Origin of the sequence: Bacillus sp. AR13-1 (genome assembly GCF_008042285.1) — a bacterium.
Taxonomy (GTDB): Bacteria; Bacillota; Bacilli; order Bacillales; family Bacillaceae_G; genus Bacillus_A; species Bacillus_A mycoides.
Window position 1 is genome coordinate 57,672 of record NZ_QNUA01000022.1, and the last position, 57,671, is coordinate 115,342.

The window sequence follows — 57,671 nt, forward strand, 5'->3', positions numbered from 1 at the left end:
CTATATTAAAGGTTGCGAACACTTCCCAAAACGGCTCTGACTTAAAGTTCTCTATTTCTTTTTCACGCTTTACAATGAGTGCTAATGTTGGTGTTTGTACACGACCAGCGGAAAACACATCATTCATTCCTTTTTTCTTTAGCAAAATACTAAAGACACGCGATGCATTCATACCAACGACCCAGTCAGCGCAAGATCTTGTATATGCTTCGTAATACGTATTAATCGTATCTGCTTCATCTAGTAAGTTTTTAAATCCTTGATAAATAGCTTGCTTCGTTAAAGATGAAATCCAAAGACGCTTCATTGGCTTTTGCACGTTGCAAAGATTAATAATATTTCTTACAATCAGTTCCCCTTCACGCCCAGCATCGCCCGCGTGAATAATTTCTGTTACCTGTGGATTATGTAACAGCTGTTTCACAACGTTAAATTGCTTATACTTTGACTTTGTTACCTCAAATTGAAAACGCTCTGGAATCATCGGCAATGTATTAAGTGACCATTTCTTCCACTCAGCGTGATAATGTTCTGGATTACATAACTGCGTCAAATGACCAATTGCCCATGTACAGTACGCTCCATTTGGAAATAACTCATTTGCTTCTACTTCTAAATACCCATCTTTCCGGCGATATTTAAACTGTGAAACAAGAGCCAAACCTTGATCTGGTTTCTCGGCAATAATTAATTTCATCTTCTAACTCCCTATCTGTATTCCAGTGTTACTTTCATTGTCTATCTGTTTAGAAGCGATGATAAAACAACCATCTTATTTATCATTCGCGGTTTGCCTCACAAATGGGAGACCTATAATATTATACGCTTATTCTTTATGGCTTCACAATAGAAACTCATTATATAACACTTTCTTTCTCATGCTTATAGACAAAAAAGACGCTCAAAAATCGAACATCTTTTCCATTCACTACTACTTGCTTACATATATTCTCTCAAAATAAAAATACAACAATTCTTTATGAAGCATCGTCCACTAAGATAACCATCATTATTTGAAAATTATATTGAACTTACCTTTTTTAAATTGTGCAGATAATTTGCAGATATATATTAGCATAAGTACTCTCCATTTGAACATATGATGAAGTGAATGATAGGACAGGGAGGTATCATGATGTTCGCTTATACGTTAACTGCCTTAACACTTTGTTGTATCTCGATTCTTATTACATCATATATATCTAAACGCAAGGGTACCCTAATGGAGTATATGGTATTTATTATGTCTTTTAGTATGTGTATCGGTTTAAGTATCGGTTTTTATTTAGGTATTCTTTTTAAAGGTGAATTACTATATTCTACTTTGCTTGCGATTTTGATTAGTAGTTGTATCGGTTTTTTAGTCGGTCTACGGTTTCACCTATTTACCGCTTTAGAAGGAATGTTTTCTGGATTAATGGCAAGTATGATGGGAGCAATGATTACAGAAATGTTAAACGCTCAACAAGCTCACAGTATACTGTTCATTAGTCTTTTACTTACTATAACAATAACTATGTCATGTATAATTCAACTTTTATCAGAAACCTTTTCTACTTTTATCCAACGGCGTTTTTTATTATTACTTTCAATTAGTGTGGTAATTATCGTTGCCGTGTTCGTGACATTCCCCGATCATACTCCCCCATCTTCATCTGGGCACGATCAACATATGCATTAACACTTGCAACGAAAATGAATAAGCAGCTATCCATAGGATAACTGCTTCATATTATTCTGGCTTATTAGGAATGTTAGGGTTTGGAACATAATCAGATTTATAATCTGTATATTTCACTTCTGTTACCATCCCCGCTGAAGCATGGTGTAAATCATGACAGTGGAACATCCATTCACCCGGATTGTCTGCTACAAAGGCTACTTCATATTCTTCTCCTGGTTTTAAGTTCAAAGTGTCTTTCACAATTGGAGAACCTTCTACCGGTTTTCCATCTTTACTTAACACCTGGAAGAAATGACCGTGTAAATGCATCGGATGATCGTCCGCTTTAGAGCGATTTACTAATTTTACTTTTACTAAGTCACCCTTTTTCACTGAAATTGGGTCAATATCTGGGAATACCTTTCCGTTAATTGTATATACCATTTCATTTCCATTCATTTGCGCATTCAAGTCCATATTATATGTGGCAATATACTGTTGATTTAACGTGAAACTACCTAATTTTTTAGCACCATATTTCGTCATATCTAATTTCGGTAATTTTTCTTTTTCATCTGCTTTGTCTTTCATCTCTTTGCTGCCATCATATTCAATAATAGCTTTCATTCCTTTTGCACCTTTACTTTCTGAATGGTCTTCAACGTACCATTTCCCAGGATTGTTAGCTGTAAATTCAATATCATAACGTTCACCCGGTGCGATTGAAATTACTTTGTCTTTTATAACTTTTGGATCGTTAATTGGTTGACCATCTGTCGCAATTACTTTTATATCATGACCGTGAACATGTATATCATGTGATAGATAACCAGCATTAACGAGTCGAAGACGAACTTTATCCCCTTCATTCACTTTTAACAGCTCTACTAAATCTCCGCTTTTACCATTGATTGTGAATAAGTCATACATACTCATATCATGACCTTCCATCTTCATATTTCCATGGTCCATTCCTGCCATATTACTAGAGTCTTTTTTATCACTGTCCATACCGGAATGATCCATGCCTTTCATATCATCATTCTTTTTCGTATTTTCATTACCCTTAGATTTATTACCTGTTGGCCCTTTTGTCATTTCTTTTAACTGCTTATTAATTTCTTCTTTATCTGTAACCCATTCATCCAACATTAATGTGTAATCTTTATCATATTTTTCATTAGTATCTTCTACAATGAGAGTACCATATAAACCTCTATCTAGTTGATTCACAGAATCTTGATGCGAATGATACCAATATGTTCCTGGTACGTTCGCTTCAAATTCATAGGTGAAACTCTTTCCAGGTTCAACCGCATCTTGCGTCACACCTGGAATTCCATCCATGTTATTTGGGACAGGATACCCATGCCAATGAATAGATACTGGTGCAGATAATTCATTTTTTAATGTCACTTTAACCTTTTCACCTTTTTTCACTCTGATTTCTGGACCTGGGGATGAGCCATTAAATGTCCAGACTGGAACAATAACACCGTTACTTAGCTTTTGCTTTTCTTCTTTCGCTACTAAAGTAACTTCTGGCCCTTTTACAACTTTCAATGGTTTTGTAGCCGTTTCAGTCTGTGTTGTTTTTTTATCGTCCATATTTTTATGATCATTTGTTGTATTTGTGGTCGCAGAACATGCAGCAATTAAAGATATTACGGAGACTGTAACTGCTGTTAATACAAATCTCTTCATTGAAAATCCCTCCTTTTTCTTTTTCAAGATTATTATAGAAGACAATTTTCAAGAAAATATGGAGGTTTAAAATGGTCCAAATAAAAAGACGCCCAAAATTGAGCGCCTCTTCTAATTATTATTTCGTAACAACTTCATCTTCTTTTACATTTACATTATTTTCTCTCATAAGCTCTTCAATCTCTTCAACTGTTCTAATGATATCTTTTGACAAGTTTTCATACCCGTCTTTTGTGATAAGAATATCATCTTCAATACGAATCCCAATTGATTCTTCTTCAATATATAGACCTGGTTCAATCGTAATGACCATACCTTCTTCTAATACTCTATCTTTGTATGTTCCTACATCATGAGTATCTAAACCTAGGAAATGACTCACGCCGTGATAATAATATTTAGATAGTTCCTCATCTTCTTGAATTAAACCAATAGCTTTACACTCTTCTGCCAGTACCTTTTTTGTGTGCTCATTTAATGCAGTAAACTTTAATCCTGGCTTAAGAAGCTCAGTTGTTTCTTTCAATGCTTTTAACACTATATTATATATTTGTTTTTGGCGACTAGAGAATGTTCCACTAGCTGGGAATGTGTAACTAATATCAGCGTTGTAGTAATCTTTTTGAGCACCTAAATCGAGCAGCACTAAATCACCATTTTGAATTTGTGCATCATTATCTTCATAATGAAGGACTGTAGCATTTTTACCACTCGCCAAAATTGTATTGAATGCATGATGTTTAATTCCAGATGATTTAAGCGTAAAATCAAAATGAGCTTCTAATTCATATTCCATCACATCTGCTTTTGCATGCTTCAGCACGTTATAAATACCCTCTTTAGTTACAGCAATCGCTTCTTTAATGATTTCAATTTCTTCTTCCGTTTTAAACACTCGTAATTCACAAATATGCGGATATACATTACCAATTAAAACGTGTGGATACTGTTCTCTTACATATTTAGCAAACGCTAACGTTTTCGTCTCAGTACCCTTCCACTCACGACGCTCTAAATCTAAATACAGATGCTTCACATTTTCTGTGAAAAGTGTATTTGCCATTGTCTTCTCAAAGCTTTCTATATATACAACTTTTTTTATGCCTGAAATTTGTTCTGCATCTTCTTTAGAAACTGTTTTACCGTCCCATTTTTCCATTACTGGATCTGATTTTTCAATGAAAAGAGTTTCTTCCACACTATTTCCAAACTTTTTCAACATGAAAATAACATTTGGCTCATCGATTCCCGTTAAATAGTAAAAATTTCGATTCGGCACAAATTTATAATGTGCATCGGCTGACATATGAGGTGCTTGCCCAGCAAATAAAATAGTAATAGATTCATCCGGTAATGTGTTTACTAATCGTTCTCTATTTTGAGCAAAAAATGTTGATTTCATAATAATCCCCCTAGCGTTCTATGTATAATTTTGAAACTAATTATCCAATATAATTCATTCTATTATTGTTATAATTTTTCGTCAATTAATAGTGCTCATAGAGAAAAGAAAATCTTCATTACTAGGGCCCCTTCCACTCTAAATTATGCATACCACTCCACAATTTCTTGACATTTATTCCATATACTTAAAATCTCATATATATGGAAAGGAGTCTACAAAAGTGAAACATTATGTAGCAACAGGGTTAGCAATTACTTCTTTATTAATAATTACAGGATGTTCTAGCAATGCTGAAACAGCACCAGCTAAAAAAGAAACGGTGCAATCTCAGCCAAAAAATAAAGAAACAGCAACTACGATTCCGCAAAACTTCTATAAAGAAATTACATCTGGAAAAATCGAGCACATTCATGGAATTGGCTACGCGGGAAATATGCCTGGGGTTTCTATCGCAACTCACAGTGGTATAAAAGTTTATCAAAATGGTAAATGGTTTGAAACTACGACTGAGCTACATGATTACATGGGATTTCAGCCAACAAAGAATGGATTCGTTGCCAGCGGTCATCCTGAACCAGGTGCAAATTTAAAAAATCCTTTAGGGTTAATGAAAAGTTCTGATGGCGGTAATACCCTCGAAAAGCTAGCGTTTTATGGAGAATCTGATTTTCATAACCTTGCTGTCGGATATAATACGGAAGCAATTTATTTATACAATGAGCGTCCAAATTCTAAATTACAACATGGTTTTTATTTCAGTACGAACAACGGACAAGATTGGAAAAATAGTAAATTAAACGGTCTTTCAAGTACAATCCATTCCTTTTCAGCACATCCAGATCAATCTAGTGTAGTCGCGGTAAGTGCTAAAGACGGTGTATATTTGTCTACAGATTATGGAAATACATTTGAACTATTTTCTAAACCAGTTGAATCGACCGCAGTTACATTAAGTAATGAAGACATTATCTATGCCCCTATTAATAAGCAAACTGAACAACTAATTACGAAAAAATCAATTGCTACAAATGAAGAAACAAACTTACAGATTCCATCTTTAGATTCTAAAGATACAATTATGTACATATCACAAAATCCTCAAAATTCAGCTGAAATAGTTTTTGCTACAATGAAAGCAAATGTCTTTCTTTCTATGGATGACGGTAAAACGTGGAAGCAGATTACTAAAAATGGAACATTACAATATAACTAGTTAGAAAGGTGAATATAACGTGTTTTCAACAGTTAGCGAGTGGAGTTATCAACTCATGTCTCCTTTAATGGATATCGCGAATGCTACGAAATCAATTCCTCTTTTATTTGCGTTTTTATTAGGCATTGTAGGTACCCTTTCTCCTTGCCAATTAACAGGAAACATTAGCGCTATTACACTTTATCCCGCATTAACGGGCAGTAAAACTCCCACCTCAAAATTCGGATAGTACAAAGAAGTTAGGTGGGATATCAACTGCCCGTTAATGCCCGATTGGTTCAACTAATAATCAGTGGGGGATGAACACCCCCCCCCACTGATTAAAGTTTCACTTTATGGCAATCAATCTTTACAAAAGGGACATGTATGGGGACATGTATGGAAACATATATTGTTATTTATTTTAGGAAAAATAATAGCTTTTACGACACTTGGACTATTAGTATGGTTCTTAGGAAAAGAGATTCAGCAAATATTAACTTTGTATTTCCCATGGTTACGAAAAATAATTGGACCTTTATTAATTTTAATGGGGCTAATGTTGGCAGGTATTATAAAAGGAAGAAGTTTCTTCTCGATCAAATTTATACGAAAACAAAATGAGGTTGGCTCATTTTTACTTGGATTCTCTTTTCCTTAGCCTTCTGTCCGACTATGTTCGTTCTATTTTTCGGAACGTTAATCCCTTTATCTTTCTCATCTAATTATGGATACTTGTTTCCGACATTCTTTTCGATAGGAACTGCTCTACCTATCGTTGTACTTATGTTCATCATCTCCTACCTTGGATTAAATGGGACTTTACTGAAAAAGAGCCGAAAAATAGGAAAAAACATTCAGCGTATAGCCGGTGTTCTCCTTATATTAATCGGGCTTTATGATACTGTCCTATATTGGTAATACACACAAAAGGTAAGCTTCAGTGAAATGAGCTTACCTTTTGTATCATTTTATTCATTTTTTCTTTTGTTGTAGTTGGCTTAGTAAATTCGTAACAAACGCCAGAAACAGTGCGTCATTTTCTTTTTTAGGTGACCATTGCATAATAAGTTGTCGTGGAATTTTAATTTCTATCGGTTGCACGATGAAGTCATGAATAATTTGTTTATGAAGTCCTGATAATGGAACGATTGTTATTCCTTTAACTTGTAAAGCCAGTGCTAACGCCGAACTAATTGTCTCTGATTCCATCACTTTATTAACTACTATTTCATTTTTCATCAAATATGGTTCAAGTACTTCTTTACAACCAGAGAGCGGCATTATAAAAGGATAATTTTTCAACTCTTTCATTGTAAGACCTGATGGAACTGACTTAGAAGAAACCATAACATACGGATCTTCACCAATTACATCATAATGAAATCCTGGTATTAAATTTTCTTTTATAGAAATAGAAAAATCTGCACTTCCAGAAGACAGCCAATCTAACACTTCTTGATAGCTTCCTTCTCGAACTGCAAGCACATACTGACTTTGATCAAAATTACCTAGTTCGATACACTCCGCCAAACAATATACAGTAACTGAAGGATATGTAGCTAATACAATCTTATACAAGTTATTATTTTTTAATTGTAAAGCTGTTTCTTCAAGGTTTTCATACTCCATTAGAAGTCGATCTACACAAACTAAAAATTCTTTTCCATTTTCAGTTAAAACAGTTCCTTGTCTAGAGCGATCAAATAATGTTATAGCATATCGTTTCTCTAATTTGTTTACGATATGAGTTATAGCCGGCTGTGTCATATGTAACTCCTTAGCTGCTAAACTAATGCTGTTCAAACGAGCCACGTATTTAAAAACTTTAAAATCAAAAACGTTCATTCTGTTCTCCTTATATAAAAGTTATTTATATCATCTATAAATAAGCTTCATTATATTTATCAATCCACTTCATATACACTAATTATACATCATCAATATTACGAAAAAATAAACATATAAACATTAGAGGAGTGTTGATTAAATGAGTACTTACGTTTTAGTACATGGAGCATGGCAAGGTGAATGGGCATGGGATTTAGTAAAACCTCAACTAGAGGCTTTCGGACATACAGTTATTACACTAGACTTACCTGGAAGTGGGAAAGATACAACTCCATCACAAAATATAACATTAGATTCCTATGTTAATGCAGTAACAACTATTATAAATCAACAAAATGAAAAAGTTATTCTTGTTGGACATAGTATGGGTGGAATTGTGATCACTCAAACCGCTGAGCTTATACCAAATAAAATCGATAAATTAGTATATCTTTGTGCATTCTTGCCACAAAATGGAGAAAGTCTTGGTAGTAAGTTAGACGGAGAAGCTGGCCCACAATTCTCTATAAATGAGAATGACATAACCGCAGAACTTATACCAGAGTTGATTGAACAAACATTTTTAAATGCTACAGAAGACGGTTCTATTAAAGGAGCATCTTTTAATCAAATGCGTCCTCAACCACTAGGACCGTTCCAAAAAGAGCTGAAAATATCAGAAGAGAACTTTGGAACTGTAAATCGTATTTATATCGAAACAACTCTAGATAGAGCAATTCCGATTGATTTTCAGCGCCGAATGAATACAGAAACTCCTTGTGTGAAAATCATTACTTTGGAAGCTGATCATTCTCCATTCTTTTCTAAAACAGAAGAACTTGTTAGTCACTTACATGAATTAAGCTAAACTTTATATTTTCCTTGTAGACACCCACTTACTGTAATACGGGTGTCTACTTTTCTTTTACCCTTCTTGACATATTCATATGAAAAAGTTAAAATAACTATAAATTAGTAAGCAACTAATTTAATTTAAAGTAAGAGGTGAACAAAATGCAAAACATTTTATTCCGTATTAACGAATTATCAAAAAAAGAAAGAACATCTGGATTAACAGTTGATGAAAAACAAGAACAACAAATGTTGCGTCAAAACTATACAAAAACATTTCGCGGGAGCTTAGATTCCATTTTATTAAACACAAAAATCGTTGATCAAAATGGTCTTAACGTTACACCAGTTGCATTACAAGATGCTCAAATACGTTTAAAATTAAGCAAATGAAATCAAAGCTAAAAAAACAATCTTATAAAACATAAAAAGAGCTGAAATTCCTATATAGAAATTCCAGCTCTTTTTATTGTCTTTTCTAATTTAGTAAACGAGCGATACATCGCAATTCTCCACGATACAATCATCGCAAAAGCGAGTAAGAAAAACATTCCACTTAATTGGGTTAAATCAATCGACTGACTTAAATATGATTTTAATGCTACCCGGACAGCTAATAAACCAACTAAAATAAATATGAACGCTTTTGATGGTTTCATATATATGTCTTCGCCTCTTATTTCGAACTTAGATGTTTTAATAAGAAATATAGAGAAAATAAGTCCTACGCTAATTGCCTCTACTATTTCTAAAGACGTTAATCGAAACTCTGGTAAGAAGTACATCATTGCACCAGTGCTCATAAAAATTGGCGGTAATATAATTTTCTTTTTCGTTACCGGTTTTTTCGCTGACTTAAAGCGAAGAAACATAACTCCAACGGCCATACAAACCGCTACTATACTTGATAAAAGTGCTAAACTCATACTCTCCACTCCTATCTATTTAAAAGATTTTTTGAGCAAAATCATAAACCAAACGAGCCCAACACTTATAATGACATGACCTAATCCAGCCATATGGCTTAAACCATTAAAGTCAGTTCCATTTACTTGTAGAATACCTCTAAATACCATTGTAGCAATAGTAAAAATTAATCCTACATTATAAACAACAAACCACGCACGAAAACTTTTTGTTTCACGGACATTAAATACTTTAAATAGAGCTAAAGCGACCAAAAAGAATACAAAGCCGAGCACTAATACGTGTGTATGCACTAATTGCAACATAGTGGATCCTTTAATGCCTTGCGCTTTCGTATACTCTCTTGCAAATACACCTGATAATAAACCAATAATTAAGTAAATGAATGCTGCATTATATAATTTCTTCATCATATTCCTCCTGCTGTAGAACGACAATTTATATCGTCACTTTCCATATTCACTGCAATCATTTTACGCAAAGTTTATGAACGGAATATGAACAGATTATTACATTCTATTATTGAAAATAAAAAAGGCCATTCCACAACTATTAATTGTGGAATGGCCTTTTAACTTATTTTAAATCTTCAATTGAAAAGGCACCAGGCAGTAACTGCTCTACAGTCACTTCTTTTTCATCGCCTTTTACATTTGTTAGTAAAACTGGCATTTTCGGATCACAAAATTCAGCAATAACTTGTCTACAAGCACCACATGGTGAAATAGGTCCGTCAGTTTCTCCTGTAATGACTAAGTAACTAAAGTCGCGCTCACCTTCTGATACTGCTTTAAATATTGCTGTTCTTTCTGCACAGTTACATAAACCGTAAGAAGCGTTTTCTATATTACAACCAGTATAGATTTTACCTTCTTTTGTAACTAGCGCTGCACCAACAGGAAATTTAGAATACGGAATATACGCTTTCGATAACATCTTATTTGCTTCTTCGATATATTTTTTCTTATCCATATTATTTCCTCCTCAAAGTAAATGTAATTATGATTAGTCAGTAATAACTGTATGAACTAATTTAGGAGCCACTGCTGTTTCAGCGATAGAAATGTTCTCATAGATTTTTGCTTTTACATCTTCTACATTTTCGCGATTTGCATAAATCGTTACGAACGGCTCGCCTTCTTTTACTGCATCGCCAACTTTTTTACGTAACATTAATCCTACCGCTAAATCGATTTCATCTTCTTTTGTCGCACGACCTGCACCTAATAACATAGCTGCGATACCGATTTCATCTGCAACAATGTTTGAAATCACACCTGAAGTTTTTGCAGGTACATCAATTACATACTTCGCCTGTGGCATTTTTTCTGGATTATCTACAATTGAGCTGTCTCCGCCTTGGTTGCTTAAGAACTCTTTAAACTTCTCAGTTGCTTTTCCATTTTTCATCACTTCAATTAGCATTTCACGAGCTTCTTCTAATGTATTTGCTTTTTTCGCAAGTACGACCATTTGGCTTCCTAATACAAGTACTAATTCTGTTAAATCTTCTGGACCTTCGCCTTTTAAAGTATCAATTGCTTCCTTCACTTCTAGAGCGTTACCAATAGCAAAACCAAGAGGTTGTGACATATCTGAAATTACTGCCATCGTTTGACGTCCAACATTATTTCCGATACGTACCATTGCATGAGCTAATTCTTTTGCATCTTCTTCGGTTTTCATAAATGCACCCGCACCTGTTTTTACATCAAGTACGATTGCATCAGCACCAGCTGCAATTTTTTTACTCATAATTGAACTTGCAATTAGAGGAATTGAATTTACTGTTCCTGTTACATCACGTAATGCATAAATCTTTTTATCAGCAGGTGTTAAGTTTCCTGTTTGTCCGATAACAGCCACTTTGTCACGGTTTACAATATCAATGAACTGTTCTTTCGTAATTTCAACGTGGAATCCTTCTACCGCTTCTAATTTATCAATTGTCCCGCCCGTATGTCCTAAACCACGACCAGACATTTTTGCTACTGGTACATCTAAAGCAGCAACTAATGGTCCTAATACTAATGTTGTTGTATCACCAACACCGCCAGTTGAATGCTTATCTACTTTAATGCCTTCAATTGCTGATAAGTCGATTGTTTCTCCAGACTCAACCATTGCCATCGTTAAATCTGCACGTTCACGATCCGTCATATCTTTAAAGAAAATTGCCATTGCAAGTGCACTCGCTTGATAATCAGGAATACTTCCATCTGTATATCCATTAATAAAGAATTTGATTTCTTCAGTCATTAATTCTTTTCCATCACGTTTTTTCGCAATAATATCTACCATTCTCATTGTAATCACCATTCCTTTTTATATTATATGAATCTGTTAAAATAATAAGCCAACGATTGTTGCTGATAAGAAACTTACTAACGTTGCACTGAAAAGTAATTTCAAACCAAATCTTGCGACTACATTCCCTTGTTTTTCATTTAAGCTCTTAACTGCCCCAGCAATAATTCCAATTGAAGAGAAGTTTGCAAATGAAACTAAGAATACAGATATAATCGCTGTCGTTCTATCTGAGAAATTAAAGTTTCCTTGTGCTAAATCTGTCATCGCAACAAATTCATTTGATACAAGTTTTGTCGCCATAATATTCCCTGCGTTAACTGCTTCATGCCATGGAACACCCATAATAAATGCAAATGGTGCAAATACATAACCAAGAATTTCTTGGAATGAGATACCGATTACACCTTTAAATACTGCATTAATGAATGCGATAAGGGCAACGAAACCAATTAACATAGCTGCTACTGTAATCGCAACTTTAAATCCATCTATAATGTATTCCCCTAATACTTCAAAGAATGTCTTTTTCTCTTCTTCTTGTACTTCTAACATATCTTCTTCTTCAGTAACTTCATACGGGTTAATGATAGAAGCAATAATGAAGCCACCGAATAAGTTAAGCACTAAAGCGGTTACAACATATTGCGGTTTTAATAACACCATATATGATCCAACGATAGACATAGATACTGTAGACATTGCAGATGCACATAATGTATACATTCTTTTCTCTGGCAATAATCCTAGTTGTTTCTTAACTGAAATAAACACTTCAGATTGTCCTAAAATCGCAGAAGCTACCGCGTTATATGATTCGAGTTTCCCCATCCCATTTACTTTACTTAATACTAGACCGATAGATTTCACAATAATAGGTAATACTTTAATGTGTTGCAAAATACCTATTAAAGCTGATATAAATACGATTGGCATTAATACACTTAAAAAGAATGAAAACTCTTTTTGATTTACTAATCCACCAAATACGAAATTCACACCATCAGCGGCATATTTTAATAATTCTCCAAAACCATCTGCTATTCCGCTAATTAATATATTCCCTACGCTTGTATTTAATAATAAAAACCCCAAAATGAATTGTAATATAACCATCGTTATGATTGGGCGATATTTGACTTTCTTTCTATCATTACTAGCAAGCCAAGCGATACCTAAAATCAATACGAGGCCTAAAACACCGATTAAGTATTTCATAAGCCGTCTCCTCCCATTCGTATCCGCTTACATTCTTTTCAATTGTTAAAGCAATAGATACACTTTACTTTAAACGTGTATCTATTGCTTTTCACACTTTATTAATTAGTAATTATCTGTAGCACCTTTTGCATCATTTAATACGATTGCAACACTAGCACTTGCTCCAACGCGAGAAGCTCCAGCCTCTACCATTTTGTCTGCATCTTCACGTGTACGAACGCCGCCAGATGCTTTCACGCCAACGTTTGGTCCAACTGTTTTACGCATTAATGCGATATCTTCTGCAGTTGCTCCGCCAGTTGAGAATCCAGTTGAAGTTTTTACGAAATCAGCGCCAGCTTTTACTGATAATTCACAAGCACGAACTTTTTCTTCATCTGTTAGAAGGCAAGTTTCAATGATTACTTTTACAAGAGCTTTTCCTTTTGCTGCTTGTACTACTTCATAAATGTCTTTTTCAACGAACTCATTGTCGCCATCTTTTAAAGCACCTACGTTGATTACCATATCAACTTCAGTTGCACCTTTTGCGATAGCATCTTTTGTTTCGAATGCTTTTGTTTCAGTAGTGCTTGCTCCTAATGGGAAACCGATTACAGTACAAACGTCTACATCATGTCCAGCTAATTCTTCAGCAGCTAGCTTTACCCATGTAGGATTAATACAAACTGAAGCAAATTTGTATTGCTTTGCCTCTTCGATTATTTTCATAACATCTTCTTTTGTAGAATTTGGTTTTAAAATTGTATGGTCAATTAACTTTGCAATGTTCATTATCTTCACTCCTCATATCTTTTAACAACTTCATTCTAACTCTTAGTTGAACAAATGTAAATACACTTTTGAACTTTTGTTCACTCTTTTTTAGAAGGGAATTTCTAGTAATACATTGAAAGTAGTATAAGCTTGTAAATAAAGGATGTGAACCACTTGTTTAAGTCAAAATTCTTTATATTCACATTGCTAGTATGCACCTCACTATCCTTATTTATTTTTTATAAAAGGGATGTTATTTTCCAAGAAGGAAACCCAGTTCCATTTGCTTTAGCTATGTCTAAGATGGTTATTCAAGATAAAGAAATGGTGGAAGTAGAACCGATAGATAATCAATACCCCTACTTAGTAAAGCGCGGAAAAATGGAACCTTTTATCGATATGATGGAGCAAGATGGCTGGAGTTTTGTAGATAGAGATATTATGGCTAACTCACTAATTTTTGAAAAAGGAGATCAATCAAAGAGCGTTCCTTACAAATACTTTACAAGGTACTACACATTGATTTATTCATACTAAAAATAAAAGGCTTTCTCAAAATATTAATATTTTGAGAAAGCCTTTTATTTCTAACCTTTTTGATAATGTAACAATTCTTTCGCTGTATGCTGATCTATAATTAGTACATTTGCATACCCGCCACGTAACGCACCGTCAATTGCTTTTATTTTTCTATTACCACCTGCAACTAAAATAGAACGTTTCTTTAATTTAAGTTCCTCTAACTCAATTCCAATTGTACGCTTATTAATTTCTTCGCTACTAATATTTCCGTCTCCATCAAAGAAACGTGAACAAATGTCACCGACAGCTTGTTCTTTCAAAATGTTCGTTTCATCCTTATCTAAATATCCTAATCGGAATAATAACGCTTCATCACGCACTGTTCCAACAGTGAAAATTGCAATATTTGCTTGTTTCCCCATTTCAATAATGTGATGAATATGTCTATCTTGCTCCACTAATTCTTTTGTCACCGCATTATCAAATATAACTGGAAGAGGTAGATTTCTTGGCGTCGTTTGAAAAGCATCTGCAAATAACGCGATCGTTTCATTCGCATATGTATTTACACTTGAGTGACTAATGCCACCTTTTAACTGGACAACCTCTACACCTTTCACATGTTGCGGTACGATTTTTCTAGCGATTTCATACATCGTCATTCCCCAGCTTACACCAACGATATCACCAGTTTTCACTGTCTTTTCCATATACTCAGCTGCATATTTACTAATATACTCCGTAATCGTTGCATATTCTGGTACTGGAGAAAATACGACATGCGCTTCTAACAGGTTATACTTTTCTTTAAGTAAATTCCCAACGTTATCTAAGTCAGCAAATGGATCAGCTATACTAATTTGAACAAATCCTTTTTCTTTCGCATACTTCAATAATCTAGAAATCGTCGGTCTTGAAATATTTAATTTATTAGCAATTTCTTGCTGACTATAATCTGATTGATAATATAATCTTGCAACTTCAACGCTTAATTGTTGTTTATCCTTATCCATAGTAACTCATTACATATCCTTTCCTGTATTTCCTTTTCGTTACAAGCATTATACAGCTTTATGCAAAAAAATTCGACTCCCTTATTTATCAACCTAAACTTCTACTCCACTTAGGATTTACAATGAAACTTTTATTTTTTAGCTTCATACACTCGATACAAATGATCTTGAATCAGATAAAGTGAAACTTTAATCAGTGGGGATTTTGTTCATCCCCCACTGATTATTAGCCCTCACCAATCGGGCTTTTACGGGCAGTCCGACTCCCACCTAACTCCCTCGTATTCGCCGAATTTTGAGGTGGGAGTCTTACTGCCCGCAAATAGCGGGATAAATCGATTCATATTTAATTCATTCTTTTTGTTCTTTCTGTAGTAACAATAACAAACATTAAATATCGTTTATGGAACTTCCTTAACGTACGGTAAAGCCAAGTTTTTTAATATAGAAATTCCTTAGCGTGCGAAATTCACGTTTTGATGGCGAGACCCCATCGCCATCAAGCTAAAATTTTATAGTACCCCCAGAACGAAATTTTGTGCTACTTGTAACAAAAAAGCACATTTTTTCGTTTTGGGGAGCAACCAAATTCTTAACTTGATGGTGATGGGATATTTACTTTTCTGAGCTTGATAGCGATGGACGATATCCCTATTACGTAATGATTGTTAGACGTCCAATTTGATTACACTCTTCAGCGAACCAAAGATCGCCATCCGGACAAAACGTGATACCATGTGGCTCTGCATTATTTGTAGGTATCGTATATTCCGTAATAACTCCTTCAACTGTAATACGGCTGATTTGGTTACCTCCCCATTCTGTGAACCAAAGATCTCTGTTCTTCCCAGGTATTATGGCATGAGGACGAGCGTTCGGCGTCGGTATAACAAATTCTTTGATCTCACCTTCGAACGTAATTCTACCAATTTTATTGCCTATGATTTGCACAAACCATATTGCTCCATCTGGGCCGCTCGCAATTCCAACTGGCCCGGAGTTGGGTGTTGGGATTGGATATTCTTTGACCTCACCTTTAGTGGTTATTCTCCCAATCCTATTGTTCTGATTCTGTGTAAACCATAATGCACCGTCTGATCCCAGAGTAATAAAAGAGGGAAATGATTTGGAGTTAGGCAATTCAAACTCGGTGATTTCCCCTGACTTTGTTATTCTTCCGATCCTACCATTATTCATTTCTGTAAACCATATTGCTCCATCTGGGCCTTCCGTTATGCCAAAAGGTGCAGCGTTCGTTGTAGGGAGTACATATTCTTCAAAAAGACCGTTCATCGACATTTTACCGATCTTGCTTGAGTTATATTCCGTAAACCATAAGTCACCGGTCTGGTCCGAGATAATTGACATAGCTCCTGCATTTGCTGTCGGAATGGGAAAAGAATTTATTTCACCAGTAGCATTTATTCTACCAATTCGATTCCCTTTCTGTTCCGTAAACCACAATGCTCCGTCTTTTCCTACGGTTATTCCATATGGTCCTGAATCTATTTCATTGACCACATATTCTTGTATCGTGATCCTCATATCATTTCCTCCCATTGAAAATTTCGAGTCTTGTTTTTCGGTATAATTTAGTTTAAAAAAGGACATTCCTGGTATTACAGTGGATGCCCTTTTTGCTAAATTATAAGATATTTTGTTAGAATTCAAAGTCTAGAATCATTTTACTGGTTTGACCTGTAAACTTATAATTATAGGACCCTTTCAGGCTTTCTAATTCACCAGTAGCTTTGATGATTGTTGCAGGGGAATCTAGATTTCCTTTATCAAATATCCCTTGCTCTATAGCTATAAATGTCCCTCGTTTTCCCTTATAAATTCCTTCGAAATGTAAAAATCCAGAAATTTTAGCAGTAGCCAAGTGACCATCATCTATAGTTGATTCTAAATAATATAATAAATATTCAACAAAAGCTTTTCCTTTTAATTCACCGTCAATATCATATTCGACATGGGCAATATTAATAGGGAAATCTTTTCTAGTTTCATTGACTGGCTTTTCATCCCATTTACTTACTGTAAATGTTACTTCCATACGCGTAAACCTCCCTTCATCATTAGATGAGTAATCTACCTCCAGTATATCACCTAAAAAGTACCATCAATAATTATATCTCATAGGAGTGTTTCTAAAGTAACGGATGCTGCTGGTAAGACCCTGTTAAGAGCAAAAGACGACTTATTTTTTGTTCTTCTTGTATGACATTGAAAGTAAATTTTTATTTAACAGTTTACTTTCATTTTTATTAAAAAAGAACACGTAGAAATTACTACATGTTCTTTATGAGACGGTTCATTTTTAAATATTACGTATCTTCTAGATTTTTCTTATTATATAGTTGTGTCCTTCTATTTCTTTTCCCTCATTTCAACAGCAAAGTTCATGATCTCTTCCTCTGTTAATTTTTCTTCAGTGGTTAAGATCGGACGGATTACTCTATACGTTTCTTAATTATTTCAATTGTACTAGAAATTGTGAATTAAAAAAGAGAGCCGTAGCCCTCACTTTCAATTAATAGCAATTAAGGATGCTTCGAGGTTATTTAATAGTCTACATTTTAAGGAATGTAGGCTAAGTAATATAAGCTAATCTGTTACTAATTTTGAATAAATACTTAGATCAATAAACTTTTCATTAGATTTTTCACACTTTCTCATTGTCCCTTCGAATGTAAAGTTTAACTTTTGTAAGACTTTTATTGAATTGATGTTTTCAGATTCAACTTTTGCTTCTATTCTATTGAATTCTAAAGTACTAAACGCATAATCCATTAAAGAGAGAATGGCTTCTGGCGCATACCCCTTACCCCAAAAAGCTTTACTAATATCGTAACCAATTTCTGCTTTGGCGTTTTTGAAATCAAATGAATTATAACCACAAGAACCGATAATTTCATTTGATTCTAATTCAATTATTGAATAACGAATAGCTCTGTTTTCCCGAGATAACTTATCAAGCATTTCAATCATATCTACCGCTTGGCTTTCATCAGTAAAACTATTGATATTCATAAATTTTGTAACTTCTGGATCCGCCCAAATTGTAAACATGCTAGCTGAGTCTGATACTTTCATTTTTCTTAAAACTAATCTTTCGGTTTGTAGTTCTGTAATCAATATTTTTACCTCCATTATGTTTTTATTTTGGGGTCAAGATATTGATATCTGCGCATAGTTCAGTCCCTTCGTGTTTCAAGATAATATTATTATAAAAGCTATAAAGGATGAACCAATAAATTTCAAAAATTTGGTTATGTTACAGTTTATGATAACTGCGTAATAAAGAAAAATGAAACAATTGTATTGTGATTTTTAAACATCTTTAATTTTATTCTTATTTACCGTTCGTTGAGAGCAATTATTTTTTAGTTGCTGTATTTCCCATTGCAATAGAAATTCTATTCCAACTGTTGATTTGATTAATTACCAGAACAAGGTCAACATATTGTTTCTCGTCATAGTGTTCACGTACTCGCTTATATAGGTCTTCAGGAACTCTTTTAGTGGGAATTAGAGTAATATGCTCAGATAGTTCAAGAGCAACTTTCTCTTCAGGTGTATAAAAATCACATTCATTCCAAGCATTCAAGCAATAAATTCGTTGTTCGGTTTCACCTATCTTACGGGCATCTGATGTATGCATATCCATGCAGAAAGCACAACCGTTAATTTGAGAGACTCTAATCTTTATAAGTTCTCTAGTAATTCGATTAATTGTAGATTTCTTAGTGTACTTCTCCATATCCATCATAATTTTCATGCCATCAGGTGCAACATCATAGTAGGAAATTCTTTGACTCATAAGGCAAGACCTCCTTTGATTTTAAGATACTTATAATTATACCTTCATACGAACATTCGTGCTATTTTTTTGTTTGTAAAGCATTCGAAATCAAAGAGAATTTCAGTTATAGACAGTGTAATTAGTTGTTTCATGGTACGTAAATATCGCAAATGAGTAACCGTATTTTCCAAACAAATATTTTCACTTTTTAATTACTTTATTATTACCGTCAGAATAAATTGAATAACTCTATTAATTTTTAAATGATTTTATTATAAATGAAACAATTTTATTATCACCAAACAACTACATAATTTTGATCAAACTTTATTCGAAAGCTACAGTGTTTTTATCTTCCTATAGTTATTTATGGGGATTTAGTTAATTTTTTCGTTTTGGAGAACAACTAATTTCTTAGCTTGATAAGCTATGTGACGAGACCCCCTGCCCGTCAAGCTAAAGTTTTAATGTACCCCCAAAATAAAAATTTTCTTTCACTACAGTTAATTACTTTGAGAAGTCAGCGGATTTTTTCATTTTAGGGGGATTTTGTTTTGTTAGCTTGATAGTGATGGGATACAGCCAACATTTTGGAAGTTTTATATGCTAAGCGAATTTTAACCTAAAAAAGTCGAATTCCTGTACGTTAAGTGAAGTGGCATTTCATTCACATAATCCCTATTATCTGAAGTTAATAAAGTCTGTTACACTCTCTTCTTTAAAAACGTTTCCATAATATCCTTCTTGAATCTTTTATAATCAAGCTGAAAAGCTACATTATGCGTTTTATAGCCTGGATTAGTAGCAAAACGAAAGTCTGCAATACTTTGACCAAATCCTTCTCCTTGATCAGGAATTACTTTAATGGGTACTCTTGAAAGGCCAACAGCCTCTTGATTCAGCAAATACCACACTGTTACAAAATCATGCATAGGGCTTCCACTTATACCAGGATTAGACTTAGAGTAGAATTTATAATAATAGTCTAACATAGGTTTGATGATGAGTCCTGCAAGATCCTGTGTATTCCGATGAAATGCATCGATTTGCTGGACCATTTCGGGTGTAACAATCGCATGTTGAGTCACATTTAAAGGAATAATTGTCAAGTTCTTTGCATGCTGCAGAATTAAGTTTGCTGCATAAGGGTCTGAGTAAAAGTTAGCTTCAGCCACAGCAGTTACGTTACCTGGATAGAAAAAAGCTCCCCCCATGCAAATACATTCTCTTACGTTTCGCATTGTTTCTAAATTCAACACAAAAGTCGTAGCTAGCGAAGAAAGTCTTCCTAAATTGATAATTGTAAGATCTTCTAAATTTGATTCTATAATTTGATAAATATCATTTAAAGGATAAACTGGATATGAAATTTCAGGGGGAATGATAGGTCCTAATCCGACTTTTCCATGTACCTCAGGGAAATACTGAATCAATATACCTGTCAACGGTACAGAAGCACCAAGGAATACGGGTATCTCTTCTCTTCCCGCAATGTACTTCAAATAGTTAATATTTCTTATTGCATTTTCTCTGGATACATTTCCATAATCGGCTACAATTCCTACAAGTTGAATGTCTTTACGAAAAAAAGTGTACAGTATAGCAAACGCATCATCAATCCCCAAATCTGTAAACAGGAGAACCTTTTTTTTCATATCTCTTCCTCCAAAATCTATAGAATCCTACTTTCACTAATGATGTAGTGATCAGACTAAGCTTGTATGTATATATTTTATGTATTCTTAAAGAGTGGATTCTATTCACTTGAAATAGCTTTGCTCATCTAAATTTGATATTATGTTCAAGCGTAAGTTTCTGTTCTTAAGTTCATAGGCATGGTGTGCTATCCCATGCCCATCAACTTAAGAATTTTTTAACACCCCAAAACGAAAAAACAAGTTAAATTCTCATAGATAACTATCTTATAATTAATTATATAATTTATTTTGCAATATGATAATATAAAGATATTAAACTTAAAAGAGGGGATTCAAATTGGTTAAAAACTTACCTTTACTAATAGTTATTTTAATACTAGATGTAAGTTCTTCTACATTAAGTACGAACGGATACTTTTCTCCAGTTATAGAATGGTCTTTAATGATTATAAGTATTATTTTAAACATTACTGCAGTTATAGGCTTATCACTACACGTCTTTGTATATCAACCTATGAAAAGATTTGAAAAAATTAAAATGAAATCTTCAAATAAAATAATTATATTTGAGGTAACACCACCTCGCCATCGAGTGTTGATTTAGAAAAAAGTTTAATTATAAATATTTTATGATATTCAATAAATTTAACTTATAAAAATATTTTTATTCTTATTCAACTATCCTGCCCCGTTAGTTTAAGTACATTTCTTCACAATTTTTACAGTGATAGTAACATAAATACCCAACAAAAAATCATCTCACCTCTAGAAATCTATAATGGTAGTTTTAGAATAAGTGAATAAGAGAAATAACCACCATTGATTATTTCTCTTTTCATATACATATTTATTTTTGGAAAAATAACCTAACTCCAAATACTAATAATACTGTGCCAGTAATACCCTCTATTGTACGGTTCACTTTTTCTTTTCTTAAAAAAGTTCTTAATTGACGTATTAGTGAGATATAAAGTAAATACCCTATTGCTGTCAAAGTCGTAAATGTGAGTCCTAACAAAAGAAATTGGAAGAGATGACTTTGATTGCTCACAATAAATTGGGGTAGAAAACTTAGGAAAAACACAGCAGTTTTTGGGTTTAAGATTGCCGTGGTAAATCCTTGTCTAAAACTTTTAATCGTTCCAATATCCTTAGAGTTCATTTCCACTGAACCTGACATATCTTCTTTTTTAGACAAGGCACTTTTAATTGACTTTACAGCTAAGTAAATTAAGTAAAAAGCCCCAGCATATTTTATAAATGTAAATAACATAGAGAATTTCATTAGGATGGCAGAAAGTCCTAGTGTAGCCATTATTGTATGAATCATCATTCCAGATACCGTTCCTAAGACGGTCTTTATCCCACCATTTTTACCATGCGAGATAGTGTTTTTTGTAACTAAGGCAAAACCGGGACCAGGCATTATTATGATTAGGATTGCTGTGAGGATAAATAACAAATAATTTTCCATGTTCTAGTATTTCCTTTCCAATTTTTAGTTTTGCCTATAGTATAGCTTTTTTACTTAAAATATTAAATATAAAAAGCGTGATCAGGAGTTTATCGAGGTTATTAGTATCAATTTGACCAAACATTATCCTAAAGTTACATTGATAAAACACACGGCAAACTTATGGGTAAAATTACAAGCTCGGCTCTCACAAAAAACGGGATAAAAAAATAAACAGCGGAACTAGTCCACTGTTTATTTCGTCACACCCTCATGTAATTTTTCTGTATAATCTTTTACATCCTTCCAGCTATCTTTCGCTGTATTTAAATCTTCTTTTATAAAGGTAAATTCTTCAGGGCTGATTCCTTTTACGTTTTGTAGTAAATTATTATATTTCGCACCTACCGTATACCACTGATTTGATATGTTTTGCAGTGCTGTAATTGCTGCATCAATTGTTTCTGTCATATTAGTTGTTTTATTTTTTGCATCTGTCAAAATTGCCACTTCTGCTTGCGATCCAGAAATTCTATTCTTTAAACTGGCTATTTCTCGTTCTGCATTTGCAATATCTTTTTTCGCAATCGCAATCATCGGTCCCCCCGCAAGACAAGTTATTAACGCTACGCAAAGTACACCACCAGCAATCACCATATCGTTACTCTTTTTGATCGAATCGTTATATGTATTTATTTGTTGCTCTAGAGCTGGAATACCAGCATTCGTACTCGCCAAAATCGAAGTTAATTGATTCGTATCCTCTTTAAAACTATTTGTGTCTTTCGCCATTCTATCGCGAAAAGCTTTCAAATTCCCTAATAGTACATCTACCTCATTTTGATTCTTTAAAATATCCGCATACAACTTTTCTAAATCCGCTTTTAATTTACCGCTATCCTTTTGATCAATCGCTGCTAACATGTCATTATAATACGCTTGAAAAGTATTATTGTAATTAATAATATTTTGATCCGTTTTCATAATTTGAGGCTTCATATTATTTAACCAATACGCCGCATTAATTTTTGCATCTCTTTGATGCTGAATCATATTTCCTTTAAACTCACTATTAATTGAACTTATTTTACTCAAATCAGTCTCTTGCTGATTTTGAATTAATTTTGCATATGAATCCATTGCGAATATGCTCGATGTCGTTTGCGCCATTACATCTTGGAATCCTGCTGGACCGAGAGAATAATTTTTTGCATTTTCTTGTAATGTTTTTACGTTTTGTTCCGCTGCAAAAGGATGTAAAGGAAGTGCATTACTCGTTGCCACCCCAGCAATCATGATCGTTAAAAGACATTTTTTATAAAATCTTTTCTGCATACTTTTCACCCATTCTCTTTATAAGGATATAAAAAAGCTCCTGCTCACAACTGAACAGGAGCTTCAACTCATTCATCAATACTTAACGCTCTAACGATTCGTATTCGATTATGCTTTTTTCGTATCTACTACTTTAATATCTTCAGCATAGATTTTTTCTGCATAGTCTTTAATGTTCTTCCAGCTATCTTTCGCAATGTTTAAATCTTCTTTAATGAAAACAAGGTCATTTGGACTAATTGAATCTACATTTTGAAGTAAAGAATTGTATTTTGATCCCATTGTGTACCATTGATTTGAAATGTTTTGCAACGCTGTAATTGCTGTATCAATTGTGTTTGTTAAATATTCAGTTTGTGTTTTAATGTTCGTTAGTCCTGCCACTTCTAATTGCGCAGTTGTAACTTGTCCTGTTATCTTTTGAATTTCTGCCTGTGCATTATCAAGCTCTTTCTTCGCTAAGACGATTCCTGCAGTACCACCACCTACTGCTGCTGTTCCACCTGCAATTAATGCGATTCCTAGCGGAGTTCCTGCTCCCGTAGCAATTACAACCGCACCACCGATAATTGCAATTGGGCCTAAAGCTGTCGCAACAGATGAACCGATAATAATTGCATTATATTTACTAATTGCTTCATTATACGTTGTAATTTGATTTTGCAGAAGCGGAATTCCAGCATCTTGACTAGCCAAGATAGATGTAATTTGATTTGCATCTCCCTTGAAATTTTGAGTATCCGACGTCATTTTATTTCGGAATTTCTTTAAGTCTTCTACTAACTTATCTACTTGCGCTTTATTTTCAGTAATACTACTTGATAATCTAGTTAGACCTTTCGTAAGAGTTGCTTTATCCTTTGCATCAACCGCAGCAACTAAAGTATCATAATAGTTTTGGAATTTCGTATTGTAATTAATGATATTTTGATTTGTTGAAATAAGCTGTGGCTTCAATACATCTAGCCATTGTTGTGCATTCCCTCTCGCTGTATCTTGATGCTGAATCACTTTACCTTTTAAAGATGTATCAACTGACGTTACGTTCCCAAAGTTAACATTACCTTGTTTAATAATTGTTAAAGCGTACAGATCCATTACTAAAGCGTTAGAACCTGTTCTTTCCATCGCATCTTTAAGGCCTTCTGGTCCTAATGAATATTCGTCATAATCATTATATGCTTTTGCTACAGCATGAACTGGAGCTTGTTTCACTGTACTTTCAGCAGCATACGTATGGGCTGGCATAATATTCCCTGCTGCAAATACTGCCATAAGTGCTGATAGAGCCATTACTTTATATGGTTTTTTTGTCATTTTTCTTCTCTCCCTATATCGCTAATTATTTTTCTGTTTAATGTACTTCAACGTTTGTAACGTAATCTTCAAATTGATTTGTTTGCTTATTCATTTCATCACTTACTTTTTTAAGTTGATTGAAATGTTTTTGAAGTAAACTACTGTCTGTATACGTGCCTTCTTCAATATTTGCTTGAATTTGGATCATATTATTGTTTAAAACTTTCCAATCCGTTAATAACGTTTCTAAAGTTGCGATTTGGCGATCAATCAGTTCTGTAAAGCTACTTACTTGATCTTCAACGAATGTAATTTGTGTTGCCTCTGATTCAGTTTGTGATAACTTTTGAATAAGTGGTAGTAGCTCTTTTTGTTTTTGCTGAATACGAAGAGCTGCTTCCCTCGTTTGACTATCTGCTGCATTTACAATTTCATTACTTAACGTACCGATAGAAACAAAATCGATTGTTTTCGTTTGTGCAGTTTGATTTGTGATTGTAAATACTTGTTTACCGATATTAATAGAACCTTTAATAATTTCTTGTGGTCTATTCAAAATAGTAGTTAGTTCAGCTTGAATTTCCCCTTGAATTCTTTTTATGTCTTCTCTTAATTTCACAATATCTCCACTTGATCCTTGCAGTGTTTTTATTGCTTCATCAGCTTTAATTGATAAGTTATTACTATCTTTGTCTAATACCGTTTTAAATCGATTTAACTCTAATAAATCTTGCTCCATACTCTCTTGAATGCTTTGGACCTGCAATTGTAATTTTCCATATGCGTTTGTAAAATCTGCTTTTGCCTGTTCATCTTCATTTACTTTTCCTGCTAGTTCATAGAGCTTACTATAATAGCTATTAAATCTAGTGCTGTATCTCATCATCTCTTGATTTAAGTCGATTAGCTTCGGATTATATTCATCAATCCACTCTCGTACATTCGCCTTTGCAAATTTTTGATGATTCGTCAAACTACTCATCGCATTTACCTTAATGTCTGGCTGTTGCAAAATAACTAATCCGTATGCTTGGATAAGTGGTGACTGTGACCCTAACATTCTAATTGAATTTGATAATGTATTTGGAGCAATTACATTTTGCACGTTTAATACTTTCACCTTTGGTTGCCCCCCTTCAGCGTAAGCGCTTACAGGAATGAAGCAACTCGTAGATACTGCTGTAACCAATAACCCTGTAATTAAAGTTTTTTTCACTTTAACCCCTCCTATGTATTAGCAACTATTACTATCGCATTTTATTATTCTATTTTCTTGCACATTATTTGAGATGGTTAAAAATAGAGAACGTTCTCACCGTGAGTCATGTACGAAACACCTCTCTCAAACTTTATTTCTACAGTACTTACTTATTGTCATAAAACATTTCATAACTTTTCACATGTGCTTAGTATGAATAACATTGTATAAAATTTCTGTTTCATCGCAATTTCCATATTCACACAGTGAATATATTACATGAAAATATTATTCATTTTAAGATAAATAAAGCACGTGAATATGAAATTAAGTTTTGTTTTTATTAAAGTTTTGTACTGTAAGGTCATTTAAACACAGCTATTCATCTATCGTAAAGAAGTATTTTAATTCCCTTTATTTTCAAGACCTCATGTCCTTATTCCAAAATAAAATCCACTTAACTTCCTCCATTAAAATATCCATATATCACAACAAAAAACACTGTTTACTCATAAGAGATTATATTATAGTAATATAACTTTAAGGCCTATATGCAATTATGCATAGCATATACACAAAAAGGATAGCTTCACTTTCGTGAAGCTATCCTTAAAAAATCTTATTACTTTTTCAAATGATATGGAACTGTCGTAATAACAACATTTCTTTTATAGAGTAAATACGCACGAATGAGTAAACTAGACTGATTATGAAGAATGTTATGCCAACCTTTTTTCGGAATAAACTGTGGTATAACGACCGTAACTCGGTAATTTGATTCACTCGCTTTATATTGCACTGTGTCAATAAATTTTGTAAGCGGCTGAATAATGCTTCTATAATGAGAATGTAATGTAACAAGCCTTACTTCAGGTTGCCACTTCTCCCATTTCTCTTCAAATTTCTTTTCCTCTTCTCTGTCAAAAGCAACATATACAGCGATAACTTGATCTGCAGAAAGAGCCTTAGCATAGTTCAATGAATTTTCTACTACATGAGTCATACCAGCTACAGGAACGACAATTACATTCCCTTCAATCGGAACAAGTGGTTCACAAGTTTTTAAACTTAATTGATCGCCCACTGCATCATAATGCTTCTTAATTCGATGGAACAAGAAGATAATAAAAGGTAAGAAAATAAGGATTGACCAAACTTGTGCGAACTTAGTTAAAAAGAACATGCTCATAACGATAAAACTAATGACTGCACCAATTAAATTAACCGTTAATCTTAAAGCCCATCCTTCAGGCTTTTCACGAAGCCATTTTAGTACCATTCCAGTTTGAGAAAGTGTAAACGGAATAAATACCCCTACTGCATATAGCGGAATCAAGTGTTCTGTTTTCCCCTGAAAAGCTACAATTAAAATAATCGAAGAAATCCCAAGTATAATAATACCGTTTGAATAACCTAGGCGGTCTCCTCTAATCGTAAACATTCTCGGTATGAACTTATCTTTTGCAAGATTAACCGCTAATAGTGGAAATGCAGAATAACCTGTGTTAGCCGCAAGAATTAATATTAAAGCTGTTGTACCTTGTATGAAATAGTACATGAAATTACGTCCAAAAGTTTGTTCAGCAATTTGTGAAACGACTGTTACTTCCTTACTTGGATTAATTCCGTAATAATAAGCTAAAAAGACAATTCCAGAAAATAAAACTGCAAGTAATGCACCCATTGCAAGCAATGTTTTCGCTGCATTGTTAGGTGCAGGATCTTTAAAGTTTGGAATTGCGTTAGATATCGCCTCAACACCCGTTAAAGCAGAGCTTCCTGAAGCAAATGCTCGTAACAGTAAGAACAAACTAATTCCCGCAACTGGTGTTCCAATTGGCGAATGCAGCGTGGGTGAAACGTGACCAGTCAAAATATTATATATTCCTACACCAATTAATATAAATAATGCTACAACGAATAAATAAACCGGATATGCTAAAACGGAAGCTGATTCCGTTACGCCTCTTAAATTTAAGATGGTAATCAATATGACAAATATAATCGCAATGATTACATTATGTGCATGTAAACTAGGAAAAGCTGATGTGAGCGCATCTGTACCTGCGGACACACTTACTGCAACAGTTAAAATGTAATCGACTAATAAAGATCCTCCAGCTATTAATCCCGGATTCATCCCTAAATTTTCTTTTGATACAACATATGCTCCGCCGCCATGAGGGTAAGCAAAAATAATTTGTCGATAAGATAAAATAAGAGCTGTCAATAATACTAATACCCCAACAGCTATCGGAATGGAATACCAATAAGCTATTGCTCCAAGACCTGCTAGTGCAATTAATATTTGCTCTGGTCCGTATGCGACCGATGACAATGCGTCAGAAGATAAAATGGCTAGCGCCTTCGTTTTATTAAGTTTTTGCTCTCCTAACTCAGTTGATTTTAACGGTCTTCCAATTAAAAATCTTTTAATAGATGAAACCAATGCTGTCCACTCTCCAATAATTTTGTACGAACGATTCTGCTAGTTACAGCGATAAACTATTTCTTCAGAAAACAAAAATGTCTACAAGCCATAACGAAATAGACTTGTAGACATTATTTTTTTTGTCGCACAAGCTCCACCTTCCTTCTCAATATAACGCTTACGAGGTTAGCTGTCGGATTCGGGCCTATGAGTAGCCCTACCTTTTTCAAGGATTCACCCCATTGGATTATGTACTAATCCATAAGAACGGGTCCCCCGCACCATGCGGCTTCAGCGATTTAGAAAATTGAAACTGTGGATTATAATACTCCTTTATTTTCAAAAAGTAAACAAAAATTTTAAAAAAGAAAAAAATTAAAACGATTGCGCATAATCCACCGAAAAATATACATAATGAATACTAAAAATCCACAAAGGAGACCCGTATGTCTAAAGAAAAGAAGCCACTTTTTTCCGATTCCTATTTAGATGCAGTAGCAAATGAAATTAATCAGCTATATGGTAAACGTGACAGAGAACGAAATACGACAGATAAACCGAAAAGAAACGAGTAAATTGTCAAAAAGAAACAAAAAAAGGATAGCAACATTTATATTTTGCTATCCTTTACTCTTTTTCATACCATTTCTTTAGTAAAAATCATTTTTTCATATACCTTTAAATTTTGATACACAACACTTAATAAAGGCACATCTATAGACATTTCCTCTGCTAATTTCAATAAGTATCCTTGTAAATGCTTCCCTTCAATGAGCGAACCTTTTTCCATATCCCGTTGCATCGATGACTTCATATCATACGAAATTTTATCAATCGTTTTCATATGTTCCTGGGCGATATTCTCCTTAACTGGAGCCCCCATAGATTTCATGATTTGCACTGATTCTTCAAATAAGTTCCTAATAAATTCTCGGCCTCCATCACTCTCACGAATCGGTCCTATCGGCGCACGCATTAATGTTGTCACACCTGACATTACGGTGATAAATAAATATTTATGCCACATATCTTGCACAATATTTTCACTTAAAACAAAACTAGCTTTTGTATCTGCAAATGTTTTAGAAATAAGCTTTATTCTCTCTGAATCTTGAGGCTTAATTTCCCCAAATACAAGTCTGTTGGCAGCACTCGTTTGTACAATTTCTCCCTGATCGTTTAATGTCGTCTCGATAAAGCATAGACCGCCAATTACTTTCTCTTCACCGAATTCCTTTTGTAATAGTGATAAATGAGCGATACCATTTAACAATGGGATTATTACAGTATTTTTACCTACAAACGGCTTTAAATCTATGGTCGCCTCGTGTAAATGATACGCTTTTGTTGAAAATAAAATCACATCAAATGGAGTCGTTCTATCTTCTTTCGTTACCAATTTCGGTTGAAATGAAAAATCTCCATTAACACTACGAATAACAAGGCCTTTTTCTTCTAATTGCTGTTTTCTTTTGCTGCGAACGAGAAATGTAACATCTTCTCCCTTTTCTACTAATCGGCCACCGAAAAATCCGCCAACGCCCCCAGCTCCTAATACTAAAATACGCATACAACATCCCCCTTTTTCTAACACAATTATACTAATTTTAGTATACATAACATTATACATGTCCCTTGTTAAATAAGCTGAATTTTCATTCTTAATCTAATGAACAAGAGAGGTTATTTTCAAGAAAAATTGGGCATGTTGTTTCTATAGCTTATACGGAAAGGAAACAATGTAAATGGAGGCAATACAAACAATCGAGGAAAAAGATGTAATAACAGCTATATTTCAATTTATATTCCCGTTTTCGTTTAAAACTGGATATGAACAAAATATGTTCCCTTTCTTACAAAAAAATGATTTTCGACCTTTTCGACTCGATCATCTTGAAGATGAAAATACATATTACGGGAAATTTCAAGTTTCACATCAAAATATGGAAGCATACTATCTTTCCTTTACAAATAAAATTCTCTTTCCTCATTCAGAACATCAAAAAGGATTACAGCGCTATTCTAAAGACCTTAATTTAAATGGACATTTAACAACTAACCTTATTTCCGTTCCATTCAAGATACATTCTATTGATGTAACACTTTGTCCTTATGAGCTTGGGTTCTTAACAATTCGGACAGAAATAAAAACCGCTCCTAACATGACATTATCAGAAGCGATTGAATTCGCGGCTCGCTTCCGTGTACTTGAAACTAAAAGTGATACGACTGAGACTATTTGTATTGAATGTGATGGAAAAAAATATTCACAAGTAGAAAAACTTATATTCGGTGATTTATTTCATGGTTTAACAGACTTCTTTGAGAACAAGAGATTGCGGAGTTCTTACTTTCAAACATTCCCTTTCTTTGAAGACCAGCGAATGTATGTACAAACTCTATTATCCATAAACAAAGAGTCAGACCTTCATATAATCGATGTATATCGAGCTTCCAGTCTTTCCGGATTATCAGATGATGGTAAGCCATATATTAGTGCAAATAATGTTCCTTATATTCACGATTATTTAACAAAACATTCTTATCAAAGATGGGCTCCTAACCGTTACTTTATTATGGAAGAACATATTTTCACATGTATTACAAATGAAGGTGAACAAGCAGTCACTAAACTTGCTAGTCAAATGTACGGGGAGTTTTATTACGCTTTATTATTAAATTTATTTCATAAAGTTGTTTTATTAAAGATGGCAAACGCTTATGCCGAGTTAAATATTGAACAAGATACAAATGAAATAGAGAAATTAATTTATTCAATAAATTCGTTTACAGCTAATTATTTTTCTTTAGAATTAGTATCCCAATCACAAAGTGAAGATATTTTCTTTCGTCTAAGAAAACTTTTTAACATTGAAGTACTGTACACGAACGCGAAACAAAATCTCGATAGTTTATTTAAATATCAAGAAAATGTTGCTTCAAAAAAAGATAGCCTCTTATTATTAATTTTAACGCTCTACTCTGTTGTAGGCCAAATGTTAGGGTTTACTATGATTGATCTTTTAAGAAACACCGATTCAAACAAAATATCATCGCCTTTTGAATTTTTTGCTCTATTAATAGCGATTAGTGGCATAGTCATTTCACTTATCTTAGGTATACAAAGTTTATACCAATGGAGTGTACAACATAAACGAAGAAAAGCATGGGTAAAACAAACTGTACTTTCTGCTGTGAAAGAGAAGGATAGTACAAAGTAACTAAAAAACAGATGGCAGCACGATGCTACCATCTGTTTTCTATTATGCTTACTTACCTGCTTCGATTTTTTCTAATGTAACAGCTACTTGCTCTTCTGTTAATTCGTGTTGCACGATATAACGATTACGTGGGTGTACACGACATTCATGAGAACATGCACGTAAATGTTTTGCTTCACTTTCTTCAGAACATAAAATTTTCTTGTTACATTCAGGGTTTGCACAGTTTACATAGCGCTCACAAGGTTCACCTGTAAAGTGATCTTTACCAACGATAACATGTTCTTTTTGGTTTACTGGTACAGCGATACGCTCATCAAATACGTAACATTGACCATCCCAAAGTTCACCTTGTACTTCTGGATCTTTTCCGTACGTTACAATTCCGCCATGAAGCTGGCTTACATCTTCATAACCTTCACGAACTAACCAACCTGAGAATTTCTCACAACGAATTCCACCTGTACAGTACGTTAAAATCTTTTTACCCTCAAGTGTTTCTTTATTTTCTCTAATCCAATCTGGTAATTCACGGAATGATTCAATATCTGGTTTAATCGCACCTTTGAAGTGTCCTAAATCAAATTCATAATCATTTCGTGCATCAATGATAACTGTATCTTCTTGTTTCATTGCCTCATAAAAATCTTTTGGTTCTAAATACTTCCCAGTAATTTCTTTCGGGTTAATGTCGTCTTCTAGACGAAGTGTAACTAACTCTGAACGAGGACGTACGTGCATTTTCTTGAATGCATGTTCATCTGCCTCATCAATTTTAAATACGATTCCAGCAAAACGTGGATCATTATTCATCGCTTCCACGTATTTTTCTGTTTGCTCAACAGTTCCAGAACAAGTTCCGTTAATTCCTTCTGTCGCTACAAGAATTCTTCCTTTTAACTCAAGTGATTTACAAAATTCTAAATGCTGTTCAGCAAATTCTTCTGGATTTTCAATTGTTGTGTACATGTAATACAGTAATACTCTATATGGTTTTGTAGTTGCCAATGTATTTCTACCACCTATCTAAATTTTAAAATCATGTATAAGTTAACGTTCATATCAAAACATATATAATAAGAAAATACATACTAAATTGTACTTAGCCTATTTTCTTCTATTTACAATTTTTTCTATAAGTTAACAAAAATAAAAACAAGATTACAGAACAAAACACTACGGTTAGGTTGTAATCCCAATATATTATATATCATACAATTTCATTTCCATCAATTAATATGCTGTAATATAGGCTGTATGTTCACATAAATTTCAAAAACAACCCTATAATTTATTATCTTCTCCCTTATTCAACAACCATAAACTCCCAAAATATTTTTGCATCGTCACACCATTCATTGCACACAGTCATATAATTTGCATTAAGGAAACTTTTATGTTCAAATGAAATTGCCACATCATATATCTAAATGTATTGAAATAATGAGTAAAAATAAAGTGAAACTTTAATCAAGTTAAGATTTCAAAGGGGAATACTACTATGAATAAAGATATAACAAAAGATGAACAAGTCCCTTCTCAAAGTACAACAGTTCAATCAGCCCATTTAGCGTTAAGTGGACAAACAAAAGGCTTTAAAAGACTGTTACCATTCTTAGGACCTGCTTTTATCGCATCAGTTGCTTATATTGATCCTGGGAACTTCGCTACAAATATCGCAGCTGGATCACAATATGGGTATTTATTGCTTTGGGTAATACTCGCTTCTAATTTAATGGCTGTATTAATTCAAACTTTATCAGCTAAATTAGGAATCGCTACTGGGAGAAATCTTCCTGAAGTAGCTCGCGAAAACTTCCCCAAACCAGTTTCCATCGGTTTATGGATACAAGGGGAACTCGTTATTATGGCTACAGATTTAGCTGAATTTATTGGGGCAGCACTTGGCTTATACTTACTATTTGGAATTCCGATGTTACCAGCTGCTTTAATTACAGCAGTTGGATCATTTATTATTCTTGAATTTCAACGCAGAGGCTTTCGTCCATTAGAAGCTATCATAACAGGTATGATTTTTATCGTTGTTATCGCTTTTGGTATCCAAGTCTTTTACGCAAAACCGGAATTAAGCCCTCTACTCTCAGGACTTTTCACTCCAAAATTCCAAGGTGTAGATAGCATCCTTTTAGCAGCTGGAATTTTAGGTGCGACAGTAATGCCGCACGCGATATATTTACATTCGGCCTTAACGCAGCGCCGTGTAGTCGGAACAAATGATGAACAAAAGAAAAAGATTTTCCGCTTCGAATTCATCGATATTATTATTGCAATGGTTATCGCTGGAGCAATTAATGCAAGTATGTTAATTGTAGCAGCTGCACTATTCTTTAAAAACGGCTTGCACGTTGAAGACCTTGATGTTGCTTTTAACCAGTTCAGTAATTTAGTCGGTCCTGTATCGGCTGCATTATTTGGGATTGGACTTTTATCAGCAGGTTTATCTAGTTCTTCTGTTGGTACGATGTCTGGTGATATTATTATGCAAGGATTCATTCGAATGCATATTCCGTTATACTTACGCCGATTTATAACAATGATTCCGCCTCTCGTTATTATCGCTTTAGGTGTAAATCCAACTTACGCTCTCGTTATGAGTCAAGTTGTCTTATCTTTCGGTATTGCCTTTGCATTAGTACCACTTATTATGTTTACAAGTAATAAGAAGATTATGGGTGCACTCGTCAACCATCGCATTACAACATTTATCGCGTGGTTAATCGCTGCACTTATTATCGTTTTAAATATTTTCTTACTGTATCAAACATTTGTAGGTTAATAAAAAAGGGTATTCCAAATTTGATTTGGAATACCCTTTTTGTATGAAATGATTTCCTTCTACTTACCACTTATGTATGTCCCTCTTTCCGGCATTATCGCACCTTTTTCAGTTCGAAAATAAAGTGGTAAGCCTTCAGTGAAAAACATACTCACCTTGGATGGATCCTGCCTTTGATGATGGATATGTAAATGTGGTTCACTTGAACTTCCTGAGTTACCGACTTGTGTAAGAAACAAAAATACCCCCGATTCATCTAGTCGTAAATAAATATGATTAACAGCCATAGATTCAAAATCATCCTTACCCCTTGAATAATCTTTATTTTCAGATTAGATTATATAATAACAACACATTCTAGTTTCAGAAGAAATGGAGTGAAAGCATGTTTCCTATATTAAAAACCAACCGACTCATTTTACGAGAACTTACCGACGAAGATGCACCGAGTATATTACAGTGCTTTTCTAATACCGATGTCCTGCGCCATTATGGCCAAAAACCATTGCAAAATTTGGATCAAGTAAAACAAATCCTTACTAATTTTAAGTTGGGGTACAACGCAAGAAGCGGCATTAAATGGGGAATCGAATTAAAAGACAAGAAAGGGCTCATTGGAACAATTGGTTTTCATGATTGGTCTTCTGAACATAAACGAGCAAATATAAGTTATGCCTTTTTGCCTGAACACTGGGGAAATGGATATGCTACTGAGGCAGTTTCTGAAATTATATCTTATGGCTTCCATACGCTCCATTTAAAACGTATCGGGGCAATTGTATTTCTTGAAAACGAAGCTTCAAATAAAGTGCTATTAAAATTAGGATTTGAAAAAGAAGGGATTCTAAAAAACTATATGTATCAAGATGATATCCCATATGATACGAATTTTTATTCTTTATTAAAATCCGTTTAATAGATATAATTCCAAAAAAAGAAACCTCACTTTTAAAAGTAAGGTTTCTTTTTTGATTAATAGTTTTACTTATTATCGATATAAGCATTCTTATAAGTATAAACGCCACCAAATTGATGCTTTTCAATTCCTTTTACATAATCCTTTTGTACATAAGCTGAACCAATATGATAAAGCGGTGCTACAGCAGCATCCTCTAACAGAATTCGCTCGGCCTCTTGTAATGCTTCCCATCTTTTATTCTGATCTAGTACTAGATTGCTTTTCGCTTTCTTTATTAATTCATCGTAGTGAAGGTTAGAATAATTCATTTTGTTATTCGGATTATCCGTCGTAAATAGTTCTAAATAACTAATTGGGTCTTTATAGTCAGGTCCCCAATTTGCCATAGATATATCGTAATCTCCCATTTGTTCTAATTGTAATTTTTGCTTAAATGGTTGTTGTTTAATTTGTATCGTTAATCCATGCAAATTCTTCTCTAAGTCACCTTTTATATATTCCGCCATACGTTTTGCGTTATCTTGTTCAAACGTTAAGAACTCCAGTGTTACCTGTTCTATCCCAAGTTCTCTTTTAGCTTCTTCCCAAATCTTTTTCGCATTTTGCAAATCATATGGAGAAAGATCTCCATTTTCTTTTCTAAAATCTTTACCAGTCTCTTCATTTACATGACCAACTGGTACAAGTCCACTTGCAGGTTTTGCCCCGTTATTAATAAAGTGAGTAACAAAATCCTTCTTATTTAACGCTAATGAAATAGATTGACGTACTTTCTTATTTGCTAACACATTATTTTTTTCATTAAAACGGAGCATTGCAATTCCAGGATCGCTCGACATATGCAATTGCTTATTCCCTTTATACTTGTCTACAAATTGAGAATTAATTGGTACTCGATCCAAATCGCCAGCTTCATATAAATTTACTGCTGTCATTGTATCCTTCACAATTTGAAAGTTTATTTCATCTAATTTCACTTTCTTTTTATCCCAATATGTATCATTTTTCTTCAATTGAAATTCTTGTTCATGCTTCCATGTCTCTAACACGAATGGGCCATTATATATGAGATTATTAGGTTCGAGCCCATAATTTTTCCCTTGTTCTTTCAAAAATGCTTCATGCTGTGGTAAGTAAATAGGTAGTGCTAACAACTGTAAAAAATAAGGAATTGGCTGTTCTAGTTCCACTTCTAACTTATAATCATTTATAACTTTAACCCCAAGTTCATCAAGAGGCATTTTTCCCTTATTTATCTCTTTCGCATTTTTCACATAAAAGAGCATATACGCATATTGAGACGCTGTTTCAGGGCTAATTGCACGTTTCCACGCAAACATAAAATCATTTGCTGTTACACTGTCTCCATTTGACCATTTTGCATCTTTACGCAAATCAAATGTATATTTTTTACCATCTTCACTTCTTTTAAACGATTTTGCTATAGCGGGAGTTGGATTATCTTGATCATCTATCACATACAATCCTTCAAATATGTTTTGCATAACGTGTGCTGATGTACCATCCATCGTTTTCGTAGTATCAAGGGAAGGAATTTCTTCTGATACTGTTACATTTAACACTTGTTTTTTAGCTTCTACATCACTTTTATTCGCTTTATTATTACAAGCTGTTAAAAATAAAGATGTAACAAGTGCCATTACCATTAAACGGCTCTTTTTTCGCTTCATGAATTGCTCTCCTTAAATATAAAATATTATAAAACGTTATATTTTGTTGCTTCCATTATAATAAACCATTATTCATTATTAGTCGTTAATTATTCTCATTTTATTTAGCGACGTATCAGCGATATTTTATGTCTATTTCGTATAGGTGTTAGCAAGTTCGTTTGCAAATTTGTTAGCACTTTTTATATTTCTTCTATTACATACAATTTCACAAACACATCATACTTAGCTGGCAACTGTAAAGAAATGAATGACTGGCATCTTCCCGTTATATTTCTGCTTATATATTTGTGTGAACTCTTCATACTTTTTTAACTTCTCTTCATTCACTTTCATTTTCTGTGACCGATCTACTTCGACTCCATGAAGTATCCCTTCTTCGTCACGAAATTTCACATCAGGAATATAAAAAAATATGGGGTAACATTGAAATCATCATTCCAGATGAAATAAAGAAAGAACACGAAAAAAGAATAAAAGAGAATGGAGATAGCTCATCCTCAAAAATAAAAATAAAAGCCGTAATTAACGACTTTTATTTTTTGGCACCAAACTATTCTTTTGTTAAAAAATTATTAATTCACTTTAATATATTCATACCACCACTTACCACCTGGTCGAGTATCCATCCACCAAGTGATTTTATCTAGTTCTGAATTAGGCAATACCTCAGTTTGGATATAAGCAAGACCTGTTAATGGATTAACAACAACTTTTCCCTTTGTTCCTCGTTCAACCATAGCTTGAATCGCTTCATTTAGATAGTTTGTCCCGAATTCACCAGACTTAACATATTGATATCCACCATTAGAACCGCCGTTTCCTCCACCATCCCCAACAGTTTGTCCCGTTAGAGCATATACGATAGAATTTGCGATTTTATCAACATTCCATTTAGCCATGTCGGATTCGTTATCGATGAATCCTAATTCGATAAGAATAGCTGGTGCTTTAGTTCCATTCAATACGGCTAAATCAGTACGTTGTTTCGCACCACGATCACGCCATCCAATATCTTTTGCTAGTTGAGCTGAGATTTTAGCCGCCAGCTCTTTTTGATCATAATACAGAACTTCCACACCCTGCCCATTCCCATCACTTGAATTAAGATGAAAAGAAACAACCAAATCCACATTATGGGAATTACTATTACGAACGATATTATTTAAATTTTGCGCTTGAGTGCTTCCTACTTCGTCTGTATCATCATAGACTGTGTGTCCTAAAGCTCTTAACTTAGCTGCCACCGCATCTTTCACCTGACGGTCCATAATATGCTCTTTTCGATTTCCGGAATTAGCCCCTTGTACAATACTGTTGTGCCCTCCGTGTAAACTATAACGTGTCATTATTCAACATCTCCTTTCTTATTATCATATTCAGAACTTGTCTTATTGCTCTTGCCACCTAAAATTTCAACTGCATTCGTTAGTGCTGAAGGTAGCGGAATTCCCATACGACCAGCGTTTTCTAAAAGTGAAAGCAACTCATTTCCGATAAAAAATTGTCGCTTCACGAATAGCACTATTACCTCCAAGTGCTGTACCTAATTGGGTTTCCACTCCACTCAAAAGAAAAAGCACCACCTTTTTGGCGATGCCTTTGAAGCCAACTTTACTTTTTAACCTGTACACAGGACGTTCAATGCTCCGTAAAAAGCACCTGTATCTACACTGTTTATTGTTCCCAGTGTAACCGTATTCCCGTAATCATTTGTACCTCCGAAAACAGTAATGATATCTGCGTCATCGGTCATGTTTGCATATCTTGTACACATTGGCCGGTCGTGTCCTTCCCACACTGCTATACGAAACCCCGAAATACCATAGTAATTATATTATTAGCATTACTAATCACTTTCCAATAAGGAATGTCTGCATAATTTAGTGATGTAATACTATCTCCTAATACAGCCCATATTGCAGCAGAAATACCAATAGAAAGATGCGACATTCTTTTGAATATTTATTCGTTCAATAAAAAAAGCTACCCTATTCTATTTTCTAGAAAGGATAGCTTTCTCAACTGGTATATAAATACCTATCTTTGTAAACCTCGTTTATAACGACTTGCTTCAAATATAATACGCTCTTCATCTAACGTTTTACATTCACCATTCCAAACGACACGTTTACCATTAATAATTACATCGCTTATATCTTTTCCACTAGCTGCATACACAAGATGTGATAACACTTCATCTGCCGGTTGTAAATGTGGCTTATTAGATGGATCAATCGTAATAAAATCAGCACACTTACCAACCTCAAGTGATCCAGTTTGTTTCATACCAATTACTTCCGCAGCTCCTTTTGTCGCAAGAGAAAGAGCTGTTTCAACTGGTAATGCTGTTGCATCTTGATGAATACCTTTTTGTAATAATGTTGCTATGCGCATTTCTTCAAACATATCTAAATTATTATTAGACGCAACACTATCTGTTGCAATCCCTACTTTAATCCCTGCTTCTAGCATTGCTTTTACATTCGCTATACCAGAACCTAGTTTTAAATTACTATTCGGATTATGAGCTACCCGAACATCATGTTCTGCCAAGAAAGTACGCTCATTTTCATTTAATACTACACCGTGCGCAATAACTGTTGGGCGTTTAAACAATCCGCAACTTGCTGCATATTCTACTGGACGCTTCCCATACTGTGCTTCAATATCACGTACTTCACGCTCTGTTTCAGAAAGATGAATATGGACCATCGTTTGATTTTCTACTGCAATACGAGCACACTCTTCTAACAGTTCTGTGGAACATGTATATGGACTATGCGGTGCAACCATCGTAGTTAACATACCACTTTCGTTATAGTAACGCTTCACATATTTCTCAGCTTCTCCAATTGCTTTCTTTTCATCGTCTTTCGTTCCGAAGCTAAATAAAGTTCTTGAAACAGCAGCACGCATTCCACTCCTTGATACCGTTTCCATAATTGCATCTTGGTCTACTCCAATAGGATTAAACATATCAGAGAATGATGTTGTACCACTTTTCACCATTTCAAGTAATCCTAATTCCGTGCTAGCGACCGCAAGCTCTGGCGTAAACTGACTTTCAAGTGGCCAAATTCTCGTCTCAAGCCATGGCTGCAATAACATATCATCTCCGATACCTCTCAAAAGGCTCATAACAACATGTGTATGTGTATTGACAAGCCCTGGTAAAACCCACTTTCCTTTCATGTCAATTACTTCATCTACTTCAAAATCGTTAGCGAATTCTCCGCTATTTATATCTATAATTTGATCATTTTCTACAATGATATATCCATTTTCTATCACTTCATTTTGTTCATTCATCGTTGCAATTGTAGCGTTTACATAAGTTGTTTTCAAAAGTATTTCCCCTTTCAACTCTATGAAGTTCCCTTTAATTAGTTACCACCATTATAGTAACTTATTGAAGATTAAGAGTCAAAAGATAATTTTAATTCTTTCGTTGTCTTTTCCTTCAAAATGCTATATTGTTTTTCATTTGTATCTGCAAATGCTTCTTCACGGCTCGACTTCATGTCCATATAGTTTAATGTTTCATGAAATTGGGTCCTAGTAAAATCATACCTTTTCCCATCTACTTTATTGTAGAAATGCCATACTTCACCTATCTTCGTCTTTATTATCTCTCCCCCGCACAATTCTTGGACAATAAGGGCCGTTACACCACATTGTCCCTTTGCTGGGCTTTCGCTCGTCCACTTAGAACTCGTTTCTATTGACCAAGATTTTCTTAATGCTTCATATAGTTGTTTAATCTTTATGCTATCCATATTCAGCATCTCCTGACATTAGCAATTTCACACATCATATTATAAAAGCGGTAAAAGGCAATTTTTAAAAATCATTACTATTTGTAACACCGTTCAATATATTGAACGGTGTTACAAATGATTTAATTCACCTTTGCTCCATAACATCTCGCAACTGCAACCGCCTGCGCTATATCTAATTTCACGTTTTTTAAATCAAAAGCTTTAAAATCAACTCTATCAACTACAGCTCCTCTTAAATCCGCCCCACTAAGTTTCACCTTACCTAATTGTGCGCCCGTTAAATCCGCTTCACGCAAATCTGCTTTTTCTAAATTACATTCATATAGGTCAGCTTCAATTAAACGAATACCCTTTAACATTTGTTTACTTAAGTTCGCAAACCTTAAATTCGTATATGACCAATCGCCTGATATAATTGTTATTCCGTCTAAATTCGCCTCTTCGAAATCCGAACCAGTCATTTTACATTCTTCAAACTTAGATACAAATAAATTCGCACCAAAAAACCTACAATTAGCAAACGTAGTTCCTTGATGGATAGAAGCATTAAAAAGAGTACCAGTAAAATCACATTCTATGAAATTACAATTTTTAGTAAAAACTTCTGATGCATCTATCCCTCTAAAACAGCATTTTATGAAGGTACAATTTTTCAATTCCTCGTCTTTTATCCAGATATCTTGAAAATCTATTTCTACATATTCTTTATTTACAAATTCACTCATAATCAATCCTCCAATTTTTCAAAAAACCTCACTTCAGCATGAAGTGAGGTTTCTTCTTATACAATATGCTCATCTAACCATGAAATCAAATCTTGAAATACATCTTCTCTATTCACTTCATGGAACATTTCATGTCTACCATTTTCATATAAACGAAGTGTTACATCTTTCACACCACATTTTTTATAGTTTTCGTATACTTCTTTTACACCTTTCCCCATATCCCCAACAGGATCACGATCACCAGAGAATATATGTATTGGAAGATTTTTTGGTGTCTTCTTGTATTCTTCTATTTTATTTACTTCTAGAACTCCATGAAACAATTCTCGGTAAAAACTAGTCGTGCAAATAAATCCACATAACGGATCCGCAATATATTTATCAACTTGATTAATATCTGAAGATAACCAATCAAATTTCGTACGATTTGGCTTAAAGTGCGAGTTGAAGTTTCCGAAAGATAAGAAGTTCAGCATCGGACTTTTCGTTTTGGGCCCGCGTAGTTTCATCTCAATTGTCGCTACTTTATGACCGATACTTCCTAAAAGCCCTGGATTTCCACCAGTTCCTGAAATAAGGAATCCATCATATAATTCACCTTTAAATTGTACAGCACGTCTTGATAAAAAAGAACCCATACTATGTCCAAGTAAAAATAACGGGCATGTCTGCTCTTCTTTTATCATTTCCGAAACAAAGATAACATCAGACACAGCCTGATTCCAACCTACATTTGGTTCAAAATGACCATAGTCTTCTTCTCTTTTTACTGTTTTTCCATGCCCTTTATGATCATGAGCATAAACACCATATCCTGCTTCTAATAAGGCATCAATAAATTCTGTATAAACACCTGCATGTTCTGTCATACCATGTGCAATTTGAACAATTCCCCGCGGATTTCCTTCTGGTAACCATTTACGCAAGTAAATTTCCGATTTATCCAATGCCGTAACGAAATTTTCCTGTATGCTCATTCCGACAGCCCCCAAATCTATTATGTATATCTTTTTTTATAATGAATAAACATTCATTATTCTTATTATGTATTATATGCAATTGCTTTCATTATGACAAATGATCTATTTTTCCGATTACATATTAAACTATTATCTTGACGAATTTAAAATAAAATTATATAGTTACTTACATAAAGTAATTAATATATTTTTAGGAGGTTTTAATCATGATGCCCTCACTATTTTTAGCACATGGATCACCTATGCTTGCTATTCAAGATACAGACTATACACGCTTTTTAAAGACACTTGGAGAAACATATAAACCGAAAGCTATTGTTATTTTTACCGCTCACTGGGAAAGTGAAGTATTAACGATCTCCTCTTCAGATGAAGTATATGAAACAATTTATGACTTTGGAGGTTTTCCTCCTGAGTTATACGAAATCAAATATCATGCGAAAGGCTCTTCTAGTATTGCGTCTATGCTAGAAACAAAATTTAAAAACAAAGGCATTCCAGTCCATCATAATATGACGAGAGGTTTAGATCATGGCTCATGGACACTCCTGCATCGTATGTACCCAGATGCCAATATTCCTGTCGTACAAATATCAGTAAATCCATTCCTTCCTGCAAAAGAACAATTTGAAATTGGAGAAGCACTAAAAGGACTTGGACAAGAAGATATTTTAGTAATCGGCAGCGGAGTTACTGTTCATAATTTACGAGCATTAAAATGGAATGAAACAACTCCGGAACAATGGGCGATTGAATTTGATGATTGGATTATAAATCATATGCATACTAGCGATAAAGATGCATTGTTTAACTGGGAAAGAAATGCTCCTCATGCACAATTAGCTGTACCAAGAGCGGAACATTTTGTTCCTCTATTTATCGCGATGGGTAGTGGTGAGAACGACGGTACGGTCATTCACCGTAGCTACGAGCTTGGTACATTAAGTTATCTTTGCCTTCAATTTTAATGAAAAAGGATGAAGCAATATTGCTTCATCCTTTTTCTGTTTTTCATTCACATAGTTAACTAACTTCCAAATGTCGTTTCTCTGATACCTCTTCGTTCTTACTATGAAAATAAACCCAAATGCACGCAATAAATAATAGTGATGATGTAGAGAAGAAAACATATTGGAAGCCTGCATGAGCTGCAATTTGTCCACCAAGTACTGGCCCAATCATATTTCCTAAAAACTGAAACGATTGATTATATCCAAATATTCGTCCCGTTACATGGGTTGGCGTATGTTGTTTTAGTAGAGTTTGTACGGAAGGTAATAGTCCTGCTTGTGCAATACCTAATAAAAAGCGAAGAATTAATAGTTGCCAAGCTGAGGTTACAAATGCTTGCGGAATAAAAATAATTCCTGCAGCAAACAACGCTACAACTAACGTTTTTTGAGGTCCAATATGATCTGATAATCTTCCTAGCTTAGGAGCTGCTAAAATAACTGCTAATCCTGTCGCAGACATGACTGCACCTGCAAGCATTTCAATATGATCTGTTCCTGGTCCTGCCAAATGCTTTACGTACAACGTAATAATAGGTTGAATCGACATATTTGCAAGCTGAATAATAAACGTTGCTACAAATAAACTTATTATTAAATGTTTTGCAGGGACCATCGTCCATACTTTTTTCGGCTGTGCCTTTTTTTCTTTAGCAGAATGTTTCTCCTCATGTAAGAAGAAAAAGACGATAAGAAAGGACAGGAATAAGAAAGCTCCTGTAACTAGAAAAACATGGCGCATTCCGATTAACTCTGACAAATAACCTCCGAGTATCGGCCCAAGTAATGAACCGCTCACGCCTCCAGTTGAGATTGTAGAAATTGCCCAACCTGAATGTTCTTGCGGAGTTTCTGCAGCAATAAGTGTCATCGCTGTAGAAAGGAAACCTGATACCGATCCCATTAAAAACCGAAGTGCGACTAATTGATACACATCTGTCACAAACCCCATAAGCGTCATAATTATCGCCATACCAAGGCTCGCACGTATAAGCATCAATTTCCGACCATGTATATCACCAAGCTTGCCCCATATTGGTGATACGATCGCACCCATTAAAAATGTCACACCAAATGCAAGTCCCGACCACTGTGCAATACTAGAAGTGCCGGTCACCCCTAATTCCTCAATATAAAAAGATAAAAAAGGAATTACTAAACTCATACCGGCTGCAGTGGTAAAACAACCTAGCCAACAAATCATTAAATTTCGTTTCCAGCTGGCCATTTTCACACCTTCTTTCATTCGATACCCATTCTACACCGTTTTCTAGAAAAAGTTTAGTAATTTGCTTTATACATAATAAAACTCTATCCCTTTGCATTCTTTGCAAAGGGATAGAGTTAATTATCTCCTATGGGTATTAAACGTGCATTACAGCATCGCTCGTAAAACTCAATCGGACCTGCTTGTCCTATAATTGCATACTCATATCCGCTTTTCTTCATGTTATATAAACAATGATTCAATAACGTCTTCCCAACACCGTTCACACGATTATGTTTCGCTGTACCCATCGGGCCAAACAACCCTTTCTTTCCTCTCACAACATCGTAACAAGCGAAACCAATGATTTCTCCTCCTTGTTCAGCAATAAAAATAGGTAACTCTTCTTTATATGTCCGAAATCCATAATCTAAAGATTTTAACCAACGCTCACCAAATTCATCCTTAACAAAACGTGCCAACTTTTCAAAATCAGAAGAGATCGCTTTTCTAATATTACAGCTTAAACTATTACAAATAGGATCAAATATTGTTAATGCAACCGTCAAGTCTCTTGGTTCAGATGTAATTTGCAATAGATCTTTTTTCATCTTTTCACTTATAACCTTATCAATAACTGTATCCCCTTGAAAAATTGCATATAAAACATGCCCTTCATTTATTACTATTTGCTGAAAACGTTCCATCCGTTTCTTCGCTACTTTTAAAACTTCTATCGTCTTATTTGAAACTTTAAACTCCCCAACATTTATGTATTCTATTTCATTTGCATAATATTGTTGGAGTAACGATATCTTTGCTAAAAAATCCATACCCACCGTGTGAAATAAATACATATGTAACTCCGCGCAAACTCCAGTACCTTCCTTACAAGCTCCTATAAATAGATGAACTGGATGGATAATACCTTTACTACACTCAGCCTCTTCTGCTGCAATCTCCAATATTTTATATGCACGTTTTGTAAATTGGAATTCCATCATCTATATCCCTTCCCCTAATGACTTATTATCAAACCATAACCGTATATAATAGAAACAATTACTCCAACCATTAATATGCCTGGAAGTAAATTTGCCACTTTAATTTTAATAAATCCAAGTAAGTTTAATCCGATTGCGAATATCATAATACCGCCAGTAGCCGTCATTTCCACTATAAATTGATTCATTAATTCTTTTGGAACAAAACTATTAATTTGTGTTGCAAAAACTGCAATACCTCCCTCATATAAAATCACTGGAATCGCTGAAAATACTACGCCAATTCCTAGAGTTGTCGTTAATATAATAGAAATGAATCCATCGATAATCGCCTTTGTAAATAAAATATCATGATTTCCGCGAATCCCACTGTCCAATGCACCAAGTATCCCCATCGCTCCGATTGCAAAAATAAGCGTGGCTGTTACAAAGCCTTCTGATATGCTCCCTTTCCCTTTCGATCCAACTTTATTTTCTAGCCAATCCCCTAACAGTTTTAACCTTTCTTCTAATTGTAGCCATTCTCCGATTACCGTACCAATAACTAAACTTAGTATGACAACAAGAAAATTTTCACTTTTTAATGCCATTTGAAGTCCAAGTACAGTAACCGCTAAACCAATTGCATGCATAATTGTTCCCTTCATACTTTCTGGAATCGCACTAAATAATTTACCAAGTAAAGTACCAAATATAATACAAATCCCATTTACAACTGCTCCTAATATAACCATTTCTCATTCTTCACCCTTCGAATTCTTTATTTCTATATTTTGGTTTATACATTGATTTACAGGTTACCTATATGTTAACGTAATATTGTGAATATTAACAAACGTTTTTCACTACATAACCCGCTATTTTTTTGTAACTATACAAAGACCGATTGCCTTTAGTAGATTCATTGTTAATCTAATTGCGGGATAAACTCAAAAGGGAAGGTATTTATGAAAACTTTACTAAAACGATTTCTGTTAATAGCCTTTTTCATTACACCAATTGTTTTATTAATCAACTACTCTTTTATTTCAAAAGCGAAAGACAAACCTGATATGCAAAACAAATCTAGTAAAACAGCTTCAAAAAGCGAAAAGAAAACCGAAGACCCTGAAATCACACTCACCTTCTCTGGTGATACAATGTTCGATTGGCAATTACGTCCCGTAATCGAAAAAAATGGGGCTGATTATCCTTTCCAACACGTAAAAGAAGAAATAACGAAAGCTGATATTTCTTTTGTTAATTTAGAGTCAGCATTTACAACGAGAGAAAAAAAAGTACCTGGGCAACAATTTTGGATTAAAAGTGATCCATCCACACTACAAGCCATTAAAAACACCGGATATGACATCGTGAACATTGGCAATAACCATACGCTTGATTATGGGCAAGATGGACTACTAGACACCATTTCTCACGTCGAAAAATTAAAACTACCTTACACTGGAGCCGGAAAAAATGCTGAAGATGCTTATACTGCTCGTGAACTAACTGTAAAAGGAAAAAAGTTTAAATTTCTTTCCTTTGTACGCTTTATGCCCAACTTTAATTGGGTAGCTGGTGACAATAAACCCGGCGTTGCAAACGGATATGACCTAGATCTTGTAACAAAAACGATTCAAGAGCAAAAGAAAGATGCTGATTATGTAATCGTCTATATGCATTGGGGCGTCGAAAAATCTAATCGCCCAATAGAATACCAGAAACAATATGTTCCGAAAATGGTAGAGGCGGGTGCTGATGCAATCGTTGGAAGTCACCCGCATTGGTTACAAGGATTTGAGTATTACAATAAAGTTCCTATCGCATACTCGTTAGGAAACTTTTTATTCCCGAATTATGTAAATGGAAAGAGTGCCGAAACAGGCGTATTAACTTTAACCTTTAAAGGTAAGGATGTCCAAATGTCATTCAATCCTTACATCATTCGCAACAACCAAGTTTCTCCTGTAAATGAAGAAGAAAAGAAAAAAGCACTGCAATATTTACAAACGGTTTCAACTGATGTAGAAATTGATGACACTGGGAAAATAATAAACAAACGCAACTAAACAGCACGAGATTCATTTCTCTGTAACATACATTACGGGATAGGTGATGAATATGCTGAAAAACTTATTAGAAAATATAAGTCTGTTAGAAAACGTGTATAAAATATCTATAGCGATCCTGCTTTTATGTTCATTTTTTTCTGTTAGACTTCTAAGAAAAATAAAGCGAGAGAGAAAACTTACTCCCTTTGAATTTACAATGTATGTAATCATTCGTATTGCAATACTTTTTTGGTTAACTAGCTTTATCCTTCTTGAATATGGAGCGTATTTCGTTTAACTTTCAAAGAATAAAAAAGATAGAACAAGCAGGATTTCCCTCCGCTTGTATCTACCTTTTTTATTTCAAGTAGAATTGTATGTGAACTCTTTTCTTTTATTAAATAAGTAAATCAAACAGCACAGGATTTTTATTAAGCTCCACGAATTGAATGTTATTTTCTTGAAAACGAGTAATTAAAGCTTCATAGTCTTCCTTATGCTTTAATTCTACCCCCACTAAAGCTGGACCATTTTCTTTATTATGTTTCTTAATATACTCAAAGCGAGTAATATCATCTTCCGGTCCTAATCCTTTATCAAGAAACTCTCGTAGTGCTCCTGAACGTTGCGGAAATTCAATGATGAAATAGTGCTTTAATCCTTCATGAATAAGGGATCGTTCTTTCATTTCTTGCATTCTATCAATATCATTATTTCCACCACTTAACGTGCATACAACTGTTTTTCCCTTTATTTCATCTCTGTATAGATCAAGTGCCGCAATAGAAAGCGCACCAGCTGGCTCTGCTACAATCGCATTTTTCTTATACAGTTCTAAAATCGTTGTACAAACCTTTCCCTCCGGTACTAAAACAATATCATCAATTACATCTTTACATGTTTCAAAAGTTAACTTTCCTACCTTCTTAACAGCTGCTCCATCAACAAAACTATCAATCTTTTCTAATGCAACATTTTCATTTTGAAGAAAAGCTTCTTTCATAGATGCAGCTCCCATCGGTTCTACACCGATTACCTTTGTAGTAGGACTAACCCCCTTTACATATGTACCAATACCAGATGCTAATCCACCACCGCCAATTGCTGTAAATATATAATCAACTGGTTTCTCCATATCATGCATAATTTCAACAGCGACTGTTCCTTGACCAGCAACGACATACGGATCATCAAACGGATGTACAAATGTCATCCTATTTTCTACACAATAGCGCTGCGCCTCTTGGAAAGAACTATCAAATGTATCACCAACTAATACAATGTCTGCGAAATCACCACCGAAAAATTCAACTTGTGATACTTTTTGCTTAGGTGTCGTTGTCGGCATGAAAATTTTTGACGGAATCTTCAATAAATTACACGTATAAGCAACTCCTTGTGCATGATTACCAGCACTTGCACAAACAACACCATTTTGTAACTTTTCTTTCGGTAAACTTTGAATTAAATTATACGCACCACGAATTTTGAAAGAACGAATAACTTGTAAATCTTCTCGCTTAACATATACGTCACATTCATATTTCTCAGATAAAACTGAATCTCGTTGTAACGGTGTTTTAATAACGATATCTTTCATGCAATTATGAGCCATTAAGATATCTTCAATTTTCACTCTCTCCTTTACATTTTGCACCATTTTATATCATCCTTATCTCTTTTTATATTGGCTCAATCAAAATTCGGGATTTTCAGAACTGCACCTGTATTCGCCGATGTTACCATTTGTGCATAACGTCCAAGCCACCCAGTTTTCACTTTTGGTTCTGGTCGTTTCCACCCTTTTTTACGCTTCTCTAATTCCTCATCACTAACTCTCACTTCTAACAAGCGTTCCTCAACATCAATACATACAATATCTCCTTGTTCAAGAAGTGCAATCGTTCCGCCAGCTGCTGCTTCTGGTGAAATATGCCCTACCGAAATACCACGTGAAGCACCAGAGAAGCGACCATCAGTTAAAAGTGCAACATCTGCTCCTAATCCCATACCAGCAATTGCTGATGTTGGTGCTAACATTTCCGGCATACCAGGTCCGCCTCTTGGTCCTTCATAGCGAATAACAACTACATCTCCTTTCTTAACTTTCCCAAGCATAATGCCGGCAAGCGCCTCATCTTGTGAATTAAAAATAACGCAAGGTCCTTCAAATCGTTTTACTTCTGTTGCTCCGCTTTTAATAACCGCTCCGTCTTTCGCAAGGTTTCCTTTTAATATACGTAATCCTCCTTCTTCACTATGAGGATTTTCTAGAGAATGAATAACTTCCTTATCTTGAATCTCTGCATGAGCAATATTTTCTCTTAATGTTTGCCCAGTAGCAGTTATACGATCAAGGTGAAGTACCCCTTCTTTTCGGCTCATCTCTTTCAAAATTGCACTAATCCCGCCTGCGCGATCGATATCTTCCATATGCCAATTAGAAGCTGGACTTACTTTACATAAATGCGGTACACGTCTTGAAACTGCATCAATGCGGTTCATATCGTAATCTAACCCCGCCTCTTGTGCGAGTGCTAACGTGTGTAATACTGTATTCGTTGATCCACCCATCGCCATATCAAGTGCAAACGCATCATCAATTGCTTCTTCTGTTACAATGTCGCGTGGTTTAATATCTCTTTCAATTAAAATTTTTAATTTTTCTGCTGCTTGTTTAATTAACTCCTCACGTCTTGGATCAATCGCTAAAATACTCCCGTTACCAGGAAGAGCTAAACCTAACACTTCACATAAACAGTTCATAGAGTTCGCTGTAAACATACCGGAACAAGAACCACAAGATGGACAGCCATGATCTTCAATATCCTTTAATTCTTCTTCTGAAATTTTCCCAGATTGATAGGCTCCTACCCCTTCAAAAACAGAACTTAAATCGACAACTTCCCCTTTAGATGTTTTCCCCGCTGCCATCGGACCACCTGAAACGAAAACAGTTGGAATGTTTATTCGAAGTGCAGCCATCATCATACCTGGTGTAATTTTGTCACAGTTTGGAATACAAATCATTCCGTCAAACCAGTGTGCATTTACAACCGTTTCTACTGAATCTGCAATGATTTCACGACTCGGAAGCGAATAACGCATACCGATATGACCCATCGCAATACCGTCATCTACTCCAATTGTATTAAATTCAAATGGAACCATGCCTGCTGCACGTACTGCTTCTTTAACAAGTTTCCCAAACTCATTTAAGTGCTTATGACCTGGAATAATTTCAATAAAAGAATTACAAATTGCTATGAATGGTTTATCAAAATCTTCATCTTTTAAACCAGTTGCTTTTAATAAACTACGATGCGGAGCTTTATCAAAACCTTTTTTAATCATGTCACTTCTCATCTTGTCAAATCCCTTCTTACATATTTTTCACTTATACTCTATTAATCTATTTCTTTACTAATTCTTTCGGTGCATGAATCCAGCTCATCATTTCACGAAGCTCTGCTCCTACTTTTTCTAGCTGATGATTTTGTTCTGCTTTTTTCATCGCACTATACGTTGGACGCCCTGCTTGATTTTCTAAAATCCATTTCTTCGCAAATTCACCTTGCTGAATTTCTGTAAGAACACGTTTCATTTCCTTCTTCGTTTCATCTGTAACAATTCTCGATCCTGTTACATAATCTCCAAACTCTGCCGTATCTGAAATAGAATGACGCATATTCGTTAATCCGCCTTCGTACATTAAATCAACAATTAACTTTAATTCATGCAAACATTCAAAGTATGCAATTTCAGGACGATATCCACCTTCCGTTAACGTTTCAAAACCAGCTTTCACAAGTGCTGTTACTCCTCCGCAAAGTACTGCTTGCTCACCGAATAAGTCTGTCTCTGTTTCTTCTTGGAATGTCGTTTCAATTACACCTGCACGTGTACAACCTACACCTTTTGCATACGCTAGTGCTACACTTAATGCTGTTCCCGTTGCATCTTGATGCACTGCGACTAATGCTGGGACACCATTTCCTTCTTGGAATACACGGCGAACGAGATGACCTGGACTTTTCGGCGCGACCATCGCTACATCTACGTAACTTGGCGGATTAATTTGTCCGAAGTGAATATTAAAACCATGTGAGAAAAGTAACATTTGTCCTTCACGAAGATTCTCTTCTACTTCTGTTTTATATACATACGCTTGTTGTTCATCCGGCAATAACATTTGTACAACTTGTGCGGTTCGAACCGCTTCTGAAACAGACATTACTTCAAATCCATCAGCTTTTGCTACTTCATATGACTTACCAGGGCGAACACCAACTACAACTTCCACACCAGAATCTCGTAAATTTTGTGCTTGTGCATGACCTTGAGATCCATATCCGACTACCGCAACTGTTTTCCCTTTTAATAGCTCTAAATTTGCATCTTTCTCATAATAAGTTTTCATATTCCATACACTCCTTATAATTTATTTACTTGCAGTACATTGATTAATTTTTTCAACTGACTGACAAGTAACGTTGCTTCATTTTCAGTACAAACTGCTGTTAGTTTCACTTCAGAAACACCACTTGTATCTCTTTCGTTTAAGCTTAAAGAAGAAATATAATAACCACGCCGAGCAAAAATTCCGCTTATACGTAATAAGACGCTCGGATCGTTATGAATAACTAATGAAAAAGTATGACTCATTCTTCCCACCTCTTCATAATCATTTCGTTATTCCCTTTGTTTGGCGGAACCATCGGAAAAACGTTCTCACCTTCTTCTACACAAAAGTCAACTACGACAGGACCTTCATGAGAAAATGCTTCTAGCATTACCTTTTTCGCCTCAAACGAATTTGTTGCTCTTAGCCCTTTTACACCATAAGCTTCTGCTACTTTCACAAAATCTGGTGACCCAATTCTCGATTCCGACAAACGGTTTTCATAAAACATTTCTTGCCATTGCCTTACCATTCCTAAAAATTTGTTGTTTATGATGAATACTTTGACAGGAATATTATTTTCAGCAATTGTTTGCAGCTCTTGAATGTTCATTTGGAAAGAAGCATCACCAGCAATACAGATGACAAGTTCTTCTTCTTTTGCAAGCTGAGCACCAATTGCTGCTGGAAAACCAAATCCCATCGTCCCTAATCCCCCTGATGTTAGGAAAGTCCGTGGTTTTCTCGCTTTATAAAAGTGAGCAGCCCACATTTGATGCTGTCCTACCTCTGTCGTGACAATCGCTTCACCATTCGTTAATTCACTTACTAAGTTGATAACATGCTGTGGTTTTAACTCAAATTCTTTTTGCTTATATGAAAGTGGATATTCTTCTTGCCATTTCTTCACTTTCTGAAGCCATTCATCTGTTTGTGAATAAATAGACATATGTAATAGCATATGTAGCGCCTTTTTCACATCACCAACAATCGGATGCTCTACAGTTACATTTTTATGGAACTCAGAAGGATCAATATCAATATGTACTTTTTTCGAATGCGGAGAAAAAAGTTCTAATTTTCCTGTTACACGATCATCGAAACGAACACCTAACGCCAGTAATAAGTCACATTCTGTTACTGCCATATTTGCAGTGTACGTTCCATGCATACCGAGCATTCCTAAAAACAACGGATCTCCCGGCGGATATGCACCCAGTCCCATTAAAGTTGAAACGACTGGAATACGATTCTCCCTCGCAAACTTGATGAGTTCTTCAGATCCGCCTGAATGAATGACGCCTCCCCCGATATAAAGGAGTGGGCGTTTTGCTTTTGAAATTGATTTTGCTACCTCCCTCAGTTTCAAACTGTCTGACAAAGGTTCTGGTTTATATCCTGGAATCTCCACTTCTTCATTAAAGAAACATATTACATTTGCATTTTGAACATCTTTTGGAATATCGATTAATACCGGTCCCGGTCGCCCGCTTTCGGCGATGTAAAAAGCTTCTTGCACAGTTCGTGATAAATGATTTACATCACGAACTTGGTAATTATGCTTCGTAACAGGTACTGTAATTCCGACAACATCCGCTTCTTGAAATCCGTCTTTACCAATTAAAGGCGTTGCAACTTGCCCTGTAATGACAACTAAAGGAATCGAATCCATATAAGCATCTGCTAAACCCGTAACTAAATTCGTCGCCCCTGGGCCAGAGGTAGCAAAGACTACCCCAACCTTTCCAGAAGCTCTCGCATATCCTTCCGCTGCATGAATTGCAGCTTGTTCATGACGAGTTAACACGTGCTTTAAACCACTTTCGTATAACGCATCGTATATTGGTAAAATCGCTCCGCCTGGATAACCGAAAACGGTCGTTACACCTAATTTCTTCAAACATTGAATAACGTGTCCAGCACCTGTAGCTTCTTCACTCTGCAGTTCATCACATGCTGTATACTGTTCCTCCATTTTAATTAACTCCTCTCCCTATTTACGCTAAACTTGCCGCCAATCCTGGAACACGTACTCCTCTTTCTCTCGTTAATTTTTTAAATTCTTCGGTTAATCTTTTTGTTACATCTCCTGGTTTTCCATCTCCAATTTCTCTTGAATCTACTTTCACTACAGGAATTAGTTCCGCTGCAGTTCCTGTTAAAAACACTTCATCTGCTACATATACGTCATGGCGAGTAAATGGCCTTTCCTCACATGGAATACTTAGACGCTCACATAACTCAATCACACTATTTCTCGTAATACCTTCTAGCGCCCCTAAGTACGAAGGAGGTGTTAACACTTTTCCATCTTTCACAATGAAAACATTATCTCCAGACCCTTCACAAACATATCCTTGTTGATTTAACATAAGAGCCTCTAGCACTCCCGCTTGTGCCGCTTCAATTTTTACAAGCACGTTATTTAAATAGTTCATTGACTTAATGCGTGGGTCTAATGCGTCTGGCGTATTACGTCTTGATGCAACAGACACAACGCTTAGTCCATTATCATAAAATTCCTGAGGGAATAACTTTAATTGTTCTGCAATGATAATTACGCTCGGTTTCACACAGCTTCTCGGATCAAGCCCTAAGTCACCTTTTCCTCTTGAAACAATTAATCGAATGTAGGCATCCGTGTATTCATTTTTTTGCAATGTTTGTACAACTGCTTCTTCCATTTCATCTACCGTCATTGGAATTGTAAGTAAAATAGATTTCGCCGATTCATATAATCGTTTCACATGTTCTTTTAAACAAAATACATTTCCTCCGTAACTACGAATCCCTTCAAATACACCGTCTCCGTATAAAAAACCGTGATCATATACTGAAACAACTGCCTTTTCTTTCTCTACAAATTCCCCATTCATATAGATGGACTGGTTTCCCATCTCACATCGCTCCTCTGTTTTATCTCTGTTTTTGCAATCTATTTCTATATCGATTGCTGAGATGAGTATTTTTAACAGAATATTCAGTATACTAACCTTAAAAATATACTCGTCTCAACAATCGATTACTTACACACTTGTAGCAATCCATTGCTGAGACGAGAGACTCGTGGTACCACTCAGCTTCCTTACACTTCTCACGAAATATAAGCTCTGCAAGTCCAATTAGACTTTTGTTTTTCTATCGGAAACAACTCCGCTACTTTTTACTAACTTCAAAAGCAGTGCTCCGAGGTGATTTTCAATGATTCAATTGTTACCACCCTCACAGCCTTTGGGCGGCTCTCTGAAACAATCTTTATCATTTACTCTCCTCTTCCTCGCATTCTTTTATTCTATTTTTTAAAATAAAAACTCTCGCCTCAGCAATCAACTACTACAAATTAGTAGCTTTGATTGCTGAGGCGAGAGTTTCGCGTTACCACTCAGCTTCCTTATACTTCTCACGAAATATAAGCTTCATAGGTCCAATCAGACCTCCGTCCTTTTACCGGAGACGATGCCGCCGCCCTCTACTCAGTTTCCCTTTCGCAAGCGATGCTCCGAGGTGATCTTCAATGATTCGATTGCTACTACTCTCTCAGCCTAGGAGTAGCTCTCTGAAACGACCATAATCATCTACTTTCCTCTTCTTTGCATATACAACATATAAAGTTAGAAAATTCTTAATTCACTTTTATTTGTTACACGTATTATAGGACGCGGTTCTTTTCATTGTCAACATGTTTTTAGAAAAAAATTAAAATTCATTCTATTCACTAGAAATCTATTTGTTTTTTCTCAAAACAAAATCGGAATGAACTTCTTACACATACTCATATATTACTTAAGTATGTTCGCATTACTACATAAAGAAAAACAACTTAAAAACATATAAAATTTATGAGGAGATGAGAAAACTATGTTAAAAGGAAAAATAGCATTAGTTACAGGAGCAAGCCGAGGAATTGGGCGTGCTATCGCAAAACGGTTAGCAAACGACGGTGCATTAGTTGCTGTTCATTATGGAAATCGAAAAGAAGATGCTGAAGAAACTGTTCATGAAATTCAATCAAATGGCGGATTAGCTTTTTCTATCGGTGCAAATCTTGAATCTTTACACGGTGTAGACAACCTGTATATTTCTTTAGATAACGAATTACAAAAAAGAACTGGTGGAACACAATTTGATATTTTAATAAACAACGCTGGAATCGGTCCTGGTGCTTTTATTGAAGAAACGACTGAACAATTTTTTGATAGAATGGTTTCAGTAAATGCAAAAGCACCATTCTTTATCATTCAACAAGCACTACCACGTTTACGTGATAATAGCCGAATTATTAATATTTCATCAGCTGCCACCCGCATTTCTTTGCCTGATTTCGTTGCATATAGTATGACGAAAGGTGCAATTAACACGATGACTTTCACGCTTGCAAAACAACTCGGAGCACGAGGAATAACAGTAAATGCAATACTTCCAGGCTTTATTAAAACAGATATGAACGCAGAACTATTGAGCGACCCAATGATGAAACAGTACGCTACTACTATTTCCGCCTTCAATCGCTTAGGTGAAGTAGAAGATATTGCCGATACTGCTGCTTTTCTTGCTTCTCCAGACAGCCGCTGGGTTACTGGACAATTAATTGATGTTAGCGGAGGATCTTGTTTATAAAAAACATATATTTTCAAATCTTTTTTATTGCGCAATAAAACAATTTATATAATACTATATAAAACATATACATTTAGGAGGATTACAGCAATGTCTGAAAAAACATACGAACTCGCAACCTTCGCAGGCGGTTGTTTTTGGTGCATGGTAAAACCATTTGATGAGCTTCCCGGTATTCAAAAAGTACTTTCCGGCTATGCAGGTGGTCATGTAGAAAACCCAACATACGAACAAGTAAAGACTGGAACATCTGGACATTTAGAAGTTGTACAAATTACATTCGATCCTTCTATTTTTCCTTATCAAAAATTACTAGATTTATATTGGCCGCAAATCGATCCAACTGATGATGGCGGACAATTCTTTGACCGTGGTCCCTCTTACCGCACAGCAATTTTTTATCATAATGAAACACAAAAAGAGCTTGCAGAAAAATCGAAGCAAACTCTAGCAGAAAGCGGTATGTTTAAAGATCCTATTGTGACTGAAATTCTTCCTGCTGCACCTTTTTATGAAGCAGAAGAGTACCACCAACATTTCTATAAAAAGAATCCAGAGAAATATGCTAACGAGCAAAAAGAATCTGGCCGTGAAGACTTTATAAAAGAAAATTGGCAAAAAAAATAATAAAAACGCATCGTGCTTTCTTTTTAAAGTGCGATGCGTTTTTATCTTTGAAAAAGGATTCTTATTCAGCAAATTCACGTTT

At 34.9% G+C, this 57,671-nt stretch carries 57 protein-coding genes, 4 pseudogenes, 1 riboswitch and 2 other annotated features (1 of these 64 only partly in view); of the genes and pseudogenes, 18 read left to right on the plus strand and 43 right to left on the minus strand.

What is annotated here, in order from left to right; all coding sequences use genetic code 11:
- A protein-coding gene (gene topB, locus DN408_RS17740) for a DNA topoisomerase III (RefSeq protein ID WP_002012275.1) crosses the window boundary here: on the minus strand, positions 1-697 show its 5' end (the start). The gene continues 1,448 nt to the left of window position 1, outside the view; only the first 697 of its 2,145 coding nucleotides appear in the window; it begins with the start codon at positions 695-697; its stop codon lies off the left edge, out of view.
- 438 nt (positions 698-1,135) lie between these two features.
- On the opposite strand from topB, the gene DN408_RS17750 reads away from it, so the two are divergent.
- On the plus strand, positions 1,136-1,681 hold the full coding sequence (locus tag DN408_RS17750) for a hypothetical protein (protein WP_016120021.1): 546 nt from the start codon (positions 1,136-1,138) through the stop codon (positions 1,679-1,681).
- A 51-nt stretch (positions 1,682-1,732) separates the two neighbouring features.
- On the opposite strand, the gene DN408_RS17755 is transcribed toward DN408_RS17750, so the two are convergent.
- Both DN408_RS17755 and DN408_RS17760 read right to left on the minus strand, forming a co-directional pair.
- Complete coding sequence (locus DN408_RS17755) at positions 1,733-3,367, minus strand: multicopper oxidase family protein (RefSeq protein WP_078178678.1); 1,635 nt, start codon at positions 3,365-3,367, stop codon at positions 1,733-1,735.
- A gap of 118 nt (positions 3,368-3,485) precedes the next feature.
- Positions 3,486-4,769 carry an aminopeptidase P family protein gene (locus tag DN408_RS17760; protein WP_078178677.1) on the minus strand — a complete coding sequence of 428 codons (1,284 nt, stop codon included), beginning with the start codon at positions 4,767-4,769 and terminating at the stop codon, positions 3,486-3,488.
- Positions 4,770-4,992: 223 nt separating this feature from the next.
- Between DN408_RS17760 and DN408_RS17765 the strand changes: the two genes are divergently transcribed.
- The 4 genes from DN408_RS17765 to DN408_RS32085 all read left to right on the plus strand — a co-directional run bounded on the left by DN408_RS17765 (position 4,993) and on the right by DN408_RS32085 (position 6,885).
- Positions 4,993-5,985, plus strand: a complete 993-nt coding sequence (locus DN408_RS17765; RefSeq protein WP_078178676.1) for a F510_1955 family glycosylhydrolase — start codon at positions 4,993-4,995, stop codon at positions 5,983-5,985.
- A gap of 19 nt (positions 5,986-6,004) precedes the next feature.
- Complete coding sequence (locus DN408_RS17770; protein WP_063225832.1) at positions 6,005-6,214, plus strand: hypothetical protein; 210 nt, start codon at positions 6,005-6,007, stop codon at positions 6,212-6,214.
- A 162-nt stretch (positions 6,215-6,376) separates the two neighbouring features.
- A complete protein-coding gene (locus DN408_RS32080; protein ID WP_002126842.1) occupies positions 6,377-6,625 on the plus strand; it encodes an urease accessory protein UreH domain-containing protein in 249 nt (82 codons plus the stop codon).
- 14 nt (positions 6,626-6,639) lie between these two features.
- Positions 6,640-6,885: an urease accessory protein UreH domain-containing protein gene (locus tag DN408_RS32085; RefSeq protein WP_003188550.1), complete on the plus strand. Its 246-nt coding sequence runs from the start codon at positions 6,640-6,642 to the stop codon at positions 6,883-6,885.
- Positions 6,886-6,939: 54 nt separating this feature from the next.
- Here DN408_RS32085 and DN408_RS17780 read toward each other — a convergent pair whose 3' ends face one another.
- On the minus strand, positions 6,940-7,812 hold the full coding sequence (locus tag DN408_RS17780) for a LysR family transcriptional regulator (protein WP_001100323.1): 873 nt from the start codon (positions 7,810-7,812) through the stop codon (positions 6,940-6,942).
- Between the two features lie 142 nt (positions 7,813-7,954).
- Here DN408_RS17780 and DN408_RS17785 point away from each other — a divergent pair, with 142 nt between their 5' ends.
- The gene (locus tag DN408_RS17785; protein WP_078178675.1) at positions 7,955-8,662 is read left to right on the plus strand and encodes an alpha/beta fold hydrolase; all 708 of its coding nucleotides are present in this window, start codon (positions 7,955-7,957) and stop codon (positions 8,660-8,662) included.
- A gap of 146 nt (positions 8,663-8,808) precedes the next feature.
- The gene (locus DN408_RS17790; protein ID WP_002168639.1) at positions 8,809-9,039 is read left to right on the plus strand and encodes a DUF896 domain-containing protein; all 231 of its coding nucleotides are present in this window, start codon (positions 8,809-8,811) and stop codon (positions 9,037-9,039) included.
- 50 nt (positions 9,040-9,089) lie between these two features.
- Here the strand turns inward: DN408_RS17790 and DN408_RS17795 are convergent, their stop codons facing one another.
- The 6 genes from DN408_RS17795 to deoC form a co-directional block, all read right to left on the minus strand.
- Positions 9,090-9,572, minus strand: coding sequence for a CcdC family protein (locus tag DN408_RS17795; protein ID WP_002012104.1), 483 nt, complete (start codon positions 9,570-9,572; stop codon positions 9,090-9,092).
- Positions 9,573-9,587: 15 nt separating this feature from the next.
- Positions 9,588-9,983: a DUF2871 domain-containing protein gene (locus DN408_RS17800; protein WP_000737878.1), complete on the minus strand. Its 396-nt coding sequence runs from the start codon at positions 9,981-9,983 to the stop codon at positions 9,588-9,590.
- A 166-nt stretch (positions 9,984-10,149) separates the two neighbouring features.
- The gene (locus tag DN408_RS17805; RefSeq protein ID WP_000358532.1) at positions 10,150-10,545 is read right to left on the minus strand and encodes a cytidine deaminase; all 396 of its coding nucleotides are present in this window, start codon (positions 10,543-10,545) and stop codon (positions 10,150-10,152) included.
- Between the two features lie 33 nt (positions 10,546-10,578).
- Entirely contained in the window at positions 10,579-11,880 is a 1,302-nt protein-coding gene (locus DN408_RS17810) for a pyrimidine-nucleoside phosphorylase (RefSeq protein WP_002126836.1), read from the minus strand.
- Positions 11,881-11,916: 36 nt separating this feature from the next.
- Positions 11,917-13,098: a NupC/NupG family nucleoside CNT transporter gene (locus tag DN408_RS17815; RefSeq protein ID WP_147740275.1), complete on the minus strand. Its 1,182-nt coding sequence runs from the start codon at positions 13,096-13,098 to the stop codon at positions 11,917-11,919.
- A 105-nt stretch (positions 13,099-13,203) separates the two neighbouring features.
- A complete protein-coding gene (deoC, locus tag DN408_RS17820; RefSeq protein ID WP_078178674.1) occupies positions 13,204-13,875 on the minus strand; it encodes a deoxyribose-phosphate aldolase in 672 nt (223 codons plus the stop codon).
- 156 nt (positions 13,876-14,031) lie between these two features.
- On the opposite strand from deoC, the gene DN408_RS17825 reads away from it, so the two are divergent.
- A complete protein-coding gene (locus DN408_RS17825) occupies positions 14,032-14,394 on the plus strand; it encodes a hypothetical protein (protein ID WP_078178673.1) in 363 nt (120 codons plus the stop codon).
- Positions 14,395-14,444: 50 nt separating this feature from the next.
- Here the strand turns inward: DN408_RS17825 and DN408_RS17830 are convergent, their stop codons facing one another.
- The 6 genes from DN408_RS17830 to DN408_RS17855 all read right to left on the minus strand — a co-directional run bounded on the left by DN408_RS17830 (position 14,445) and on the right by DN408_RS17855 (position 20,852).
- Positions 14,445-15,392: a sugar-binding transcriptional regulator gene (locus DN408_RS17830; RefSeq protein ID WP_000356572.1), complete on the minus strand. Its 948-nt coding sequence runs from the start codon at positions 15,390-15,392 to the stop codon at positions 14,445-14,447.
- 654 nt (positions 15,393-16,046) lie between these two features.
- Positions 16,047-16,937: a Vgb family protein gene (locus DN408_RS17835; protein WP_001223216.1), complete on the minus strand. Its 891-nt coding sequence runs from the start codon at positions 16,935-16,937 to the stop codon at positions 16,047-16,049.
- Between the two features lie 115 nt (positions 16,938-17,052).
- The gene (locus DN408_RS17840; RefSeq protein ID WP_002126833.1) at positions 17,053-17,448 is read right to left on the minus strand and encodes a DUF3224 domain-containing protein; all 396 of its coding nucleotides are present in this window, start codon (positions 17,446-17,448) and stop codon (positions 17,053-17,055) included.
- Positions 17,449-17,999: 551 nt separating this feature from the next.
- The gene (locus tag DN408_RS17845) at positions 18,000-18,530 is read right to left on the minus strand and encodes a GNAT family N-acetyltransferase (protein ID WP_078178672.1); all 531 of its coding nucleotides are present in this window, start codon (positions 18,528-18,530) and stop codon (positions 18,000-18,002) included.
- Positions 18,531-18,771: 241 nt separating this feature from the next.
- On the minus strand, positions 18,772-19,215 hold the full coding sequence (locus DN408_RS17850; protein ID WP_000083030.1) for a carboxymuconolactone decarboxylase family protein: 444 nt from the start codon (positions 19,213-19,215) through the stop codon (positions 18,772-18,774).
- A 686-nt stretch (positions 19,216-19,901) separates the two neighbouring features.
- Positions 19,902-20,852 (minus strand): nucleoside hydrolase, encoded by a 951-nt coding sequence (locus tag DN408_RS17855; protein WP_002126827.1) that lies wholly within the window; start codon positions 20,850-20,852, stop codon positions 19,902-19,904.
- Positions 20,853-21,192: 340 nt separating this feature from the next.
- Between DN408_RS17855 and DN408_RS17860 the strand changes: the two genes are divergently transcribed.
- Positions 21,193-21,459 (plus strand): hypothetical protein, encoded by a 267-nt coding sequence (locus tag DN408_RS17860; protein ID WP_002126826.1) that lies wholly within the window; start codon positions 21,193-21,195, stop codon positions 21,457-21,459.
- A 243-nt stretch (positions 21,460-21,702) separates the two neighbouring features.
- On the opposite strand, the gene DN408_RS17865 is transcribed toward DN408_RS17860, so the two are convergent.
- From DN408_RS17865 to DN408_RS17885, 5 genes are all read right to left on the minus strand, one after another.
- Complete coding sequence (locus DN408_RS17865; protein WP_078179195.1) at positions 21,703-22,329, minus strand: LysE family translocator; 627 nt, start codon at positions 22,327-22,329, stop codon at positions 21,703-21,705.
- Between the two features lie 234 nt (positions 22,330-22,563).
- The gene (gene nheC, locus DN408_RS17870; RefSeq protein WP_033708128.1) at positions 22,564-23,643 is read right to left on the minus strand and encodes a non-hemolytic enterotoxin subunit C; all 1,080 of its coding nucleotides are present in this window, start codon (positions 23,641-23,643) and stop codon (positions 22,564-22,566) included.
- Positions 23,644-23,751: 108 nt separating this feature from the next.
- A complete protein-coding gene (nheB, locus tag DN408_RS17875) occupies positions 23,752-24,960 on the minus strand; it encodes a non-hemolytic enterotoxin NHE subunit B (protein WP_002126822.1) in 1,209 nt (402 codons plus the stop codon).
- Between the two features lie 37 nt (positions 24,961-24,997).
- On the minus strand, positions 24,998-26,158 hold the full coding sequence (nheA, locus tag DN408_RS17880) for a non-hemolytic enterotoxin NHE subunit A (RefSeq protein ID WP_078179196.1): 1,161 nt from the start codon (positions 26,156-26,158) through the stop codon (positions 24,998-25,000).
- A gap of 604 nt (positions 26,159-26,762) precedes the next feature.
- Positions 26,763-28,589 carry an APC family permease gene (locus DN408_RS17885; protein WP_002126816.1) on the minus strand — a complete coding sequence of 609 codons (1,827 nt, stop codon included), beginning with the start codon at positions 28,587-28,589 and terminating at the stop codon, positions 26,763-26,765.
- A 142-nt stretch (positions 28,590-28,731) separates the two neighbouring features.
- Positions 28,732-28,878: riboswitch (cyclic di-AMP (ydaO/yuaA leader) on the minus strand.
- A gap of 139 nt (positions 28,879-29,017) precedes the next feature.
- Between DN408_RS17885 and DN408_RS32090 the strand changes: the two genes are divergently transcribed.
- Positions 29,018-29,146, plus strand: coding sequence for a hypothetical protein (locus DN408_RS32090; protein ID WP_255449100.1), 129 nt, complete (start codon positions 29,018-29,020; stop codon positions 29,144-29,146).
- A gap of 62 nt (positions 29,147-29,208) precedes the next feature.
- Here DN408_RS32090 and panE read toward each other — a convergent pair whose 3' ends face one another.
- Positions 29,209-30,141, minus strand: a complete 933-nt coding sequence (gene panE, locus DN408_RS17890) for a 2-dehydropantoate 2-reductase (RefSeq protein ID WP_002168643.1) — start codon at positions 30,139-30,141, stop codon at positions 29,209-29,211.
- 175 nt (positions 30,142-30,316) lie between these two features.
- On the opposite strand from panE, the gene DN408_RS17895 reads away from it, so the two are divergent.
- Entirely contained in the window at positions 30,317-31,792 is a 1,476-nt protein-coding gene (locus DN408_RS17895) for a hypothetical protein (RefSeq protein WP_016120014.1), read from the plus strand.
- 48 nt (positions 31,793-31,840) lie between these two features.
- Here the strand turns inward: DN408_RS17895 and trhO are convergent, their stop codons facing one another.
- Positions 31,841-32,800: an oxygen-dependent tRNA uridine(34) hydroxylase TrhO gene (gene trhO / locus DN408_RS17900; RefSeq protein ID WP_078178609.1), complete on the minus strand. Its 960-nt coding sequence runs from the start codon at positions 32,798-32,800 to the stop codon at positions 31,841-31,843.
- Between the two features lie 493 nt (positions 32,801-33,293).
- Here trhO and DN408_RS17905 point away from each other — a divergent pair, with 493 nt between their 5' ends.
- Complete coding sequence (locus DN408_RS17905) at positions 33,294-34,589, plus strand: Nramp family divalent metal transporter (RefSeq protein WP_001030684.1); 1,296 nt, start codon at positions 33,294-33,296, stop codon at positions 34,587-34,589.
- A 59-nt stretch (positions 34,590-34,648) separates the two neighbouring features.
- Here the strand turns inward: DN408_RS17905 and DN408_RS17910 are convergent.
- Positions 34,649-34,921 (minus strand): annotated as a pseudogene (locus DN408_RS17910) (M23 family peptidase); the annotation flags it as partial.
- Positions 34,922-34,974: 53 nt separating this feature from the next.
- Between DN408_RS17910 and DN408_RS17915 the strand changes: the two are divergent.
- Entirely contained in the window at positions 34,975-35,505 is a 531-nt protein-coding gene (locus DN408_RS17915; RefSeq protein ID WP_002126807.1) for a GNAT family N-acetyltransferase, read from the plus strand.
- A 65-nt stretch (positions 35,506-35,570) separates the two neighbouring features.
- Here the strand turns inward: DN408_RS17915 and DN408_RS17920 are convergent, their stop codons facing one another.
- The 10 genes and pseudogenes from DN408_RS17920 to DN408_RS17955 form a co-directional block, all read right to left on the minus strand.
- A complete protein-coding gene (locus DN408_RS17920; RefSeq protein WP_147740276.1) occupies positions 35,571-37,199 on the minus strand; it encodes a peptide ABC transporter substrate-binding protein in 1,629 nt (542 codons plus the stop codon).
- 182 nt (positions 37,200-37,381) lie between these two features.
- Positions 37,382-37,604: pseudogene (locus tag DN408_RS17925) on the minus strand (replication-relaxation family protein); the annotation flags it as partial.
- 170 nt (positions 37,605-37,774) lie between these two features.
- Positions 37,775-37,939, minus strand: coding sequence for an N-acetylmuramoyl-L-alanine amidase C-terminal domain-containing protein (locus DN408_RS32515; protein ID WP_369811979.1), 165 nt, complete (start codon positions 37,937-37,939; stop codon positions 37,775-37,777).
- Positions 37,940-38,038: 99 nt separating this feature from the next.
- Positions 38,039-38,548: pseudogene (locus tag DN408_RS17930) on the minus strand (N-acetylmuramoyl-L-alanine amidase); the annotation flags it as partial.
- Positions 38,548-38,824: pseudogene (locus DN408_RS17935) on the minus strand (phage holin family protein); the annotation flags it as partial. The pseudogenes DN408_RS17930 and DN408_RS17935, both read right to left, overlap by 1 nt.
- On the minus strand, positions 38,821-38,955 hold the full coding sequence (locus DN408_RS32095) for a hypothetical protein (RefSeq protein ID WP_255449102.1): 135 nt from the start codon (positions 38,953-38,955) through the stop codon (positions 38,821-38,823). The gene DN408_RS32095 and the pseudogene DN408_RS17935, both read right to left, overlap by 4 nt.
- Positions 38,956-39,239: 284 nt before the next feature.
- A complete protein-coding gene (locus tag DN408_RS17940) occupies positions 39,240-40,565 on the minus strand; it encodes a bifunctional S-methyl-5'-thioadenosine deaminase/S-adenosylhomocysteine deaminase (protein WP_147740277.1) in 1,326 nt (441 codons plus the stop codon).
- Positions 40,566-40,618: 53 nt separating this feature from the next.
- Positions 40,619-40,978, minus strand: a complete 360-nt coding sequence (locus DN408_RS17945; protein ID WP_002086281.1) for a YunG family protein — start codon at positions 40,976-40,978, stop codon at positions 40,619-40,621.
- A gap of 122 nt (positions 40,979-41,100) precedes the next feature.
- The gene (locus DN408_RS17950) at positions 41,101-41,706 is read right to left on the minus strand and encodes a pentapeptide repeat-containing protein (protein ID WP_147740278.1); all 606 of its coding nucleotides are present in this window, start codon (positions 41,704-41,706) and stop codon (positions 41,101-41,103) included.
- Between the two features lie 56 nt (positions 41,707-41,762).
- Positions 41,763-42,686, minus strand: a complete 924-nt coding sequence (locus DN408_RS17955) for an alpha/beta hydrolase (RefSeq protein WP_002186154.1) — start codon at positions 42,684-42,686, stop codon at positions 41,763-41,765.
- A 209-nt stretch (positions 42,687-42,895) separates the two neighbouring features.
- On the opposite strand from DN408_RS17955, the gene DN408_RS17960 reads away from it, so the two are divergent.
- Entirely contained in the window at positions 42,896-43,657 is a 762-nt protein-coding gene (locus DN408_RS17960) for a DODA-type extradiol aromatic ring-opening family dioxygenase (protein ID WP_147740279.1), read from the plus strand.
- A 55-nt stretch (positions 43,658-43,712) separates the two neighbouring features.
- Here the strand turns inward: DN408_RS17960 and DN408_RS17965 are convergent, their stop codons facing one another.
- From DN408_RS17965 to DN408_RS17975, 3 genes are all read right to left on the minus strand, one after another.
- On the minus strand, positions 43,713-44,927 hold the full coding sequence (locus DN408_RS17965) for a multidrug efflux MFS transporter (RefSeq protein WP_002086285.1): 1,215 nt from the start codon (positions 44,925-44,927) through the stop codon (positions 43,713-43,715).
- Positions 44,928-45,043: 116 nt separating this feature from the next.
- Complete coding sequence (locus tag DN408_RS17970) at positions 45,044-45,910, minus strand: GNAT family N-acetyltransferase (protein WP_002126793.1); 867 nt, start codon at positions 45,908-45,910, stop codon at positions 45,044-45,046.
- Between the two features lie 14 nt (positions 45,911-45,924).
- Positions 45,925-46,644 (minus strand): DUF554 domain-containing protein, encoded by a 720-nt coding sequence (locus DN408_RS17975; protein ID WP_000236011.1) that lies wholly within the window; start codon positions 46,642-46,644, stop codon positions 45,925-45,927.
- A 213-nt stretch (positions 46,645-46,857) separates the two neighbouring features.
- Between DN408_RS17975 and DN408_RS17980 the strand changes: the two genes are divergently transcribed.
- On the plus strand, positions 46,858-47,961 hold the full coding sequence (locus DN408_RS17980; RefSeq protein WP_002126792.1) for a CapA family protein: 1,104 nt from the start codon (positions 46,858-46,860) through the stop codon (positions 47,959-47,961).
- Between the two features lie 52 nt (positions 47,962-48,013).
- On the plus strand, positions 48,014-48,241 hold the full coding sequence (locus DN408_RS17985; protein ID WP_012260734.1) for a hypothetical protein: 228 nt from the start codon (positions 48,014-48,016) through the stop codon (positions 48,239-48,241).
- A 99-nt stretch (positions 48,242-48,340) separates the two neighbouring features.
- Here DN408_RS17985 and ilvA read toward each other — a convergent pair whose 3' ends face one another.
- The 6 genes from ilvA to ilvE are packed head-to-tail and all read right to left on the minus strand — an operon-like array spanning position 48,341 to position 55,242.
- On the minus strand, positions 48,341-49,603 hold the full coding sequence (gene ilvA, locus DN408_RS17990) for a threonine ammonia-lyase IlvA (protein ID WP_002012149.1): 1,263 nt from the start codon (positions 49,601-49,603) through the stop codon (positions 48,341-48,343).
- A 32-nt stretch (positions 49,604-49,635) separates the two neighbouring features.
- Entirely contained in the window at positions 49,636-51,309 is a 1,674-nt protein-coding gene (gene ilvD / locus DN408_RS17995; RefSeq protein WP_002012150.1) for a dihydroxy-acid dehydratase, read from the minus strand.
- A gap of 46 nt (positions 51,310-51,355) precedes the next feature.
- Positions 51,356-52,363 (minus strand): ketol-acid reductoisomerase, encoded by a 1,008-nt coding sequence (gene ilvC, locus DN408_RS18000; RefSeq protein WP_078178612.1) that lies wholly within the window; start codon positions 52,361-52,363, stop codon positions 51,356-51,358.
- Positions 52,364-52,377: 14 nt separating this feature from the next.
- Positions 52,378-52,608 (minus strand): ACT domain-containing protein, encoded by a 231-nt coding sequence (locus DN408_RS18005; RefSeq protein ID WP_002126787.1) that lies wholly within the window; start codon positions 52,606-52,608, stop codon positions 52,378-52,380.
- Positions 52,605-54,320 carry an acetolactate synthase large subunit gene (gene ilvB, locus DN408_RS18010; protein WP_002126786.1) on the minus strand — a complete coding sequence of 572 codons (1,716 nt, stop codon included), beginning with the start codon at positions 54,318-54,320 and terminating at the stop codon, positions 52,605-52,607. Before ilvB ends, DN408_RS18005 begins: the two co-directional genes overlap by 4 nt.
- 22 nt (positions 54,321-54,342) lie before the next feature.
- Positions 54,343-55,242, minus strand: a complete 900-nt coding sequence (gene ilvE, locus DN408_RS18015; RefSeq protein WP_002168658.1) for a branched-chain-amino-acid transaminase — start codon at positions 55,240-55,242, stop codon at positions 54,343-54,345.
- Between the two features lie 151 nt (positions 55,243-55,393).
- Positions 55,394-55,632 (minus strand) — a binding site (T-box leader).
- A gap of 67 nt (positions 55,633-55,699) precedes the next feature.
- Positions 55,700-55,945 (minus strand) — a binding site (T-box leader).
- Positions 55,946-56,203: 258 nt separating this feature from the next.
- Between ilvE and DN408_RS18020 the strand changes: the two genes are divergently transcribed.
- Together DN408_RS18020 and msrA are read left to right on the plus strand one after the other, a co-directional pair.
- Positions 56,204-56,962 (plus strand): SDR family oxidoreductase, encoded by a 759-nt coding sequence (locus tag DN408_RS18020; protein ID WP_002126779.1) that lies wholly within the window; start codon positions 56,204-56,206, stop codon positions 56,960-56,962.
- A gap of 90 nt (positions 56,963-57,052) precedes the next feature.
- The gene (msrA, locus tag DN408_RS18025) at positions 57,053-57,589 is read left to right on the plus strand and encodes a peptide-methionine (S)-S-oxide reductase MsrA (protein WP_002126778.1); all 537 of its coding nucleotides are present in this window, start codon (positions 57,053-57,055) and stop codon (positions 57,587-57,589) included.
- Positions 57,590-57,671 lie beyond the last annotated feature (82 nt).

What these genes read in the sequence shown, in the direction of transcription:
- DN408_RS17795 (WP_002012104.1), bottom strand. Translation starts at nt 9,572, where the DNA reads ATGAGTTTAGCACTTTTATCAAGTATAGTAGCGGTTTGTATGGCCGTT.
- DN408_RS17850 (WP_000083030.1), bottom strand. Translation starts at nt 19,215, where the DNA reads ATGAGTCAAAGAATTTCCTACTATGATGTTGCACCTGATGGCATGAAA.
- DN408_RS17975 (WP_000236011.1), bottom strand. Translation starts at nt 46,644, where the DNA reads ATGGTTATATTAGGAGCAGTTGTAAATGGGATTTGTATTATATTTGGT.
- DN408_RS17895 (WP_016120014.1), top strand. Translation starts at nt 30,317, where the DNA reads ATGGAGGCAATACAAACAATCGAGGAAAAAGATGTAATAACAGCTATA.
- DN408_RS17985 (WP_012260734.1), top strand. Translation starts at nt 48,014, where the DNA reads ATGCTGAAAAACTTATTAGAAAATATAAGTCTGTTAGAAAACGTGTAT.
- DN408_RS32090 (WP_255449100.1), top strand. Translation starts at nt 29,018, where the DNA reads ATGTCTAAAGAAAAGAAGCCACTTTTTTCCGATTCCTATTTAGATGCA.
- DN408_RS17865 (WP_078179195.1), bottom strand. Translation starts at nt 22,329, where the DNA reads ATGGAAAATTATTTGTTATTTATCCTCACAGCAATCCTAATCATAATA.
- nheC (WP_033708128.1), bottom strand. Translation starts at nt 23,643, where the DNA reads ATGCAGAAAAGATTTTATAAAAAATGTCTTTTAACGATCATGATTGCT.
- ilvC (WP_078178612.1), bottom strand. Translation starts at nt 52,363, where the DNA reads ATGAAAACTTATTATGAGAAAGATGCAAATTTAGAGCTATTAAAAGGG.
- DN408_RS32095 (WP_255449102.1), bottom strand. Translation starts at nt 38,955, where the DNA reads ATGACCGATGACGCAGATATCATTACTGTTTTCGGAGGTACAAATGAT.
- DN408_RS17920 (WP_147740276.1), bottom strand. Translation starts at nt 37,199, where the DNA reads ATGAAGCGAAAAAAGAGCCGTTTAATGGTAATGGCACTTGTTACATCT.
- DN408_RS17785 (WP_078178675.1), top strand. Translation starts at nt 7,955, where the DNA reads ATGAGTACTTACGTTTTAGTACATGGAGCATGGCAAGGTGAATGGGCA.
- ilvA (WP_002012149.1), bottom strand. Translation starts at nt 49,603, where the DNA reads ATGGTGCAAAATGTAAAGGAGAGAGTGAAAATTGAAGATATCTTAATG.
- ilvE (WP_002168658.1), bottom strand. Translation starts at nt 55,242, where the DNA reads ATGGGAAACCAGTCCATCTATATGAATGGGGAATTTGTAGAGAAAGAA.
- ilvD (WP_002012150.1), bottom strand. Translation starts at nt 51,309, where the DNA reads ATGAGAAGTGACATGATTAAAAAAGGTTTTGATAAAGCTCCGCATCGT.
- DN408_RS17905 (WP_001030684.1), top strand. Translation starts at nt 33,294, where the DNA reads ATGAATAAAGATATAACAAAAGATGAACAAGTCCCTTCTCAAAGTACA.
- deoC (WP_078178674.1), bottom strand. Translation starts at nt 13,875, where the DNA reads ATGAACATTGCAAAGTTAATTGACCATACAATTTTAAAACCAAATTCT.
- DN408_RS17960 (WP_147740279.1), top strand. Translation starts at nt 42,896, where the DNA reads ATGATGCCCTCACTATTTTTAGCACATGGATCACCTATGCTTGCTATT.
- DN408_RS17915 (WP_002126807.1), top strand. Translation starts at nt 34,975, where the DNA reads ATGTTTCCTATATTAAAAACCAACCGACTCATTTTACGAGAACTTACC.
- DN408_RS17810 (WP_002126836.1), bottom strand. Translation starts at nt 11,880, where the DNA reads ATGAGAATGGTAGATATTATTGCGAAAAAACGTGATGGAAAAGAATTA.
- DN408_RS17800 (WP_000737878.1), bottom strand. Translation starts at nt 9,983, where the DNA reads ATGAAGAAATTATATAATGCAGCATTCATTTACTTAATTATTGGTTTA.
- DN408_RS17760 (WP_078178677.1), bottom strand. Translation starts at nt 4,769, where the DNA reads ATGAAATCAACATTTTTTGCTCAAAATAGAGAACGATTAGTAAACACA.
- DN408_RS18020 (WP_002126779.1), top strand. Translation starts at nt 56,204, where the DNA reads ATGTTAAAAGGAAAAATAGCATTAGTTACAGGAGCAAGCCGAGGAATT.
- msrA (WP_002126778.1), top strand. Translation starts at nt 57,053, where the DNA reads ATGTCTGAAAAAACATACGAACTCGCAACCTTCGCAGGCGGTTGTTTT.
- ilvB (WP_002126786.1), bottom strand. Translation starts at nt 54,320, where the DNA reads ATGGAGGAACAGTATACAGCATGTGATGAACTGCAGAGTGAAGAAGCT.
- DN408_RS32515 (WP_369811979.1), bottom strand. Translation starts at nt 37,939, where the DNA reads ATGGTTGAACGAGGAACAAAGGGAAAAGTTGTTGTTAATCCATTAACA.
- DN408_RS17750 (WP_016120021.1), top strand. Translation starts at nt 1,136, where the DNA reads ATGTTCGCTTATACGTTAACTGCCTTAACACTTTGTTGTATCTCGATT.
- DN408_RS32085 (WP_003188550.1), top strand. Translation starts at nt 6,640, where the DNA reads ATGTTCGTTCTATTTTTCGGAACGTTAATCCCTTTATCTTTCTCATCT.
- DN408_RS17945 (WP_002086281.1), bottom strand. Translation starts at nt 40,978, where the DNA reads ATGGATAGCATAAAGATTAAACAACTATATGAAGCATTAAGAAAATCT.
- nheB (WP_002126822.1), bottom strand. Translation starts at nt 24,960, where the DNA reads ATGACAAAAAAACCATATAAAGTAATGGCTCTATCAGCACTTATGGCA.
- DN408_RS18005 (WP_002126787.1), bottom strand. Translation starts at nt 52,608, where the DNA reads ATGAGTCATACTTTTTCATTAGTTATTCATAACGATCCGAGCGTCTTA.
- DN408_RS17755 (WP_078178678.1), bottom strand. Translation starts at nt 3,367, where the DNA reads ATGAAGAGATTTGTATTAACAGCAGTTACAGTCTCCGTAATATCTTTA.
- DN408_RS17980 (WP_002126792.1), top strand. Translation starts at nt 46,858, where the DNA reads ATGAAAACTTTACTAAAACGATTTCTGTTAATAGCCTTTTTCATTACA.
- DN408_RS17830 (WP_000356572.1), bottom strand. Translation starts at nt 15,392, where the DNA reads ATGGATAAGGATAAACAACAATTAAGCGTTGAAGTTGCAAGATTATAT.
- panE (WP_002168643.1), bottom strand. Translation starts at nt 30,141, where the DNA reads ATGCGTATTTTAGTATTAGGAGCTGGGGGCGTTGGCGGATTTTTCGGT.
- DN408_RS17805 (WP_000358532.1), bottom strand. Translation starts at nt 10,545, where the DNA reads ATGGATAAGAAAAAATATATCGAAGAAGCAAATAAGATGTTATCGAAA.
- DN408_RS17950 (WP_147740278.1), bottom strand. Translation starts at nt 41,706, where the DNA reads ATGAGTGAATTTGTAAATAAAGAATATGTAGAAATAGATTTTCAAGAT.
- DN408_RS17780 (WP_001100323.1), bottom strand. Translation starts at nt 7,812, where the DNA reads ATGAACGTTTTTGATTTTAAAGTTTTTAAATACGTGGCTCGTTTGAAC.
- DN408_RS17840 (WP_002126833.1), bottom strand. Translation starts at nt 17,448, where the DNA reads ATGGAAGTAACATTTACAGTAAGTAAATGGGATGAAAAGCCAGTCAAT.
- DN408_RS17815 (WP_147740275.1), bottom strand. Translation starts at nt 13,098, where the DNA reads ATGAAATACTTAATCGGTGTTTTAGGCCTCGTATTGATTTTAGGTATC.
- DN408_RS17970 (WP_002126793.1), bottom strand. Translation starts at nt 45,910, where the DNA reads ATGATGGAATTCCAATTTACAAAACGTGCATATAAAATATTGGAGATT.
- DN408_RS17835 (WP_001223216.1), bottom strand. Translation starts at nt 16,937, where the DNA reads ATGAGGATCACGATACAAGAATATGTGGTCAATGAAATAGATTCAGGA.
- DN408_RS17965 (WP_002086285.1), bottom strand. Translation starts at nt 44,927, where the DNA reads ATGGCCAGCTGGAAACGAAATTTAATGATTTGTTGGCTAGGTTGTTTT.
- DN408_RS17955 (WP_002186154.1), bottom strand. Translation starts at nt 42,686, where the DNA reads ATGAGCATACAGGAAAATTTCGTTACGGCATTGGATAAATCGGAAATT.
- DN408_RS17790 (WP_002168639.1), top strand. Translation starts at nt 8,809, where the DNA reads ATGCAAAACATTTTATTCCGTATTAACGAATTATCAAAAAAAGAAAGA.
- DN408_RS17855 (WP_002126827.1), bottom strand. Translation starts at nt 20,852, where the DNA reads ATGAAAAAAAAGGTTCTCCTGTTTACAGATTTGGGGATTGATGATGCG.